The organism is Acinetobacter sp. WCHA29 (genome assembly GCF_002165335.1).
Classification (GTDB): domain Bacteria; phylum Pseudomonadota; class Gammaproteobacteria; order Pseudomonadales; family Moraxellaceae; genus Acinetobacter.
The window spans coordinates 1-55,528 of sequence record NZ_NHRQ01000018.1; the positions used below are offsets into that span (position 1 = coordinate 1).

Annotated in this window: 55 protein-coding genes and 3 pseudogenes; 34 read left to right on the forward strand and 24 right to left on the reverse strand. The window is 36.8% G+C overall.

Translation table 11 applies throughout. The annotated features are described in order from the left end of the window. Window positions 1-78 precede the first annotated feature (78 nt). The 7 genes and pseudogenes from CDG59_RS11330 to CDG59_RS11365 form a co-directional block, all read left to right on the forward strand. Window positions 79-279, forward strand: a pseudogene (locus tag CDG59_RS11330) (SRPBCC family protein); the annotation flags it as partial. Window positions 280-288: 9 nt separating this feature from the next. Next, window positions 289-969: a (d)CMP kinase gene (gene cmk, locus CDG59_RS11335; RefSeq protein ID WP_005159932.1), complete on the forward strand. Its 681-nt coding sequence runs from the start codon at window positions 289-291 to the stop codon at window positions 967-969. Window positions 970-1,084: 115 nt separating this feature from the next. Then, window positions 1,085-2,767, forward strand: a complete 1,683-nt coding sequence (gene rpsA, locus CDG59_RS11340; RefSeq protein ID WP_005159935.1) for a 30S ribosomal protein S1 — start codon at window positions 1,085-1,087, stop codon at window positions 2,765-2,767. A gap of 156 nt (window positions 2,768-2,923) precedes the next feature. Continuing rightward, on the forward strand, window positions 2,924-3,226 hold the full coding sequence (locus CDG59_RS11345; RefSeq protein ID WP_005159938.1) for an integration host factor subunit beta: 303 nt from the start codon (window positions 2,924-2,926) through the stop codon (window positions 3,224-3,226). Window positions 3,227-3,244: 18 nt separating this feature from the next. Then, on the forward strand, window positions 3,245-3,598 hold the full coding sequence (locus tag CDG59_RS11350) for a lipopolysaccharide assembly protein LapA domain-containing protein (RefSeq protein ID WP_005159942.1): 354 nt from the start codon (window positions 3,245-3,247) through the stop codon (window positions 3,596-3,598). A 758-nt stretch (window positions 3,599-4,356) separates the two neighbouring features. After that, window positions 4,357-5,037, forward strand: a complete 681-nt coding sequence (gene pyrF, locus CDG59_RS11360; protein WP_087545417.1) for an orotidine-5'-phosphate decarboxylase — start codon at window positions 4,357-4,359, stop codon at window positions 5,035-5,037. A gap of 110 nt (window positions 5,038-5,147) precedes the next feature. Next, window positions 5,148-5,345 carry a hypothetical protein gene (locus CDG59_RS11365; RefSeq protein WP_087545419.1) on the forward strand — a complete coding sequence of 66 codons (198 nt, stop codon included), beginning with the start codon at window positions 5,148-5,150 and terminating at the stop codon, window positions 5,343-5,345. A gap of 63 nt (window positions 5,346-5,408) precedes the next feature. Here CDG59_RS11365 and CDG59_RS11370 read toward each other — a convergent pair whose 3' ends face one another. Both CDG59_RS11370 and CDG59_RS11375 read right to left on the reverse strand, forming a co-directional pair. Continuing rightward, window positions 5,409-6,326 (reverse strand): lysine exporter LysO family protein, encoded by a 918-nt coding sequence (locus CDG59_RS11370; protein WP_087545420.1) that lies wholly within the window; start codon window positions 6,324-6,326, stop codon window positions 5,409-5,411. A 48-nt stretch (window positions 6,327-6,374) separates the two neighbouring features. Continuing rightward, entirely contained in the window at window positions 6,375-7,889 is a 1,515-nt protein-coding gene (locus CDG59_RS11375; protein ID WP_087545422.1) for a flavin-containing monooxygenase, read from the reverse strand. Between the two features lie 155 nt (window positions 7,890-8,044). Here CDG59_RS11375 and CDG59_RS11380 point away from each other — a divergent pair, with 155 nt between their 5' ends. From CDG59_RS11380 to CDG59_RS11395, 4 genes are all read left to right on the forward strand, one after another. After that, window positions 8,045-9,064: a helix-turn-helix transcriptional regulator gene (locus tag CDG59_RS11380; protein WP_087545423.1), complete on the forward strand. Its 1,020-nt coding sequence runs from the start codon at window positions 8,045-8,047 to the stop codon at window positions 9,062-9,064. A gap of 120 nt (window positions 9,065-9,184) precedes the next feature. Then, window positions 9,185-10,330, forward strand: a complete 1,146-nt coding sequence (zapE, locus tag CDG59_RS11385) for a cell division protein ZapE (RefSeq protein WP_087545425.1) — start codon at window positions 9,185-9,187, stop codon at window positions 10,328-10,330. A gap of 298 nt (window positions 10,331-10,628) precedes the next feature. Continuing rightward, complete coding sequence (locus CDG59_RS11390) at window positions 10,629-12,791, forward strand: malate synthase G (protein WP_087545427.1); 2,163 nt, start codon at window positions 10,629-10,631, stop codon at window positions 12,789-12,791. 63 nt (window positions 12,792-12,854) lie between these two features. Further along, window positions 12,855-13,523, forward strand: coding sequence for an SOS response-associated peptidase (locus CDG59_RS11395; RefSeq protein WP_087545429.1), 669 nt, complete (start codon window positions 12,855-12,857; stop codon window positions 13,521-13,523). Between the two features lie 45 nt (window positions 13,524-13,568). Here the strand turns inward: CDG59_RS11395 and CDG59_RS11400 are convergent, their stop codons facing one another. After that, entirely contained in the window at window positions 13,569-14,033 is a 465-nt protein-coding gene (locus CDG59_RS11400) for a MarR family winged helix-turn-helix transcriptional regulator (protein WP_004662340.1), read from the reverse strand. Window positions 14,034-14,733: 700 nt separating this feature from the next. Then, window positions 14,734-15,591, reverse strand: a complete 858-nt coding sequence (locus CDG59_RS11405; protein ID WP_087545430.1) for an alpha/beta fold hydrolase — start codon at window positions 15,589-15,591, stop codon at window positions 14,734-14,736. A gap of 133 nt (window positions 15,592-15,724) precedes the next feature. Between CDG59_RS11405 and CDG59_RS11410 the strand changes: the two genes are divergently transcribed. Continuing rightward, a complete protein-coding gene (locus CDG59_RS11410) occupies window positions 15,725-16,180 on the forward strand; it encodes a hypothetical protein (protein WP_087545432.1) in 456 nt (151 codons plus the stop codon). A 32-nt stretch (window positions 16,181-16,212) separates the two neighbouring features. Here the strand turns inward: CDG59_RS11410 and CDG59_RS11415 are convergent, their stop codons facing one another. Together CDG59_RS11415 and brnQ are read right to left on the reverse strand one after the other, a co-directional pair. Then, window positions 16,213-16,455, reverse strand: a complete 243-nt coding sequence (locus CDG59_RS11415; protein ID WP_005159983.1) for a hypothetical protein — start codon at window positions 16,453-16,455, stop codon at window positions 16,213-16,215. Between the two features lie 403 nt (window positions 16,456-16,858). Next, window positions 16,859-18,169 carry a branched-chain amino acid transport system II carrier protein gene (brnQ, locus tag CDG59_RS11420; protein WP_087535832.1) on the reverse strand — a complete coding sequence of 437 codons (1,311 nt, stop codon included), beginning with the start codon at window positions 18,167-18,169 and terminating at the stop codon, window positions 16,859-16,861. 351 nt (window positions 18,170-18,520) lie between these two features. Here brnQ and map point away from each other — a divergent pair, with 351 nt between their 5' ends. Further along, entirely contained in the window at window positions 18,521-19,315 is a 795-nt protein-coding gene (gene map, locus CDG59_RS11425; protein ID WP_005216427.1) for a type I methionyl aminopeptidase, read from the forward strand. 26 nt (window positions 19,316-19,341) lie between these two features. Here the strand turns inward: map and CDG59_RS11430 are convergent, their stop codons facing one another. Both CDG59_RS11430 and CDG59_RS11435 read right to left on the reverse strand, forming a co-directional pair. Continuing rightward, window positions 19,342-20,259 carry a LysR family transcriptional regulator gene (locus tag CDG59_RS11430; protein WP_087545434.1) on the reverse strand — a complete coding sequence of 306 codons (918 nt, stop codon included), beginning with the start codon at window positions 20,257-20,259 and terminating at the stop codon, window positions 19,342-19,344. 54 nt (window positions 20,260-20,313) lie between these two features. After that, complete coding sequence (locus CDG59_RS11435; protein WP_004662331.1) at window positions 20,314-20,742, reverse strand: HD domain-containing protein; 429 nt, start codon at window positions 20,740-20,742, stop codon at window positions 20,314-20,316. An 80-nt stretch (window positions 20,743-20,822) separates the two neighbouring features. On the opposite strand from CDG59_RS11435, the gene CDG59_RS11440 reads away from it, so the two are divergent. Further along, window positions 20,823-21,146 carry a hypothetical protein gene (locus tag CDG59_RS11440; protein WP_087545436.1) on the forward strand — a complete coding sequence of 108 codons (324 nt, stop codon included), beginning with the start codon at window positions 20,823-20,825 and terminating at the stop codon, window positions 21,144-21,146. A gap of 51 nt (window positions 21,147-21,197) precedes the next feature. Here CDG59_RS11440 and grxD read toward each other — a convergent pair whose 3' ends face one another. Further along, window positions 21,198-21,539 carry a Grx4 family monothiol glutaredoxin gene (grxD, locus tag CDG59_RS11445; protein WP_004662328.1) on the reverse strand — a complete coding sequence of 114 codons (342 nt, stop codon included), beginning with the start codon at window positions 21,537-21,539 and terminating at the stop codon, window positions 21,198-21,200. Window positions 21,540-21,702: 163 nt separating this feature from the next. On the opposite strand from grxD, the gene CDG59_RS11450 reads away from it, so the two are divergent. Then, a complete protein-coding gene (locus CDG59_RS11450; RefSeq protein ID WP_087545438.1) occupies window positions 21,703-22,917 on the forward strand; it encodes an aspartate aminotransferase family protein in 1,215 nt (404 codons plus the stop codon). A gap of 57 nt (window positions 22,918-22,974) precedes the next feature. On the opposite strand, the gene CDG59_RS11455 is transcribed toward CDG59_RS11450, so the two are convergent. The 3 genes from CDG59_RS11455 to CDG59_RS11465 all read right to left on the reverse strand — a co-directional run bounded on the left by CDG59_RS11455 (window position 22,975) and on the right by CDG59_RS11465 (window position 24,452). Continuing rightward, the gene (locus CDG59_RS11455; RefSeq protein ID WP_004662324.1) at window positions 22,975-23,406 is read right to left on the reverse strand and encodes a CBS domain-containing protein; all 432 of its coding nucleotides are present in this window, start codon (window positions 23,404-23,406) and stop codon (window positions 22,975-22,977) included. A gap of 139 nt (window positions 23,407-23,545) precedes the next feature. Next, window positions 23,546-23,917 (reverse strand): DUF2750 domain-containing protein, encoded by a 372-nt coding sequence (locus CDG59_RS11460; RefSeq protein WP_087545440.1) that lies wholly within the window; start codon window positions 23,915-23,917, stop codon window positions 23,546-23,548. Window positions 23,918-24,218: 301 nt separating this feature from the next. After that, the gene (locus tag CDG59_RS11465; protein WP_004662320.1) at window positions 24,219-24,452 is read right to left on the reverse strand and encodes a hypothetical protein; all 234 of its coding nucleotides are present in this window, start codon (window positions 24,450-24,452) and stop codon (window positions 24,219-24,221) included. Window positions 24,453-24,685: 233 nt separating this feature from the next. Between CDG59_RS11465 and CDG59_RS11470 the strand changes: the two genes are divergently transcribed. The 6 genes from CDG59_RS11470 to CDG59_RS11495 all read left to right on the forward strand — a co-directional run bounded on the left by CDG59_RS11470 (window position 24,686) and on the right by CDG59_RS11495 (window position 28,976). Beyond that, on the forward strand, window positions 24,686-25,045 hold the full coding sequence (locus tag CDG59_RS11470; RefSeq protein WP_087545442.1) for a hypothetical protein: 360 nt from the start codon (window positions 24,686-24,688) through the stop codon (window positions 25,043-25,045). Window positions 25,046-25,152: 107 nt separating this feature from the next. Beyond that, window positions 25,153-25,482 (forward strand): hypothetical protein, encoded by a 330-nt coding sequence (locus tag CDG59_RS11475; RefSeq protein ID WP_087545444.1) that lies wholly within the window; start codon window positions 25,153-25,155, stop codon window positions 25,480-25,482. A gap of 119 nt (window positions 25,483-25,601) precedes the next feature. Then, window positions 25,602-26,720, forward strand: a complete 1,119-nt coding sequence (gene ftsY, locus CDG59_RS11480) for a signal recognition particle-docking protein FtsY (RefSeq protein WP_087545446.1) — start codon at window positions 25,602-25,604, stop codon at window positions 26,718-26,720. Window positions 26,721-26,895: 175 nt separating this feature from the next. Further along, window positions 26,896-27,492, forward strand: a complete 597-nt coding sequence (locus CDG59_RS11485) for a nitroreductase family protein (RefSeq protein WP_087545448.1) — start codon at window positions 26,896-26,898, stop codon at window positions 27,490-27,492. A gap of 223 nt (window positions 27,493-27,715) precedes the next feature. After that, complete coding sequence (locus CDG59_RS11490) at window positions 27,716-28,393, forward strand: DUF2057 domain-containing protein (RefSeq protein ID WP_087545450.1); 678 nt, start codon at window positions 27,716-27,718, stop codon at window positions 28,391-28,393. A gap of 61 nt (window positions 28,394-28,454) precedes the next feature. Further along, on the forward strand, window positions 28,455-28,976 hold the full coding sequence (locus tag CDG59_RS11495; protein ID WP_171295034.1) for a GNAT family N-acetyltransferase: 522 nt from the start codon (window positions 28,455-28,457) through the stop codon (window positions 28,974-28,976). Between the two features lie 141 nt (window positions 28,977-29,117). Here the strand turns inward: CDG59_RS11495 and CDG59_RS11500 are convergent, their stop codons facing one another. From CDG59_RS11500 to CDG59_RS11535, 8 genes are all read right to left on the reverse strand, one after another. Further along, entirely contained in the window at window positions 29,118-29,414 is a 297-nt protein-coding gene (locus CDG59_RS11500; RefSeq protein ID WP_005160016.1) for a cyd operon YbgE family protein, read from the reverse strand. Window positions 29,415-29,418: 4 nt separating this feature from the next. After that, window positions 29,419-29,520 (reverse strand): cytochrome bd-I oxidase subunit CydX, encoded by a 102-nt coding sequence (gene cydX, locus CDG59_RS11505; RefSeq protein ID WP_002120988.1) that lies wholly within the window; start codon window positions 29,518-29,520, stop codon window positions 29,419-29,421. A gap of 14 nt (window positions 29,521-29,534) precedes the next feature. Next, on the reverse strand, window positions 29,535-30,680 hold the full coding sequence (gene cydB / locus CDG59_RS11510; protein WP_087545452.1) for a cytochrome d ubiquinol oxidase subunit II: 1,146 nt from the start codon (window positions 30,678-30,680) through the stop codon (window positions 29,535-29,537). Next, complete coding sequence (locus CDG59_RS11515) at window positions 30,677-32,254, reverse strand: cytochrome ubiquinol oxidase subunit I (protein ID WP_004662309.1); 1,578 nt, start codon at window positions 32,252-32,254, stop codon at window positions 30,677-30,679. Before CDG59_RS11515 ends, cydB begins: the two co-directional genes overlap by 4 nt. Beyond that, window positions 32,254-32,445, reverse strand: a complete 192-nt coding sequence (cydP, locus tag CDG59_RS11520; protein WP_004662308.1) for a cytochrome oxidase putative small subunit CydP — start codon at window positions 32,443-32,445, stop codon at window positions 32,254-32,256. Before cydP ends, CDG59_RS11515 begins: the two co-directional genes overlap by 1 nt. 569 nt (window positions 32,446-33,014) lie before the next feature. Then, window positions 33,015-33,626, reverse strand: a complete 612-nt coding sequence (locus CDG59_RS11525; protein WP_171062101.1) for an OB-fold-containig protein — start codon at window positions 33,624-33,626, stop codon at window positions 33,015-33,017. Between the two features lie 22 nt (window positions 33,627-33,648). Then, window positions 33,649-33,954: a Rieske (2Fe-2S) protein gene (locus tag CDG59_RS11530; protein WP_087545480.1), complete on the reverse strand. Its 306-nt coding sequence runs from the start codon at window positions 33,952-33,954 to the stop codon at window positions 33,649-33,651. 16 nt (window positions 33,955-33,970) lie between these two features. Next, window positions 33,971-34,984: an adenosine kinase gene (locus CDG59_RS11535; RefSeq protein WP_087545454.1), complete on the reverse strand. Its 1,014-nt coding sequence runs from the start codon at window positions 34,982-34,984 to the stop codon at window positions 33,971-33,973. Between the two features lie 178 nt (window positions 34,985-35,162). On the opposite strand from CDG59_RS11535, the gene CDG59_RS11540 reads away from it, so the two are divergent. Genes CDG59_RS11540 through CDG59_RS11550 form a run of 3 tightly spaced genes read left to right on the forward strand, consistent with a single transcriptional unit; the run spans window position 35,163 to window position 39,820 of the window. Then, the gene (locus tag CDG59_RS11540) at window positions 35,163-38,102 is read left to right on the forward strand and encodes an insulinase family protein (RefSeq protein ID WP_087545456.1); all 2,940 of its coding nucleotides are present in this window, start codon (window positions 35,163-35,165) and stop codon (window positions 38,100-38,102) included. Window positions 38,103-38,122: 20 nt separating this feature from the next. Next, window positions 38,123-39,292 (forward strand): phospholipase A, encoded by a 1,170-nt coding sequence (locus CDG59_RS11545; protein WP_087545458.1) that lies wholly within the window; start codon window positions 38,123-38,125, stop codon window positions 39,290-39,292. After that, window positions 39,293-39,820: a cysteine peptidase family C39 domain-containing protein gene (locus tag CDG59_RS11550; RefSeq protein WP_087545460.1), complete on the forward strand. Its 528-nt coding sequence runs from the start codon at window positions 39,293-39,295 to the stop codon at window positions 39,818-39,820. On the opposite strand, the gene CDG59_RS11555 is transcribed toward CDG59_RS11550, so the two are convergent. From CDG59_RS11555 to ilvA, 3 genes are all read right to left on the reverse strand, one after another. Then, window positions 39,808-41,145 carry a TrkH family potassium uptake protein gene (locus CDG59_RS11555; RefSeq protein ID WP_087545462.1) on the reverse strand — a complete coding sequence of 446 codons (1,338 nt, stop codon included), beginning with the start codon at window positions 41,143-41,145 and terminating at the stop codon, window positions 39,808-39,810. The genes CDG59_RS11550 and CDG59_RS11555 overlap by 13 nt on opposite strands. 1 nt (window position 41,146) lies before the next feature. After that, entirely contained in the window at window positions 41,147-41,797 is a 651-nt protein-coding gene (locus CDG59_RS11560; protein ID WP_005160048.1) for a potassium channel family protein, read from the reverse strand. 159 nt (window positions 41,798-41,956) lie between these two features. Then, the gene (gene ilvA / locus CDG59_RS11565) at window positions 41,957-43,501 is read right to left on the reverse strand and encodes a threonine ammonia-lyase, biosynthetic (protein ID WP_171063558.1); all 1,545 of its coding nucleotides are present in this window, start codon (window positions 43,499-43,501) and stop codon (window positions 41,957-41,959) included. Window positions 43,502-43,599: 98 nt separating this feature from the next. Between ilvA and rpiA the strand changes: the two genes are divergently transcribed. Together rpiA and CDG59_RS11575 are read left to right on the forward strand one after the other, a co-directional pair. Continuing rightward, window positions 43,600-44,271: a ribose-5-phosphate isomerase RpiA gene (rpiA, locus tag CDG59_RS11570; RefSeq protein WP_087545464.1), complete on the forward strand. Its 672-nt coding sequence runs from the start codon at window positions 43,600-43,602 to the stop codon at window positions 44,269-44,271. Then, complete coding sequence (locus tag CDG59_RS11575) at window positions 44,271-44,957, forward strand: M48 family metallopeptidase (protein ID WP_087545466.1); 687 nt, start codon at window positions 44,271-44,273, stop codon at window positions 44,955-44,957. Before rpiA ends, CDG59_RS11575 begins: the two co-directional genes overlap by 1 nt. A gap of 1 nt (window position 44,958) precedes the next feature. On the opposite strand, the gene CDG59_RS11580 is transcribed toward CDG59_RS11575, so the two are convergent. Continuing rightward, window positions 44,959-46,497, reverse strand: coding sequence for a hypothetical protein (locus CDG59_RS11580; protein WP_087545468.1), 1,539 nt, complete (start codon window positions 46,495-46,497; stop codon window positions 44,959-44,961). Between the two features lie 365 nt (window positions 46,498-46,862). Between CDG59_RS11580 and argC the strand changes: the two genes are divergently transcribed. The 8 genes and pseudogenes from argC to CDG59_RS11620 all read left to right on the forward strand — a co-directional run bounded on the left by argC (window position 46,863) and on the right by CDG59_RS11620 (window position 55,063). After that, on the forward strand, window positions 46,863-47,912 hold the full coding sequence (argC, locus tag CDG59_RS11585) for an N-acetyl-gamma-glutamyl-phosphate reductase (RefSeq protein ID WP_087545470.1): 1,050 nt from the start codon (window positions 46,863-46,865) through the stop codon (window positions 47,910-47,912). 81 nt (window positions 47,913-47,993) lie between these two features. Then, window positions 47,994-48,743 carry a DUF6776 family protein gene (locus tag CDG59_RS11590; protein ID WP_087545472.1) on the forward strand — a complete coding sequence of 250 codons (750 nt, stop codon included), beginning with the start codon at window positions 47,994-47,996 and terminating at the stop codon, window positions 48,741-48,743. A 19-nt stretch (window positions 48,744-48,762) separates the two neighbouring features. After that, window positions 48,763-49,176 carry an ATP-dependent Clp protease adapter ClpS gene (gene clpS / locus CDG59_RS11595; RefSeq protein WP_005160061.1) on the forward strand — a complete coding sequence of 138 codons (414 nt, stop codon included), beginning with the start codon at window positions 48,763-48,765 and terminating at the stop codon, window positions 49,174-49,176. A gap of 434 nt (window positions 49,177-49,610) precedes the next feature. Then, window positions 49,611-49,769: pseudogene (locus tag CDG59_RS15780) on the forward strand (ATP-dependent Clp protease adaptor ClpS); the annotation flags it as partial. A gap of 41 nt (window positions 49,770-49,810) precedes the next feature. Further along, on the forward strand, window positions 49,811-52,096 hold the full coding sequence (gene clpA / locus CDG59_RS11605; RefSeq protein ID WP_087545474.1) for an ATP-dependent Clp protease ATP-binding subunit ClpA: 2,286 nt from the start codon (window positions 49,811-49,813) through the stop codon (window positions 52,094-52,096). Further along, the gene (locus tag CDG59_RS11610; protein ID WP_005160065.1) at window positions 52,096-52,458 is read left to right on the forward strand and encodes a YnfA family protein; all 363 of its coding nucleotides are present in this window, start codon (window positions 52,096-52,098) and stop codon (window positions 52,456-52,458) included. Before clpA ends, CDG59_RS11610 begins: the two co-directional genes overlap by 1 nt. A 399-nt stretch (window positions 52,459-52,857) precedes the next feature. Beyond that, on the forward strand, window positions 52,858-53,895 hold the full coding sequence (locus CDG59_RS11615; protein WP_087545476.1) for a 3-deoxy-7-phosphoheptulonate synthase: 1,038 nt from the start codon (window positions 52,858-52,860) through the stop codon (window positions 53,893-53,895). A 77-nt stretch (window positions 53,896-53,972) separates the two neighbouring features. Next, window positions 53,973-55,063, forward strand: a pseudogene (locus CDG59_RS11620) (IS4 family transposase). Window positions 55,064-55,528 lie beyond the last annotated feature (465 nt).

Here is a 55,528-nt window from a genome sequence, read left to right on the forward strand (position 1 = left end):
CTCTTGAATTAAATAATTTTGCTGATTAATTTAAGATCAAATAAATTGTACGTTTTTTGATTTATGACGGAAGTCTAATATAAATTGATTAATAATCCTTTGGTTAAACACCATCTCGGGCAAATTGATTTTAAAGAAATCACACCGTTTATTACTTTAGTGACTTACAAGATTGAATTTACAGCAAAAGCGCCTTTTGTAAGTAAATTAGTTCTTGCACAACTCAAAGCAGCGATTACACTAGGTTTTTCAAAATTAGCGAAGTCAGTTGCTTCATAAGAGACGGGAATGACAGTTCATATTATTACGATTGATGGTCCTAGTGGTTCTGGTAAAGGGACCTTGGCAGCCAAAATAGCTGCTTATTATGGTTTTAATCTATTAGACTCTGGTGCTTTATATCGTTTACTCGGGCTGTCATTATTTCAACGTGGCTTACTTGATCAAATCGACTCTAATTTAGGTCAATGCGTTGAATACGCAACGAATTTAGATATTGAATTTAAAACGACTGAGGCTGCGACCCTTGTTTTACTAGAAGGTGTAGATGTCACAAATACCATTCGTACTGAACAGGTCGGAGAATATGCCTCTAAAGTTGCAACTGTTCCTGAATTAAGAAAAGCATTATTTGCGCGCCAACGTGCATTTATTCAAGCCCCTGGTTTGGTAGCTGATGGACGAGATATGGCGACATCAATTTTTCCAGAGGCTCAAGCTAAAATATACTTAACAGCATCGGCTGAATCTCGAGCAGAGCGTAGAGTAAAACAGTTGCAGGGTATGGGTCTTGATGCTAAAATAAGCGACATTTTATCTAACATACAGGCTAGAGATAAGAGAGATATGGAGCGAGCTGTTGCTCCGCTCAAGCCAGCTGAAGACGCTTATATCATTGATAGTTCTACAATAGGCATCAATGAAGTATTTCAGTTAATGGTGAACTATATCGATAGCCGTATTCAATAGATAGACCATTTTATTTTCAGTTGAAGCATTGCTTGATCAGATTTTTTGGACAATGTAACAACTTAACTAAACCGGCCTTGTCTGATCCAAGACCGCGGACTTTATCAGGTATATCATGACCGAATCTTTTGCAGCCCTCTTTGAAGAAAGTGAATTAAACCTCAACGTTGAAAAGGGTGCAGTCATCCAAGGTACTGTTGTTAGTATCGATTCTGACTGGGTTACTGTTGACACTGGCCTTAAATCTGAAGGCGTAGTTGACCGTGCTGAATTTTTAAATGAACAACGTGAACTTGAAGTTCAAGTTGGCGATACTGTTGACGTAGTTGTTGAAGCGCTTGACAACGGTATGGGTCAAACAGTTTTATCACGTGAAAAAGCGAAACGTGCTGAAACTTGGACTAAACTTGAGAAAATCTTTGAAGACGGCGAAATCGTTACTGGTGTTATCTCTGGTAAGGTTAAAGGTGGTTTCACTGTTGACATCGGTCCTGTACGTGCATTCTTACCAGGTTCTTTAGTTGACACTCGTCCTATCCGTGACACAACTCACCTTGAAGGTAAAGAGTTAGAGTTCAAAGTAATCAAACTTGATGCTAAGCGTAACAACGTTGTAGTTTCTCGTCGTGCAGTTATGGAAGCTGAATCTTCAGCTGACCGTGAAGCATTACTTGCTCAACTTGAAGAAGGTCAAACAGTTACAGGTACTATCAAGAACCTTACTGATTACGGCGCGTTCGTTGACCTTGGCGGTATTGATGGTCTTCTACATATCACAGATATGGCTTGGAAGCGTATCAAGCACCCTTCAGAAGTTGTTGAAGTTGGTCAAGAAGTTACTGTTAAAGTACTTAAATTTGACCGCGAGCGTAACCGCGTATCTTTAGGTCTTAAGCAATTAGGCGAAGATCCATGGTTAGCGATCATGAGCCGTTACCCTAAAGGTTCTATCGTTAAAGCACGTGTAACTAACTTAACTGACTACGGTTGCTTTGCAGAAATCGCTGAAGGCGTTGAAGGCTTAGTACACGTTTCAGAAATGGACCACACAAACAAAAACATCCACCCATCTAAAGTTGTTCAGATCGGTGACGAAGTTGATGTTATGGTTCTTGAAGTTGACGAAGAACGTCGTCGTATTTCATTGGGTATCAAACAAACTCGTGCTAACCCATGGGAAGAGTTTGCTAAAGCAAATGAAAAAGGCGAAAAAGTTTCTGGTACGATCAAGTCAATCACTGATTTCGGTATCTTCATCGGTTTATCTGGTGGTATCGACGGTTTAGTACATTTATCTGACATTTCTTGGAACGAACAAGGCGAAGAAGCTATCCGTCGTTACAAGAAAGGTGACACAGTTGAAGCAGTTATCTTATCTGTAGACGCTGAAGGTAACCGTATCAGCCTTGGTATCAAGCAATTAAACAGCGATCCATTCAATGATTTCTTAGCTGCGAACGAGCGCGGTGCTTTAGTTAAAGGTACTGTAACTGCTGTTGATGCTAAAGGTGCTACAGTTAAATTAGCTGATGACATCGAAGCAACGCTTAAAGCTTCTGAAATCAACCGTGACCGCGTTGAAGATGCAACTAAATTCTTAGAAGTTGGTCAAGAAGTTGAAGCGAAGATCATCAACGTTGATCGTAAATCTCGCTCTATCAACTTGTCTATCAAAGCGAAAGACGAAGCTGAAGAGAAAGAAGCTGTGAACAATGCTCGTCAAGCAGCAGCAGCTCAAGTTTCAGAAGCTAATGGTCCTAAGACTATTGGTGATTTGATTAAAGCTCAAATGAAGTAATTTGTTAAAAGGTACATTTCTTGTAACAGAGATGTACCTTTTTATACAAAAATACTGCAAACGGTAGCGTAGTATCGATGTACTGCGCTACCGTTTTGTATTTAAACAGGTTATTATTAAAATATTGAAAAGTAGTAATAATTAAAGAGGTCAACGATGACTACTGACGCACTTAACAAATCTGATTTGATTGAACGGATTGCCCTTAAAAACCCTCATTTGGCAGAACCGTTGGTCGAAGATGCAGTTAAAATTATGATTGATCAAATGATTGAAGCACTTTCGAGTGGCGATCGTATTGAGATTCGTGGTTTTGGCAGTTTTGCATTACATCATCGTGAGCCACGTTTAGGGCGTAATCCTAAAACTGGTAAATCAGTTGATGTTGCAGCAAAAGCTGTACCGCATTTCAAACCAGGTAAAGCACTTCGTGATGCAGTAAACGAGACTTTTGATTAATAAAAAATTGAGGTGTTCATGCGTTATATTCTTATAGCATTACTCATCGCCATTTTTGGTTATTCACTTGCTCTAGTTTTACAAAATCCAGCAGAATTAGAAGTAAACCTATTGTTTACTCAAGTTCCTGCAATGCGTTTAGGTTTATTGCTTTTATTGACTTTGGCATTAGGTGTCGTGGTCGGTTTGCTTCTAGGTGTTCAAGTATTTCGTGTTTTCCAAACGAATTGGGAAATTAAACGATTACGTAAAGATATTGACCACCTCAGAAAAGAGCAGATCCAACTTGCTCAGCAAGCAGCCGCAGAAGCTGCTGCAAGCGTAAGACATGAAAAAACTGTTTTAGATGTTTATCCGAATGATAAGATCTAATAGTTGAATTGCTATTTAGTATTGAAAATGGCTATTTCACAATTGAAGTAGCCCTTTTAGTTTTTGATTAAAAAACACTTAATTAATTTTAATTTCATTTTTCAAGTTCAATTCAAGCTGATCCATAAATTGATTAAAAGCATTAAAACTTTTTTCTACTACGATTAATGCAATTTCATTCATTTCTCGCGTTATAGGCATGTTTTCAAAAACGTTTGATTCGAGACCAAGCCTATTAATTCGTAAGATAGTTTACGGCTAGGTGATATGTCATCACACCAAATAAATCTAAGGGTGTTGGTAAGTTCTTGTTTATTGTTGAGCTCGAGTGTTTTTAGATCATGCAAATACCAAGGCCAATGATTAGCATCCTCTTTACAGTGAACATTGATTGCTTCTTCATATTCATTCTGTGGAAAATTAAAGGGTTGTACATATTTATTTAAATCCGCAAAGCTCATTATAAAATGAGCAAGATTGGGCAAGAATTTTAAGCGTTGTTGTATGGGTATTTCTTGATTTTTCAGAATCTTAAAAAATGATGGTGACTAAATTGATGCCTTTTTATGCCTATTGCAGTTTTAATCGTTTTTAATTTATTTTATGATTAAAATTTAATCAAATTTTACTATTTGGTATGTTTTAGTTTTGTTGTTGCAACTTAAATGTAAGAAGTAAAAATGTGTTGAATGAAATTTTACACTTAAATTAAAACCTATTTATAATAGCGACTTTGAATCAACTGGGAAGAAACGCTCTTGAGTATCATTGTTGCACTAGATGCAAAAAGCGAATATGACGCTTTAACGATTGTGGATCAGCTTGATCCTGCTTTATGTCGTGTCAAAGTGGGCAAGGAACTTTTTACTCATGAAGGTCCAAGTGTTGTTAAAACTTTACAAAATAAAGGCTTTGAAGTTTTCCTTGATTTAAAATTTCATGATATTCCGAATACAACTGCTCAAGCTGTTTGTGCTGCGGCAGATCTAGGTGTGTGGATGGTCAATGTTCATGCGTCTGGCGGTCGAAAAATGATGGAAACCTGTGTAGATCGGTTAAAAGCAGGGAATTATCAAACACAATTGATCGCGGTCACGGTGTTAACTTCAATGGGACGTGAAGATTTGCGTGATATTGGCCTGGATATTGAACCCATAGATCAAGTAAAACGCTTGGCTAAGCTCACTCAAGAGAGTGGCCTGGATGGTGTGGTATGTTCGGCACAGGAAGCAAAAATTCTTCGTGAAATGTTAGGGGCAGATTTTGCATTGGTAACACCAGGTATTCGTCCTGAAGGTTCAAATGCCGATGACCAAAAACGTATTGTGACACCTAAACAGGCAATGCTGAACGGTTCAACACATTTGGTTATTGGTCGTCCTATTACACAAGCTGCTAATCCAAATCAGACTTTAAAAGATATTTTAGCGACGTTATAATTGTTGTACTTTTACTTTGTCACATGAGTGCGAAAAGCCTTTTTTAAGAAAGGCTTTTCATTTTGAATATAGTGTGATTTTATGAGATTTTTTTAATTGAGGATTTTTTCATGTCCCCTGAATTAAATACGGAAGATTTACAACAACAAGCCGAAAAAATTGTACAACAGTTAGAAGAAACCGAACAACAACAGGCACAGCAAAGTCAGAGTACAGATTGGACATCGGGCGTGGATGTGATTGAAATTGTGGCAGATATTTTGGATTTTTTGGGTGATGTTTTAAGCAATATTGATATTAATTTCTAAGATCAAGATATCATAAAATGGGGGGCAACGTATGGTTACCTCTCATTTGCGTCGCAATACCATTTAAAACTTCAAATTTAAAAATAAACTAATCAATAGCGGTGCGAGTAGCGAAAGAATTAAGCCACTCATCATGGCATGTGGTACATAATGTGTGCCACATGATTGCTTCACCATTGCCAGAGTAACATCCATTGAGGTTGCTCCAGCACTCGAAATCGCTGAACGTGGAAAACGCCAGCCTAGACAATACATAAGAAGAATGGCGAAAATTTCTCTGAAGAGGTCGGTTAATAAGGCAATGCTACCAAGTCGTGCTGAATGTAATTCAGTGAATAGAATGCCAGACATTGAGTACCATCCATATCCCTGAGCTAAAGCCATTATTTCATTTAAGTTAAAGTGATTAGATAAAATTAAATAATTCACGATTGCTGCTAAGCATGAACCAACAAAGGCTGCAGCGGGAACCAATAGTACTTTCCAACTTAACCAACTACGATCAAATTGCGTAAAAGCAAGCTCAATGCCAATCAAAAAGATAAATATGAGTAATAAATACCAACTATTAAATGCAATTTGTAGATTAGATTGAGTGACTAGTATTCCAAGTAAAATCCCTAAACCTAATGCTAGAAATGCTTTAGCGATATTTTTGAGTGCATTGATAAAGAGGTGTAATGAAATTTTTCCTTGTATGCTTTGACGATCAATCAGTTTGTAAGTAATCAGACAGATAAAGAAAGAACCAACTGATGTAGTAAATGCAATTAATAATGCAGGTGGTAATATTGCTGCTGGATCTGAGATATGATTCAAAGCTTGAGTCAGTTCAAAGGCAACACTCATTAATAATAAATAAGAAAAATAGGGTAAAATTTTAAATACAAATTGTTTAATTCGCTGTGATAGTTTTGGGGCGAGAAAATAGCCTAAGCTTATTGCGATAAAAATTTGGAAGATAAGAACAAAAGATTGCATAAAAAAAAGCAGGTTACGAATAACCTGCTTATTATGAAGAATTATTGATTAGGCTGCATTGTTTTTTGCATTTGTTGCTGTATGAATAAAATTATAGTCAGCGACATTTACTTTACGTGTTTCTAACCAATATTTCCAAGTATATGTTGGCCATAATGAGAAGTTTTTACCATCGGCTGCTTGATACCAACTACTGCATCCACCTGCTTGCCAAACTGTTCCTTTGAGTTGTTCCTGCACACGATCATTAAATTGATCTTGTACCTGTTGTTTAATCTCAACAGCTTGAGAACCTGTTTTATCTACGGTTCGAATCAATTGCAAAATATAATTCACTTGAGATTCAATCATAAAAATAATAGAGTTATGACCTAAAATCGTATTTGGACCTAAGAGTTGGAATAGGTTAGGGAAGTTTTTCGTACTAACACCATAGTAGCTTTCTGCACCATCTTTCCAAGCTTGCTTAAGTTCGATTCCATTACGACCAACACAATCGAAATGCTTTAAGTAAATACGTGGGTCAGTAATGAATCCCGTACCATAAATCAAACAGTCAATTTGGCGTTCTTTACCATCTTTGGTAATAATGCCGTTAGCTGTAATTTCCTGAACGCCATCAGTAATTAATTCAACATTTTTACGGTTGAACGTTGGGAAGTACTTATTTGAAATCAAAATACGCTTACAACCCATCACGAAGTCTGGTGTAAGTTTTTTAGCGAGCTCTTTGTCTTTGACTTGAAAGCGGATAAATGCTTCTGCAAGCTTTTGACCATATTTCATGATCTGTGGTTGTACGATAGGTACGACACGTGATTCGTTGCTCCAATACAAACGAGTACGATGAATTTGACGATAAATATTTGAAGCTTTAAATAAAGATTTGCTTAATTGTGAATATTTACGTTCATCACGTGGAATGACCCATGCGGCAGTACGTTGGAATACATAAAGCTGTTTCACTTCTTGTGCAATCTCGGGGATATATTGAATTGCACTACCACCCGTACCAATAGAAGCAACAGATTTGCCTTCTAAGCTGTATTGATGATCCCATTGTGAAGAATGGAAGACTTTACCTTTAAATTTTTCAATTCCTTTTAAGTGAGGAATTTGTGGAACGTGTAGGGGACCAGAAGCAAAAATAACAAATTGAGCTTCAATGGATGGTTGATCTTTAAAATCTAATGACCAAACATTACGATTTTCATCAAACTCAGCATGAGTAACTTCATGATTGAATTTGCAATAATCTTTTAATCTATATTGCTGAGTAATATCTTGGATATATTCAAAAATTTCATCAGCTTCAGCGTAACGTTTTGACCAATCTGTTTTGGGAGCAAACGAAAGTGAATACATGTGTGATTGAACATCACAGGCAGCACCCGGGTATTGATTTTCACGCCATGTGCCACCAACGTCATTGGTTTTTTCTAAAATTACAAAATCATTCATTTGACTTTGTAATAGTCGAATAGACATTGCTAAACCACCAAAACCTGCACCAATAATTGCAACTTTAGTTTTTTGAATAGCATTTTGGGGTACATCACGCATAGTCCACGCCCTACACATCTAAATTTTATGCAAGTTTAAAGGTTTTGTAGAGATTAAATATGATTGTATAGACGCAAAACCTGATCATTTCGGCAATTCATTTATTCGTATTTTTATAGTACAACGTTAAAGTTTTGGGAATTGCATTCGGAATTATGAAGAGATCTATCCTCGGATTGATGTATTTAATTCAAGGCATGCGTCATGTGGGCATTGATGTTGATGCTCGTTTAGCAGACATGGGAATACAAGCCGAAGCTTTAGATCCGAGTTCAATTATTCCAGATGAAATTGAATGGGATATTTTACAGTATATTAGTCAAGATATTTCTCCTGAACAAGGCTTAATCATTGGTCAACATTATGCGCTTGCAGGGTATGGCCCATTCTTGATGCTGCTTGTTACAAGCGATACTTTACATAAAGCTCTGTTAAATGGTGTGCGATTTCAGCAATTGACACATCTGTTTGGTTCATTACAACTAAATATTAAAAAAGATTACATCCATTTTCATTATCAACCAATTGATTTAAATACACATTTAGGATTATTTCGTGCTCAATGTGAAATCTCAGGTACTTATAAGTTCTTACAAGATATTTTTAAAATGATGGGGCTTGAAATCCCTAATATTCGTATTGAATTACCTTTTAAAGCACCTAAAGAATTAGAATTAATAGTGGCTTATCAAGACTATTATGGTCAGGATGTAAAATTTGAATGTCAGCATGCCTCTTTTATTCTAGAAAATACTGACATTTTAAATATAAAAATACCATCTGCTGATGTTCTTACTTACCGTGTCTATGAAGAAAAATGCCTACAAGATCTGAAGAAATTAGAACGAAGTAGCCGTGCAAAGTTGACCATTTTAGAATATGTCGAGGAATATCTTGAAATGCAAAATGGTGTAATACCTACAATGTCTGAAACAGCATGTGCATTAAAGATTCCTGAGAGGACTCTAAGACATAAATTGCAGCAAATGCAAACAAGTTATAAGGAAATACGCGAAAGGCTCATTAAGCAGAAAGCATTAAAGTTTATTGAAAATAGTGCATATTCAATTGGGCAAGTTGCGGAAATGTTAGGTTATTCTGAACCTGCTGCATTTAATCATGCGTTTAAACGATGGTTTGGTCAAAGTCCAAGACAATATAATCGTAATCATTAAAATGATTAAAAAATGGTACATTATGATGTTTAAACTCCATGATAATTAAGCCTAAAATCTAATGCCTTTGGACTTAATGTTCGATATAATTTTCACCAATTAAAATTGTAATAACACCTTATGTTAAATTCTAAACCAGACTCACATAGCACTTCATTTATGCCGATCTCACCTGCGGAGCGTTATGCTCAAGCAATCGAATCAGGTCAATTTATGCCAGATGAAGCTCAAGCTCAGGCAGTGCAAGAGTTAGATCGAGTATGGAAAGAGTTGCTTACTCGTTATAAAGCCTCAAAGAAAGCGTTTAGACGTTTCCGTCGTCAAACCTACCCAAAAGGTGTTTATATGTGGGGTGGTGTAGGACGCGGGAAAACATGGTTGATGGATCAATTTTATGAGTCAGTTCCATTTCGCCGCAAAACACGCATGCATTTTCACCATTTTATGCAACATGTCCATAAAGAATTGAATAAGCTTTCAGGTCAACGTAATCCGTTAGATTCTGTTGCTGATCAGATTTATAAAAATGCGGTTGTCATTTGTTTTGATGAGTTTTTTGTATCAAATGTGACGGATGCAATGATTATCAGTGATTTATTTCAAAAGTTATTTGAACGTGGCGTCACGTTGATTGCAACGTCTAATATTGCACCAGAAGGTCTCTATAAAAATGGTATCCATCGTGACCGTTTTCTTCCTACAATTGAATTGGTTCAGAAAAACTGTACGGTTCTGAATGTAGATGCTGGTGTTGATTATCGTTTGCGTGTTTTGAAGCAGGCTCAATTATTCAAACATCCATTGAGTAATGATGCTCAATCATGGATGTATGAGCGTTTTCAAGCGCTGACACAGACACAAACGCTCTTTAATACACCTATCATGATTAACAATCGTATTGTAGAAACGCTTGGGCATACAGAAGATGTATTATGGTGTGAATTCTCTGAGTTATGTTTTAAACCACGTAGTCCAGCTGATTTCATTGAAATTGCTAATATTTACAACACGGTACTGGTAAGTAACGTGCCGCATTTAACTGATTTTCTCTCAGAAGGAACCCGTCGCTTTATTTATTTAGTGGATGAGTTTTATGATCGTGGTGTGAAATTACTTTTAACTTCAGAAGATTCAATTATTGATCTTTATGAAGGTCAAAAATTAGCATTTGAAATTGAACGAACACGTTCACGTTTATTAGAAATGCAATCCGATGATTATCTGCATTCAGAGCATCGTCAAATTCATGTTTCAAAAACTTCATAAATTATAAAGGCATTCTCAGGAATGTCTTTTTTATAAATTCATATAGAGAAAGCTTTATTCTTAATTGAATTTTGTTATAACTAAATGAGTTTTAAAAAGTGAGTATGTCGCAGAATAGAAGTAGCTAGATCAAAACTTGGTTTTGGTGTTTAGTTTTGGTGTTTATAAAAATTATATTTGTCAATACTTAGACTAAGAAAATGCTTACTATTTAGCAATGTGATATTACTATTCAGGCTAGTATAAATCGGTATACTAGGTTTCTTGTTATAAAAAGTTAGCATCATCAGGAAAGACAATGACTGTACGTATTCAACAAGGCAAGCTAGCGATTGCTAAAGAACTTTACGATTTCATCGAAAATGAAGCTTTACCAGGCTCTGGTTTAGACAGTGAAACTTACTGGAAAAATTTCGAGCAAGTCGTTGTCGATCTTAGCCCAAAGAATAAAGCACTATTAGCTAAGCGTGATGAAATTCAAGCTAAGATTGATGAATGGCATCGTAATAATGAATTTGAGTTAAATGCGTATAAAGCATTTTTAACTGAGATTGGTTACTTAGTACCAGAAGTTGCTGATTTCCAAGTAACGACTGAAAATGTAGATGAAGAAATTGCATTATTAGCTGGTCCTCAGCTTGTTGTGCCAGTACGTAACGCACGCTATTGCTTAAATGCTGCGAATGCACGTTGGGGTTCATTATACGATGCACTTTACGGTACTGATGTAATTTCTGAAGAAAATGGTGCAGAGAAAGGTAAGGGATACAACCCAGTCCGTGGCGATAAAGTAATTGCTTTCGCTAAAGATTTTCTTAATCAAACATTCCCACTTGCTCAAGGCTCTCATGCCGATGCAACTAAATATGCAGTTGATCACAATCGTTTAGTTGTAACTTTAAAAGATGGTTCAACAACATCTTTGGCTCATGAAGTTCAATTTGTTGGCTTTAATGGCGATGCTGCAAACCCAACTGAAATCGTTTTATTAAATAATGGCTTGCACGTTATTATTGATATCGATGCAAATAGCCCAATCGGTAAAACTGATGCGGCTGGCGTCAAAGATTTAACTCTAGAAGCTGCTATTACAACGATCCAAGATTTAGAAGACTCAGTTGCAGCTGTTGATGCAGAAGAGAAAGTTGAAGGCTATCGTAACTGGTTAGGTTTAATGAAGGGTGACTTGCAAGAGTCAATCGAGAAAAATGGTAAAACCATTACTCGTGCATTAAACAAAGACCGTACAGTTCAGAACTTAATTGGCGGTACTACAACGCTACATGGTCGTTCATTAATGCTTCTTCGTAACGTTGGTCATTTAATGACTAACCCTGCGATCCTTGTAGATGGCCAAGAAGTATTTGAAGGTATTATGGATGCATTAGTTACTCCATTACTTACAATTACAGATATTCGTGGCGAAAACGAAAATAAGAACTCTCGTAAAGGTTCTATGTATATCGTTAAACCAAAAATGCATGGTCCAGAAGAAGTTGCATTTGCAGTTGAATTATTTGAGCGTGCAGAACAAGCACTCGGTTTACCTGCAAAAACTCTCAAAATCGGTATCATGGATGAAGAACGTCGTACTTCAGTTAATTTGAAAAACTGTATTGCTGCTGCAAAAGACCGTACGATTTTCATTAACACTGGTTTTATGGATCGTACGGGTGATGAAATCCATACGTCTATGGAAGCAGCGCCAATGGTACGTAAAGAAGCTGTTAAATCTCAGAAATGGATTGCTGCTTACGAAAATCGTAACGTTGCAATTGGTTTGGCTTGTGGTTTACAAGGTAAAGCACAAATTGGTAAAGGCATGTGGCCAAAACCAGATAGCATGAAAGATATGTTGGCGACTAAGACAGCTCATCCAAATGCGGGTGCTTCTTGTGCATGGGTTCCATCACCTACAGGTGCTGTACTTCACGCAATGCATTATCATCAAATTAATGTAAAAGCACGTCAAGATGAATTGGCTGCTGAAGATATGTTGACTTTAGATGATTTGTTAACGCCTCCTTTTGCACCAGAAACAAACTGGACTGCTGAAGAGTTGAATAACGAACTTGAAAATAACTGTCAAGGTATCTTGGGTTATGTTGTGCGTTGGGTTGATCTAGGTGTAGGTTGTTCTAAAGTTCCAGACATCAACAACGTTGGTTTAATGGAAGATCGTGCAACTTTACGTATTTCTTCTCAGCATGTTGCAAACTGGTTGCGTCACGGTATCGTAACGAAAGAACAAGTTGAAGAAGTGCTTAAACGTATGGCTGTGATTGTTGATCAGCAAAATGCCAATGATCCACTTTACACGCCAATGGCACCAAATTTTGATGGTATCGCATTCCAAGCTGCTGCTGATTTGATCTTCAAAGGCGCTGAGCAACCATCTGGTTATACAGAGCCATTGTTACATGCTGCACGTTTAAAACTTAAAGGTTATACAGGTGATTAATTTCATCTAAAATAAAAAGCCTCCTCGGAGGCTTTTTTTATTAAGTAAGGTGCTTGTGATTTTATGTGTGCTAACTACAAACCAGTAACACTTGAGCAATTACAACAACTTGAACTACCACTTGTTCCTTTTAACTATCTCGATGAGATTTATCCAAGTTATAAAACACCATTATTATTTAAATCTGAACATGGATTGGAGTGGAGAGAAGTATTATTTGGTTTAGTGCCGAAATGGGCAGAGGATATTAACAGCTCTAAACGTGCTTATAATGCTAGACATGAGACCATTTTTGAGAAACCAAGCTTTCAGGAGGCAGCTTATAAATGCAAGTTCGGTATAATTCCAGTCACTGAGTTTTATGAAAGTAAATATATTGGAAATAAACCTCAACGATGGGGTGTAAGGCGTAAAGATGGCAGAGCCTTTTTTATTGCTGCACTTTATGAAATTTGTAAAATCAATAATCAAATTATTCGTTCAGCAGCGATGCTTACAATGGACGCAGTCGATCATCCGATGATGAAAGAATTTCATGAACCTGGCGATATAAAAAGATCAGTTGTCATCATTCCACATGATCGTCTTGATGATTGGTTGAGTTTAAAACAACCACATCAAATGATTCAATTTATGCAAGGGGTTCCAGTCGAAGAGTTTGAATGTTCACATGTACCTAAGGCAAAAATAGCAAAACAAACACCTCAGTTAAATATGTTTGATCTTTTCTAAATAAAAAAGGTTTCTAATAAGAAACCTTTTTTTATATTTTATCAATCAACGAGCAAGATTTTTAAACATATGTTTTAAAATTTCCATCGTCTTTTCAATTTGCAACGGCGTTAATCCATCAAATGATTGTTCTAATATTACAGAGGTTAGATCATTAATTTTAGTAATCATTTCTGTACCCTTATCAGTAAGATAAACGCGGGTAATACGACCATCTTCTTTACATGAATAAGTTTCAATATATCCCTCATCTTTAAGGCGATATACGATTTTTGTGGTTGTAGACATTTTAGAAATCACCATGTCTGAAAGTTCAGACACGCTTGCATGTGGTTTAACATTCAATGCAATTAAAATACGACGGCGAGAGTTGTCTAAACCATACTTCTTAAGTACATTATCGATATTTTGAACGTACTGTGCATTTACTTGAGAAATCCAGAAATAAGGAAAGTCTTCTAAGTTAAATGTTTCTGATGTAGGTAAAAAACGCGCATATTTTTTAGGCATTAAGTTATTTCCTATGCTTGTTACACAGAGTTGTTAGATGCAACTCCTAAATTCCATGAAATGTCTACAATTTATACGCTAGAAAAATGATGAAATCTAATTTTTCTAACATTCCATTTATAACAAATCTTCCTAAAAATGGTTGTATAACCATCTTTGCTTAGGATAGGGGTATCATCATGTAAACTACATAAAACTGTTATTAATGATGGTCTTACCTATCCATCTTGCCCCAATTGTATTTCTACAGTGTTGCATTGTAGCTTATTTGTAGAACAAATGTATTGTAGAAAATAAATACAAATTATGACGTGACTTTTTTATAAAAGATTCTGTCTAAAATGTCATATAGCTTTAAAATTATTACATTTGTAAAATAAAATAATCTAAAAAACAAATTAAATACATATATTTGAATTTAACATTTGGTTAAAAATTAAAATCCATAGTGCTGCTAAAAAAGTTGAATAAATACATTCTTTATCACATTTAATCACTATTAGTTAATTAATTTGCTTAAAAAGAATACAAATGTAGCTTTATTATTTAATTTTATATTGTTAAAAAAAAATTCATTGTAAAAAACTTCTACTTAGTTATGTCATTTATCGTTTATGTAAATAATTGTAAATTAAAAAGGCGCATCTAAATAGGATTACAAACTTAGATACGCAAAAGGGTAAAGCTGTGAGTTTAGGGATTACATTCTCAGTTCTTTTTCTAATACGGGCCATAATTTCTGATGTGATTTTTTGAACATCAGCATATGTCCAATTTGTTTGTAACCATATTGTTGTGGTTTCAATTCAATCAAATTGGTTTGAGCATTAGGATAAAGTCTGAGTAAATCTTTAACATTTGCCTGTGTTGCGATTTCATCATCACTTGCCCAAATTGATGTAATCGGACAGACAATCTCTTGGTGATAATCAGCAAAAATACTTTTACCAATTGCATTCATGACATAACCAGGTTGACTACAAAATTCAGCCCATTGTTTTGCTACATTTTTAGGTAAATTTTCACCCATACCAATAAATTGTGTTGCACCGTATCCTTTAATAGCACTGGATATTGGAAAAATGACATTAAACATTAATGGAGCAAGAAGTTTAGTTTTTCCTTTTAAGCCTTTTACATGACCCGTTGAACCAGCGATTGCGACAACTTTAGCAACTTTTTGATGGTTAGGGTTGATTCCAAGTAATTGACCACCGGCACTATGTCCCAAAATAATCACTTGTTTAGCTTGAGCGCGATTCAAGAGTGTTTCGATGGCTGCGGGAATATCTAATAAACCCCAATCATTGATACTGGCATTCGAATTTTTCAGTGCCCCATGTAAAGATTGACCTATTCCTCTAAAGTCAAAACTTAAGACCTTGTAGCCTTGTTGATTTAACCATTCAGCAAATGAGTGATAAAAACCTTTGGTAATACCTGTTGCTGGACAAATTAGAATCGGAAATGGTTTGGTGGCATCACTTGCTGGATAATACTGTGCTGCAAGTTGGTAACCATCTTTACAGCTGATCCAAAATGATTCAAATGTAGTCATTTGAGAAATACTCTTGTCTAGACATATTTCCAGTTTATACAAGTTCTAAAAAGAAACTCGTTTAAAAAATGACTTAAAAGTCAAATTTTATGTAATATAGCTATTTTTGGAAAAACAATTTAGGGAAAAGGGAATGTTAATTTTAACCAGTGCAACCCAATTGGCGATCATTTTTAGTGGGATATTTCTTTGGGTAGGGATGCTAACTGGTGTTTGGAAGTATTATCAAATTAGAAATACAGAGCTTGCACGTGCACATTATTATGTCGATATTGCACATCGCAGTAGTTTGCTTTATGCCGCTGCGAGTTTAATCTTGGCTGCATTAAGTTATTTTACAAGTTTATCGGATAGTTTGAATCTATTTTGCGTTGTGGCGAATTTATTCTTTTTCTCAATGTCGATTTTGGTCTATATCATTCATGGAATGTTAAAAGATACAACGAATCAGTTTAAGCAACCGCATACGTTAGGGCAGTGGTCGATTCCAAGATGGTGTATGACATTTTTAATGTTGAGTTTAATAATGGTCGAATTAGGTGCTACAGCAGTATTACTATTAGGAACAATCTTAAAATTTACCAGTTAGAAAAATGGATGATTACTCATCCATTTCTTATATTAAAAATTCTTTTGGCGCTCAGCACTTATCTGTCGAAACTTTCGATCAATAATCCCCCACGTACAAAAGGCTAAAGAGACGATTAAAGCGTATGCAAAATATTCAGGTTTTAAATTACCCTTAATAGTGCCTTGCAATAACAGCGTCGCCATTAAGGCAAATGTCGTAATTGCATATACGATGGAATCATTGGTCTTTAGAGTGTCAATGAAGACTTGCTTGTTGAAATGTAATGAGAACATCTCCATCCCTCCTTGAGTAGTGATGACAAAAGCTAATCGTTTTTGTCAGAATTAAGATTAAAGTTGTACTTTGATTTTTTTAGTATTTCAATAGCTAATTTCACTATTTTTTAAATAAATTTATGAATGTATTGATTTCTATATAGATTGAACATTTTTTGGGTGTATTAAGGTTATTTTTATTATGAATAATGGTGTTGGTTTTTTACAATTTGAAAAAGTTGCTGAAAAGATGTTTTTGTGATTCAGATCAAATACAGTGTGAATAATACGGGTAGAGGTAGATACAAATAAGATAAAAAATAATTTGTCGTAAACAAAAAAATGTAAGTTGGATAAAAGAACATTTTTTGTATAGCTAAAATTATATTTGGGTAAAACATTATTTTAACGACAAATCATTTTAATTTTGAGAAGCAGTACTGCTAGAGAATCGATCTACAGCAATTGCGATAACGAGTACGACCAATGAAGGCAATAACCAAGCAAGGTTCTGTTCATTCAACGGTAAATTATTAATGAATTGAGGGAGTTGTTCAGAGAATCCAGCCGCTTTGAGTGCTTCAATAATGCCAAAAAGAAAAGCAACAGCAGTAACAGAGCTCACGACAGTTGAAGGTTTATTCCAATATTTCCAGAAGAAACTCATCATAATCACAACAATCGCTGGTGGATAAATTGCACTCAACACTGGAACAGAGAACGCAATTAGTTTTGTTAAGCCTAAATTAGAAATTAATAATGAAAATCCAATTAAGATAAAAACTAATAATTTATACGGTAAGCCTGTTAATTCAGTGAAATATTCTGCACATGCACAGGTAAGGCCAATTGCAGTTACCATACAGGCAAGAAAAATCAAACCAGCTAAAAACAACGAACCTAGATCACCAAAGGCGTGTTGTACATAAGCATGCAGAATTACTGCACCATTCGCTGCATTCGCCGCAACTTCATGGCTACCTAATCCAAGTTTAAATAGGCTGATATATACTAGGGTTAAACCTACACCAGCAATTAAACTCGCGATAATCGCATATTTGGTGATCAGCTTTGAATCTGTCACTCCACGAGACTGAATCGCTTGAATAATCACAATACCGAAGACTAAGGCACCCAAAGTATCCATCGTTAAATAGCCGTTTACGAAGCCTTCAGAAACAGGACTAGTCACATACTTATGGATTGGTGGAGAAATATAGCCAGTAGGGATAAGGATTGCAGCAATACCAAGAACCGCTAGAGCAGCAATTTTTAAAGGAGCTAAGACGTGACCTACTGTATCTAATAATTTATTCGGGTAAAGCGAGATCACAGTGACAAGTGTAAAATAAATAACACTATAAATTAGTAGACTGCTATTTGATGTACCAAAATATGGAGCAAATCCTATTTCATAAGAAACAGTTGCAGTACGTGGTGTGGCAAATAATGGTCCAACAGACAAATAACAGACAATCGTGAGGAGTAGGCTAAAAAAGCGTCCAAGTGGCGAGCTGATAATTTCAATAGAGCCTTGCATACGAGACAAAGCCATAATGGTAATTACAGGTAGACCGACTGCGGTAATTAAGAATCCAAAAGCAGCGAGCCAAACATGCTCACCTGCTTGTTGCGCAACGATAGGGGGGAAAATAATATTGCCAGCACCGATGAAGAGTGCAAAGGTCATGAAACCGAGAGCAATAATATCTCCTGTACGAAGATGGTTCATAAAAGGGAGGTATAAAATAAAAGTGCGGATTCTAGAACAAATTTGTAGTCATTTGAAACTAATTTTATGTGAAATTTGGTTTATTTTTGTCTAATAAGAACTGATTAAAATCATATAATTAGCATTGGTAAACTTAATTTATTGAAAAGATTTTAAAAGTAAAAAATATAGCCCTTTATACTTTTTTACTATGATGCCGATTGAAATTAAATGTAAAATAATAGCAACCGTTCAATCTTAAAACGATTGAAGATTTTTGTACGACAGCGTACAACTGTTGAAATACGAGATGCAGTACAAAAATGAATCTGCATGTTGCATTAACCTATATTTAAATAAGGAAAATCTCGAATGAGAGCTTCTACTGTGACGATTAAATCTGAGCAAGATATTGAGAAATTACGTATCTCAGGACGTTTAGCGGCACAAGTATTAGAAATGATTGGTGATTATATTAAGCCCGGCGTTTCAACTGAATATTTAGACGATATTTGCAACGACTATATCGTAAATACTTTGCAGGTGATTCCAGCCAATGTGGGATATCATGGTTTTACCAAGACGACATGTATTTCAGTCAATGAAGAAGTGTGCCATGCAATTCCTTCCGCAAAGAAAATTTTGCAAGAAGGCGATATATTAAATATCGATGTTGCTGTAATCAAAGATGGTTATTTTGGGGATACCAGCCGCATGTATTTTGTGGGCGAGCCGAGCCCAGAAGCCAAGAAACTGGTGGAAACAACTTATGAAGCCATGCTTGCAGGGATTCATACGGTAAAACCAGGTGCGACACTCGGTGATATTGGTTATGCAATTCAATCCGTTGCGCAACGTGAAGGTTATAGTATTGTCCGAGAATATTGTGGTCATGGTATTGGTCGTATCTATCATGAACAGCCGAATATTTTGCATTATGGTCAAAAAGGACAGGGTATGACCTTGAAAAAGGGTATGGTATTTACGATTGAACCGATGGTGAATGCTGGTAAACGACATGTGAAAGAACTGAATGACGGATGGACTGTGGTGACACAAGATAAGTCCTTATCAGCGCAATGGGAACATATGGTTGTTGTTACTGATGATGGTTTTGAGTTGTTAACGCCTTGGCCAAATGGAACAGGACACTATCCAGCGGTGTAATATATTTAAAAAAGAGCTTGAATGATTCAAGCTCTTTTTTTATTCGGTGATTCTGTTAATTGTTCTACTAAATAATCGATAAAGACTCGTACAGCGGGTAATAGACCTCTACGTGACGGATAAACTGCATGGAAAATACCATGTGGGGCAGTCCATTCAGGTAAAACTTTGACCAATTGGCCTGATTTTGTGAAATCTTGTGCAATACTATCTGGTAATAAAGCAATTCCACAATTTTGACTTGCCAATTCCGCGAGCATCAACAAATTCGAACCCACAATGACAGGATTTACTTTAATTTTCTTTTGTTGATTTTCAGGTCCAAATAATAAAAAGTGTTGATCTAGATGTTCTTCGGACATACTGATAATACGATGCTCAGATAATTGTTCTGGCGTTGTTAAATGACCGAATTCATTTAAATAAGCTTGACTAGCAAATAGACGTTGCTCAATTGCTGTAAACTGACGCAAAACTAAATTAGGGTCATCGTCTAGCTTAGAGCGAACACGTAAGGCGAGATCAACGCCTTCGTTAATTACATCAATTCTGCGATTGCTTACCATCATTTGAACCCGAACTTCAGGGTACTTCTTTAAAAAGCTCGGTAATATTTTCGCCATTTGATTTTGTGCAATATCAACTGGAACACTGACTTTAATTACACCGCGTGGTTCACTACTTAAGTGATTGACAACATCATGTGCAGCTTGAGCAGCATTCATCATCACTTGAGCATGACGATAAACATCCATACCAATATCGGTAACGGCAAAGTGTCGTGAACTACGTTGAATTAAGCGTACACCCAGCTGTTCTTCGAGATTATAAACTCTACGACTTAATTTGGATTTAGGAATATCAGTTGCTCTTTCAGCCGCACTAAAACCACCATGTTCGACAACAAGGGCAAAGCAATAAAAATCATCTAAATCCGTTAGCATTACGCTATAAACTCCAGCTTTTGTGATTAGGGTGAATCATTATAAAAGAGATTATTAAACATTTTGGAGTAATAATAAATCTCGAACCTGTTGGTATTCTTTCAAACGCTCAAAATCTTTGACTGTTGGTGATTGAATGCGAGATAAGTCCATATTGTCATTGATATCTGCTAATTTAACAACACGTGCGATTGGATTTTGTCGCGCTCGTTGAGCTGCTTCTAGACGAGTTTCTCCTTGTTTTTTAGTGAGTGCGACGATTGCGTCAATGATATGCTCTTGAAAACCGAATTGGTATAAATCTTCAATCGTTGTTTCTGTATCTTCTAAAATATCATGTAAAACGGCCACAATTTTATGTTCAATTGTAGGAACATTTAACATGACTCTTAATGGATGCAATATATAAGGGGCATTTGCTTTATCTACTTGTCCTTCATGTTGTTTTGCTGCTAGAGAAATCGCTTGTTCAAGTGTTGCCATAATTTAAATCCCTGTTATTCGAATGGATTCACAGATCGTATTCTTTTAAACTAAATCCAAATTTTCTATGCTTTAAAATTATGTCATACCAACTTATAAACGTTATCGACGCGACTCAAAACATTGCATGTCCATATTGTCATCAAGCTGTTTTAGATTGGGAACAGGAACAGTATATTCAGCCGTGTGAGCATACTTTATTCATGGCTATGGATTTAGGTTTTGAATTTATTGCTGATCGTTTTGAAGAAGTTCTACCACAGTCGGTTGATGAAATTCATGAAGATCCAAGTATGAATATTTATGAGACGATCACTCAGGCAGACTATCCAAACATGCAAATTTACAAAGCCGATTTAGGGGTGGAAGGTATGTTTCGGTATGTTGGTTTTAGCTTAAACTAAAACTCATTGCAATAAAAAAGCCAATCATTTGATTGGCTTTCATTTTTTAGCTTATGCTTCAGGAGCAGGGCTATACTGTTCAACTAATGGCTTTAACTCACCATTTTGGAACATTTCAAGCATGATATCGCTACCACCAATGAGCTCACCGTTTACCCATAATTGTGGGAAAGTAGGCCAGTTTGCAATTTGAGGTAATGTTGTACGAATATCTTGATTTTCCAAGATATTTACATAGGCAAATGGGCGACCAATTTGGCTAAGTGCTTCAACTGCACGCGCAGAAAAACCACATTGCGGAAATTGTGGAGTGCCTTTCATGTAAAGTAAAACAGGGTGTTTCGCAATTTGATCACGAATTAACGCTACTGTATCACGCGCTTGTTCCGTCATAGATAGATCCTCAACTAATCTTCGTAAATTATATACTGAAAAACAGTTTTGCGGCTATTGCTAAAGATTTTTCTTATATAAATGTGAGTTTGAGCTTTCAATCTACTCAAGTTTTTGCTTATATAACTTTTTTCACCACAACTAATGATAGATTGAGTTTGTTATGACTAATATCACTCTTGCTCCTGTGCAACCTGATCAACCATCACATCTTATGGCAACTTATGGTCGCCAAGCGATCAGCTTTGTACGAGGACGAGGGGCGTATTTATATACAGCGGATGGTGCGGAATATTTAGATGCCTTAACAGGTATTGCTGTTTGTGGTTTAGGGCATGCACACCCAGTGATTGCGGAAGCGATTGCTGAGCAAGCTGCAACTTTAGTGCATACCAGTAACTTATTTGAAATTCCTTGGCAAACTGCTGCAGCTCAAAAACTTGCACAAATTTCTGGAATGGAAGAAATTTTCTTCTCAAACAGTGGCGCTGAGTCAAATGAAGGTGCGATCAAAATTGCACGTAAATTTGGTTCTAAACAAGGCATTAGCAATCCTAAAATTATTGTTGCTGAACAATCTTTTCACGGTCGTACTTTGGCGACCTTATCTGCGACAGGCAATAAAAAAGTTCAAGAAGGTTTTGCACCTTTGGTTGAAGGCTTTATTCGTGTGCCATTTGGTGATGTTGAAGCGATTCAAGAGGCAGCTATCAATCATCCAGATATTGTTGCAATCTTGATTGAACCGATTCAAGGTGAAGGTGGCGTCAATACAGCACCGCAAGGTTTTAGCTACCTCGAGGAAGTTCGTGCTTTGTGTAATCAGCATAATTGGTTAATGATGCTTGATGAAATTCAAACAGGGAATGGGCGTACAGGTAAATACTTTGCTTATCAACATACGAACATTATTCCTGACGTTATGACCACAGCGAAGGGTTTAGGAAATGGTTTCCCTGTTGGTGCAGTAATGACGCAGGGTAAAGCGGTAGGCTTACTCGGTGCAGGCAGCCATGGTTCAACATATGGTGGTACAGTACTTGGCTCACGTGTGGTTTACACCGTACTTGATACGCTTGAAAATGAAAATGCTGTTGAAAATGCAGCCGTAGTTGGAGCCTATATTGTTGATCAACTACGAGCTCAATTGATTGATCAAAATGTACAGGTGCGTGGCTTTGGTATGATGATTGGTGTTCAATTACCAAAAGATTGTGCTGAACTAGTTGCTATTGCACGAGATGAATATAAGTTGATTATTAATGTAACGGCAGGTTCAGTGGTACGTTTATTACCACCATTAAACCTGACTCAAGCTCAAGCTGATGAATTGTTGAAGCGACTTGTACCTGCAATTCAAGGCTTTTTAGCAGCGTAATGACGTATTAGTCGTGCAAAAAAGGGCAATTTCAATTGCCCTTTTTTGTTGAGGCGATTAGCCTGAAATATATTGTTGAAGTTGCTCGATAAGAACGCGTTGATCTTCCATTGCAGCTTTGACTAAGTCACCAATTGAAATAAAGCCAACAAGTTTTTCTTTATCTAAAACAGGTAAGTGACGCAAATGTCGATCAGTCATTAATTGCAAGCATTCTTCAACTGTATTGTTTAAACCAACGGTGATGACTTTAGATGTCATAATATCTGACACGGGTGTCGTATTTGATGAACGCTCCATCAACGTCACTTTACGTGTATAGTCACGTTCAGAGAAAATACCAACTAGTTTTTCATCTTCTGCAACGACTAAAGCTCCCACGCCTTTATCTGCCATAATTTTGATTGCTTCAAGTACAGTCGCATTTGGTGAAATTGTAAAAATTGATTGTACAGCTTTATTCTTGATGACTTGGGCAACGATTGTCATTGTTTATCTACCTCTGTTGTATTGTCATTTTCATTTAACTTAACGGTATTTTTTTTAATTGCAAAGCACTAAATGCGCAACAATGATAACTTTCTCTTGTGAATGTCTAAAAAGTCATCATGATTGGTGGGCAAATCTATTACGCCATAACTGGTTCTGGCTTAAAAAAGAAATGCTGCATTTGTTGTGTCGAAAGCTTGAATTTACGATGCGAAGAATTAAATAGAGCAGGCTCTACTTGTAAACGCGTTAAGGTTGGTAACAGTGATTCATGAAAATCTTTTGGTGTAATTTTACGTGGTTTATAATTTTTCCAATTTGATTTTGCATAACGGTGTGCTTGTACGCCATTCAACCAAAATGGGAATACATGACCATCGTGATCGGACTTGATTGCCCAACCTTGATGATATAAACCCCAAAGTACGCCACAATACATCATTGTTTTTAGAATTGAAATTTTAATCATCAACTCGCGTGATACTGGTTGGAAATTATTAAAACGATACATGTTCGTAAACTAATTTTATTTAAACTCATGTTTAATTATAAGAAATTTATATGGCATTTATGTTTAAACAATTAATCTAAATCGTAAGCAAATATTCTTTTGGGTCAAAATATCATCTTGATTATTCAATCTTTGCATCAGATAAAAGCAATTCAGAAAGACTCTAGAAATATTTTTTTTATTAAAGTTAACACTACCTGAGCAAATCAAAGCTTTGATGCAGCGCAAGTTAGACCGTGGGAGGGAGTGATGTTGTACGTTTTAAGGAGGTATTAAAAAACGCCACCTGAGTGACGTTTTCTTATGCTTGCATTGTTGCTAACTTTTGCCAATATTGAGCTTTCAAAGAATCACGTTCTACTCGAAAACCTTGATAATACAGTTCCGCTAAAAATAATGCTGCTTTACCGTGACCTGCTTGAGCTACTTGTTCAAGCTCTTTCACAGCATCTAGAAAGTTTTTTTGCGATTGAATTGTATTTACTGCATTGGCATACACATGCTCTAGTTCATGTTGTGTAAAATGCTGAATCATATATAACTCCTTATTTTAATTATGATTACTTCAGATTCTATTCAAAGATACTTTACTTTGAACTTAAGTCACTATAACTCTGAATTATGAAATAATTATGACAACATTACTTGAATTGTCAAATATATTGCGTGTCATTATGTAATTTGTAAGCTTACACGATTAAACACTTCTCGCAAATATTTTTAAGTAAAATCAAAGTGAAAATAATAGAAATTGATAAGGAGAATAATATGTCAAATGTAATTGATGGCTTCAGCCTTGATGTACCGCCAGCAGAAAGCCAAATTATTGCTTTAGCTCATCATCACCGTAAATTACTCGATGAGGCAATCTTTCATCAGGAGATTCACTTAGGTGACTATTGTTTAGCACAGCGTAAAAGAGTTTACGATTTCGCAAGTCATTTAAGCCCTGAACAAAAAGATCGGTTTTATGATATTTACAATGGCGAGTTGAAACGTATTGCTGATGATGATGATTTACATCCAGCTGATGCTGAAAGTGGTGTAGGGATGTTTGCTATATTTTTGGCACTTGTGATTATTGCATTTATTTTATATTTCGCCTTTGTCCGTTCGCTGATGAGTTGATTAATATCATATGAGCGTTCAATAAACTTACTAGCGGTGAATTATTGAACGCTACACTTGTCCTAAGCGAGCTAGACACATACACTACATCTAATTCGAGGTAGATTATGCTGTCTATAATTTCTAAACATAAAGTTCTACAATCCAAATTGGGGTTGAAAATTGACCAATTTTATAATGCTTTGGTCAGTATCATTATTTTGTCTATTTTTATCATTGCATTTTATGCATTGAAACGTCCTGTCAATCCTTTGCAATATCAACAAGTACTTCAGTTTTCACAGCAAGCCAGTCATCCTAAAACACAACAAATGGCAGTACATATACTGGAAAATTCTCAGATTCGCCGTGAAGATTATTTAAAGCTTTTGAACGCTTATGAATTTGAATCTAGTCGAATCAAAGAGTACCCAGCCATGGCACAAGAAGATGAATAAGTTTTAATCGACTCATTTCTATTTATAAATGAACAGTTTGCCTTAGTCAGGAAAAAGAAATCAATTTGTGCTAGACTGACCATCTTTAAAAAAGCTGCTTTTTTTCTCAAGGAATCGACATGCAACAGCAATCGAATATGCAAAATAAATTCTTGATAAATGCCGATATCGGAGATGACGATGTCACATTACCAAGTTTACCTGCTGTCGATGTTCCCATTATTGAGCCAGTAGCTAAAAATACTGTTGAAACGCCATCACCTGTAGTTGTGGAAGAAACATTTGTTCCTGCTATTACAGAAGAAGCCAAGTCAACGGGTTTCTTTGGTCGTATGAAGGATGGTTTGGCTAAAACGCGTCGTAGTTTTACGGATGGTGTGGTCAATATCTTAATTGGTGGCAAAGAAATTGATGATGAGTTATTAGAAGAAGTTGAAGAACAGCTAATCATCGCCGACATTGGTGTCGATGCGACCAAAACTATTATCGCCAATCTTACTGAAAGAACTGCGCGTGGAGATTTAATTTATTCGCATGCGCTCTACAAAGCATTACAAGAAGAGTTGGTTGCATTACTGGCGCCACGTGTCAAACCATTACATATCGATCCAAATAAATCGCCTTATGTGATTTTAATGGTGGGTGTAAATGGCGTAGGTAAAACGACGACCATTGGTAAACTGGCTAAACGTTTACAAGGTGAGGGTAAAAAAGTCATGCTAGCGGCGGGTGATACTTTCCGTGCTGCAGCGACTGAGCAACTACAAATTTGGGGTGAACGTAACGATATTCCAGTTGTCGCTCAGGGGCATGGTGCTGATAGTGCGTCGGTTATCTTTGATGCTTTTGAAAGTGCGCGCGCGAAAGGCATTGATGTTCTAATCGCTGACACAGCAGGTCGTTTGCAAAATAAATCAAATCTTATGGAAGAGTTGAAAAAAGTTAAACGTGTGATGCAGAAGATTGATGCAACGGCACCGCATGAAATTATGTTAATTGTAGATGCGGGGACAGGCCAAAATGCAATTAACCAAGTACAACTGTTTGATGAGGCGGTTGGCTTAACGGGTATTACGATTACTAAACTTGATGGTACAGCGAAAGGTGGTGTGTTATTTAATATTGCGAGCCGTACCCATGTGCCAATTCGTTATATCGGTGTCGGTGAAAAGATTGATGATTTACGCCCTTTCTCAGCAAAATCATTTGTTGCGGCATTATTTGAAACTGATAAGTAATTAGTTTATGTTAAAAGAACTCCACTCAATGTGGAGTTTTTTTATAGTTCACAAATAGTATTGTTTCAAAAATAAAACGATATGTCATATTTTTTAGACTATTCCTAAAAAATGTATCGTTATACACTACATTCAATCCAAGATAACGCCTTAAAGGTATAGTAGGAATAACAACATGAGTAACTTTCTAAATAGCATTAAATCACGTCGTACCATTTATGCAATTGGTAAAAATCTTACAGTTGACCAAGCAACGATTGAAGAAACAATTCGCGAAGCAGTAAAACAAAGCCCATCATCATTCAACTCACAAACTTCACGTGTTGTAACTTTATATGGTGAATCACATCATAAATTTTGGGAAATTGTTCGCGAAACTTTACGTAAAATGCTTCCAGCAGAAGCATTTGCAAATACTAGCGCGAAAATTGATAGTTTCTCAGCAGGTTTTGGTACGGCGTTATTTTATGAAGATCAAGATGTTGTAAAAGGTTTACAAGAGCAATTCGCATTGTATGCGGATAACTTCCCAGTTTGGTCTGAACATTCAAGTGCAATTGCACAGTTCGCAACATGGACTGCATTATCTGAAATTGGTGTTGGTGCATCATTACAGCACTACAATCCAATCGTGGATGCCGAAGTGGCTGAAACTTTTGATATTCCATCAAACTGGAAACTACGTGCCCAGTTAGTATTCGGTTCTATTGAAGCGGCTGCTGGTGAAAAAACCTATATGGATGATGCTGCACGTTTCAAAACTTTTAACTAAGTAAATATACGTATCATTAAAAAGAGCACTCAATGTGCTCTTTTTTTATTTAAGGGTTTGTATTCGCCAAAAGAACTATGGCGCTTAGCATTAGAATTGATGTATATATCTTAAAAAAGCCAAATTGTTGGAATAGACAGTTTTGTTTTATGTCATAAAATGGTCATAATCGCAGAGCATAGTGCTTACGATTTCATAAATTGTTTATATCGAGAAGAGTCTAATGTCTTTAAGAGTTGGTGTTGCTGCTTTCGGGTTATTATTGAGTAGTTCAGTTTTTTCAGCAGTCACAATCACTGCACCTGAAGAAATCGTGATTCTTGCGGTAAATGGTCAAGAAGTAAATAATGGGTTAATTTCTTCAAAGAAAAACAACTATCAGGTTGATCCTGGGAACTTAACGGTAAATGTTCGTTATCGTGAATATTTTGAACACTTAAATGGTGAACACGATATTGTGAAATCTGGTGTGGTAACAATTCAAACAGCAGATCTAAAAGATAATCAAACTTATAATTTGGCACTGGTAAATGCTCCAAAAGACTTTAGTGAAGCAAAAAAATTTGCTGAACAGCCTACGGTTGCTTTATATGATCAAAGCAAAAAACTTATAGTACAGCAAACAGGTGCAAATAATGAAGCTCAACCGTGGTTTTCAGGTAACAGTTTGCTAGGTCGTACTTTGGATTTAACGCAAAAAAACAAAAATAATGTCGTGAATCAACCTACACCCGTATATGCAGCTTCGACAACAAATGTAGCACCTGTTGCTGTAACAGCAACAACGGCAGTATCGGGTAATATAAAAACCACAGATCAGCAACTCGTAGACTTGTGGCAAAAAGCATCAAAAGCTGAGCGTCAAAAATTTATGGCGTGGTTAGCAGGGCAAACGAACTAATTGCTCCACTGTAAAAGAACCGATGTTATCATCGGTTTTTTATTGAGCGTATAAAATAGAAATGTCTTTAAACATTAGAACTGCAAAAAATGATGATGTAGCGCAATTGGTTGAATTAATCAATTTGGCTTATCGGGCTCAATCTGAGCGAAGTTGGACCACTGAAAAAGCATTTGTAGATGGAACACGGATTACCAATGAGCAATTGAATGGAGACTTGAGCCGATCCAATTTTAAACTGTTTGTTGGCGAGAATGAACAAGGTTTGTTAGTTGCTTGTATTGGACTCAGTCTTGATCATAATTCTGTTGAAATTGGAACTTTTGCGATTGATCCAACAATTCAAAATTTAGGTTATGGCAGAGAAATGCTTAATTATGTTGAAGCATATGTTGCACAGAGTTGTTCGGAAGTTCGAGATTTAATTATGTATGTCTTGGATGTTCGCTCTGAGTTAATCGCATATTATCAGCGTCGTGGTTATCAAATTACAGGTCATACAGAGCCTTATCCTGTAAATGCAAATGTAGGTCAGCCGTTGGTGCCAATTCAGTTAATTGAAATGAAAAAGACGATCATATAGTCTATTGATTATAAATTAAAAATTTTATTACTCAATATTTTAAATTACATTGTAATTACTTTGTATGTTATTAAATGATCATTCAAAACGACACAAAAAAGAGGAAGCCATGCTTCCTCTTTTTATTTGATTTGTTAAAGATTAATTACCAATCCAAATATAATAGCCTAAGATCATCAGAGGCCATGCAATATAAGGGCTAAATAACCATTTCCATAACCAAAATCTTGGTATAAACCCAACACCATGAATAAAACCGCCAGAAATACCAACCATGACGAGCATCAGCATACTGTGGTTGTAGTGACCATTGGCATCTAACATTAATGATGGGTGTACCAATAAAATAGCAGCAAGTGGCAATGCCAACAAAAACGAAACGGTCATTGCAAGCACTTGAGCTTTACTATTCTTCGGTGTTGTCATTGCTTCAGCCATTTTATTATTCCTCATCTAAATCTTGATGGTGTTCGATATAGAGTGCACTGAGTACACCTGCGAAGCATGCCATCAAAATGCCTAGAATCCATGCAAAATACCACATTTCACATCTCCTCATTAGTACAAACTATGTGAATTTTCTTCAATGTGTTTGTTAGTGATGACACCCCACATTTTGTAATAAGACCAAGAGGTATAGATCAAAATGAGAGGAACAAAAATACAAGCAGCAACAGTCATTACACCAAGAGTTTTGTGACTAGAAACAGCATCCCACATCGTTAAACTTGATGTTGGGTTGATACTTGATGGCAATAAGAATGGGAATAATGCAAAACCAGCAGTTAAGATAGCACCCACAATCATCAGACTCGTACCTGTAAAGCTTGCAGCTGCCTTACGTTTTCCAGCACTAAGAATAACCAATAATGCACCTAGGATTGCAACAATTGGTGCAGCCATAGTAATTGGGTAAGTTGAGTAGTTATTCAACCAACCATGGTTTGCATTTGTTACCACTTCTTTTGCAAGTGGGTTTAATGCAGCATTAGTATTAACAGCAGTAGCATAACTATAGCCTGAGATATTTCCAAAGAATAACCAAGCGCCAGCCGCTAAGAAACATACAAGGAATGCGATTGCCATAATTTGAGTTGCTTTAGCCGAACGGTTATGTAAATCACCATCAGTACGAAGCATTAACCATGCGCCGCCATGAGCAGATAACATTGACAAACTCACGATACCGCAAATCAGCGCAAATGGATTCAATAATGCAAAGAAGCTGCCTGTGTATTCAGAACGTAAGGTGTCGTCTAAGCTAAATGGTACGCCCAAAAATAAGTTACCAAATGCAACACCGAATACTAGTGCTGGTACAGCACCACCAATACATAGACCCCAGTCCCAAGAAGTACGCCATTGGGTATTTTCTAATTTAGAACGATAGTCAAATCCAACGGGTCTGAGGAATAGCGCAAATAGAACGAGTAGTAATGCCCAATACATTCCAGAGAAAGCGACAGCATAAACCATTGGCCATGCAGCAAAAAGTGCACCACCAGCGGTAATAAACCAGACTTGGTTACCATCCCAGTGTGGTGCAATCGTATTGATTGCAGCACGTCTTTCAGAATCAGTTTTACCTACAAATGGCATCAGCGCCATTGAGCCCATATCAAAACCATCGGTGAGGGCAAAGCCAATCAGTAATACACCAACCAATACCCACCAAATAATTTTTAGGAGTTCATATTCGATCATGATTGAGCCTCCCCAGTTTTTGCAGCTAGTTTTTCAAAATGATATTTACCAGTGTGCAACGAACTTGGACCTAAACGAGCAAATTTGATCATTAAGTACATTTCAATAATGAGAAGTACTGTGTAGAACGCAGCAAGTGCAATAATTGATCCCCATACATCGCCTGTACTAACACTTGATGCAGAGAGGTGTGTAGGCAAGATTTCACCAATAGACCACGGCTGACGACCACCTTCAGCTACATACCAACCTGTTTGAGCTGCAATCCAAGGAAGAGGAAGTGCAAATAGAGCGTATTTAAGTAACCAAGGTTTGTTCTCTGCATTGCGTTTTGCAACAGCCCAAGTTGCTAAGATGAATAGCAATAACATGAGGAAGCCAGAAGCAACCATCGCACGGAAAGAGAAGAACAATGCAGCGACGTTTGGAATTGTATCTTTAGTTGCTGCTTTAATATGATCCTCAGTTGCATCAACAACATTTGGAGAATATTTTTTCAATAACAAACCATAACCTAAGTCTTTTTGATTTTTCGCAAATGAAGCCATAAGTTCAGGTGAACGATCACCAGCACGAAGCTTTTCTAACTCACTATAAGCCACCATACCGTTACGGATACGTACTTCGTGTTCTTTCATCAGATCATGTAAGCCAGTGACTTGTTTGTCTGTAGAACGTGTTGCAATGATACCCATAACATATGGAATCTTAATTGCATAATCTGTACGCATCTCATGTTGGTTGGGAATACCAAATAATGTAAATGCAGCAGGTGCAGGTTCAGTGTGCCATTCAGCTTCGATTGCAGCGAGTTTAGTTTTTTGAACATCGCCTAGCTCATAACCTGATTCGTCACCGAGTAAGATTACTGATAGGCTTGATGCTAAACCAAAAATTGCAGCAATCGCAAAAGAACGACGCGCAAACGGTAAGTCACGTTTTTTTAGTAAATAGTAACTTGAGATTGCAAGAACAAAAATCGCGCCTGTTACATAACCAGCAGAAACGGTATGAACGAATTTAACTTGAGCAACAGGGTTGAAAATCAACGCTCCGAAGTCTACAAGTTCCATACGCATGGTTTCATAGTTAAATGCGGCACCAACAGGGTTTTGCATCCAACCATTTGCGATGAGAATCCACAAGGCTGACATATTAGAGCCAATCGCAACTAGCCAAGTTACACCTAAGTGTTGAACTTTAGAAAGACGATCCCAGCCAAAGAAGAATAGACCAATAAAAGTCGATTCTAGGAAGAAAGCCATTAAGCCTTCAATTGCAAGCGGTGCACCAAAGATGTCGCCTACATAGTGAGAATAATAAGCCCAATTGGTACCAAACTGGAATTCCATCGTTAAACCAGTAGTTACACCTAAGGCAAAGTTAATCCCGAAGAGTTTCCCCCAAAATTTGGTCATGTCTTTGTAAATTTCTTTACCAGAAATCACATAAGTGGTTTCCATAATGGCAAGAATAAAAGCCAGACCTAAAGTTAGAGGGACGAAAAGAAAGTGATACATTGCGGTCATTGCGAATTGGAACCGCGAAAGATCGACCACGCTTTCAGAAATCATCAACGTGTCTCCTGAGTTTTGGACATATCGCCAGCAATACGCTCGGCAACTTCATTGTTAAAATCTTTTGGAATCGTTGGGGCATCAAACCAGATATGTTTAATCACCATGAGAAGCACAACTTTAATAATAAGAATGATTGTGATTTCTCTGATTAACCTTCGATTTGGATCTTGAGAACTCATGTTCATAGAACTTCGCCTCATATTTTTAAAGATGTTACATATTATTAATTAAAATTTATTAAAAATAAACCTTTAAGGCTTTTAAATTGAATTAATTTTATATTTTATATAAAAATCAATTATTTAAATAAATTTTGGTTAAATTTTGAAAATGTTGTTATTACCCAACTAAAATAATATGAATTAATTTAAAAAACTGATTAAAACGGTTGTATTTATATTTTTAAATCTGATTAAAAAGGTTTGATTTATACTTAGTTAAAAAAAATTTAAACCAACTAAAATAGTATGAATATAAAAAATATAATATTTACAATCATTTAAAGAACTGATTATACAATTAAGTAATTCTTATAATGGATTCTGCGCAAAACCTAGTGTATTGGTAGAGTTTGGTTTAAAAAATATGTGAAATATCATCCTTCATTTTAGTCTGAAATTTAGATCAATAGATTGATGAAAATGGAAGAGGTGATTAAACGTTTTTTACTTTTTCTTTATGTAACAAATTGTAATTTTAATGATGAATGAAAAAAATTCTAATCGCTTCAATTAGATTTCAACGGATTTTGGGTTCAGTCTGCGGTAAATAGTTTATTTGAAATAGAGATTTTTTTAGCAATATAGTATGAATTGGATTTCTGACTGATCAACAACACTTGAGATTGTAACTCTAATTCACCATATTCTGGCTCTACTTGTACATAATACAGTTGACCAAATTCATTGCGAACACGTGCCTGTGCAGAGAAGCCTGGACGTGCATTTCCCGTTGAGATTGTTGCTAAACGACCCACTAAGTTAATGTGAGTATGTGTGACTTTAGGTTTAATCACTTGGTCAAGACAATTAATCATAAACACTGTAAAAAAGATGTCGATAATCAAAGCAGGAACAAAAAGATAGTAAGGCGAGATAAAGTAGTGTTGTAAAGCAAAAAATGAAAGCTCTAGAAAATAACCTGCAAAACTAAAATTGATGAGTAAAAATACAAATATTAAGTATTTAGAAAATTTTACATCTAATAGCGGTGAATTTAATAACCACTCTGGTGTCATTTTCTTTACGAGATGACTTGGACGTAACCCAATAAAAATACCAATTGTTTCTGCAATGCTGAGCAAAATCAAAGCCACTACGCTCATGTGAAATGGCATAAGGTAGTAATTTAAAAAAAACTCAGTCATCGCAGAATTCATGATTTAGGTATTAGTCAATATAAATACCACCATCAGAGTGTACTTCCAAATTTACTTTTTCAAGGAATTCACCTAGACATGGCCCTGAAATACATTCACCAGTTTCTACTGAGAATAATGCTCCATGAGTTGAGCATTGGATATACTCACGATCCTGATCTAAAAATTGATTTTCTAAATACTCAAGTTCAGTTTGCAAATGTGGGCAAACATTTTGATAAGCGTAAAAGCTACCATCTTTCTGAGTAATAAAGATTGTTGTTCCTTTCATGGTGTCATATGCACGAGACTCACGATCTGGAACTTCTTCAGTCATGCAAATTTTTTCCATTTTAAGCATATTCCTGTTGAGAATTTTTAAATTGTTCAAATAATTTGGCATAGTTTTCAACGGCTAAGCGTGGACCAAATTGTGCAACAACTTCACTAGAAATTAAAATAGCCAGTTGAGCCGCAGCTTTTAAAGTTAAACCAGCGTTAATGGCATATAAGAATGCACCAGCAAAAGCATCGCCAGCACCGTTAGTATCAACGGCATGAACTTCACGACCAGCAACGTGGAATTGTTGTTCAGGGTCAATGATGACTGCGCCATTTGCGCCTTGAGTGATGACAATATGTTGATTCTTTGATTTTAAAACTTCAATAGCTGCATCAAGTGTTTCAGTATTACTGAACATTAGCGCTTCTTGTTCATTACAGAATAACAAGTCAACGCCGTCATCTAAGAGTTCTTCTAGCCCTTGACGTGCATATTGCACCATTGCAGGATCAGACAGTGAAAGGGCGATTTTAACGCCATGCGCTTTGGCAAGTTCACGTGCTTGTTTAACCGCAACACGAGCAGTATCACTTGTCGATAAGTATCCTTCGATATAGAGCCATTTTGCAGCTTTCAACGGTTCAAAATCGATTTGTTCAGCAGTTAATTCAGCGGTAATGCCTAAATATGTGTGCATAGTACGTTCTGAATCAGGACTGATCAGAACCATACATGTGCCTGTTACACCTTCACTAATTGATTGTGCAGCGGTTTTAATGCCTGCTTCATTTAAACCATTCAAGTAGATTGAACCGAGGTCATCATTACCCACACGGCATCCATAAAAAGCTGTACCACCTAGAGCACTGAATGCAACAGTTGTGTTTGCAGCCGACCCACCACTTGCTTGACCTTTATAGTTTTGGGTGTCTTGTAATTGTTGATATAAAGCAGCCTGAGTTTCACCATCGGTCAACTGCATTGTGCCTTTTTGCAAAGCTTGCTGTGTTAAAAACTCATTTGAGACTTTAAATTCTTGGTCAATCAGCGCATTACCAATTGCAAAAAGATCAACAGTTGTCATGTTTGTCATCACATTAAAAAATCAAAAAGCAAAGTTTACACTAATGCATTGACCATCACACCTTGCTTGCTGAATTTTTCTACAAAAACATACCAATTTACATGGATATCCATGTGTATTCTTCGGTAGACTCTCTATATTAAATTAGTGTTATTTAAATAGATAAATTGGAGATCACATGACTGTAGATGTTACTGAAAGCATTACTCAAACCATTCATCCCGCGTTTCAGCTATTACGTCAACACCATGTAGAAGCACTCGATATTCAAGTTTCAGAATATAAGCATAAAGTAACTGGTGCTGTTCACTACCATTTGGCCACAAATCACGATGAAAATGTATTTCTAGTGGCTTTTAGAACTCAACCGATGGATTCTAAAGGAACAGCTCATATTTTAGAGCATACAGCTTTATGTGGTTCTGAAAAATTTCCTGTACGCGACCCATTCTTTTTAATGATTCGCCGTTCATTAAATACCTTTATGAATGCGTTCACAGCAGCAGATTGGACAGCTTATCCATTTGCGACACAGAATAAAAAAGATTTTCAGAATTTATTGTCAGTGTATTTAGATGCTGCATTCGCTGCAAATTTGAATCCTTTAGATTTTGCTCAAGAAGGGATTCGAATTGAATTAGAGAATGATCAAGCCGTTTATAAAGGTGTGGTGTTCAATGAAATGAAAGGAGCGATGAGTTCACCTACAGATCAGCTCTATCACCAGTTGGCACATCATTTATTCCCTGAAACGACCTATCACTATAATTCAGGTGGTGATCCAAAAGACATTCCTGATTTAACCTACGAACAGCTTGTTGATTTTTATAAAACACATTATCACCCAAGTAATGCAGTCTTTATGACTTTTGGTAATCAAACTGCCTATGATTTACAGGAGCAGTTTGAAAAATTAGCATTAAATAAGTTTTCTCAGGGTACAACATTATATTCAAAACCTGAAAAACGTTTATTAGCACCAATAGAAGTGACTGAAAGCTATGCAGTTGATAGCGAAGACTTAAAAGATAAAACTTATCATGTGATGTCATGGTTACTCCCTGAAACCAGTGACATTAAATTACGTTTAGGTATGCGTTTAGTAGAAGGAATTTTATTAGAAAATTCAGCGTCGCCGTTGCGTCATTATTTAGAAACTTGTGGTTATGCACAGTCAACAGGTCCATTGATGGGAGTTGATGATAGTAACTTCGAAATGACGTTCTATTGTGGCGTACAAGGCTCGAATGAAGAACATGCTGAAACATTTAAAAATGGCGTTTTAGATATTTTGAAAGAGGCTGCTTCAAAACCAATTGACCGTGATTTGGTTGATGCGATTTTACATCAAATTGAATTGCATCAACGTGAGATCAATGGTGATGGTACGCCTTATGGTTTAAGCCTTATTTTGAATGGTCTAGGTAGTGCAATTCACCATAATGATCCAATCCATGTTTGGGATGTGGATTCTGCAATTGAGCAAGTGAAAGAAGAATTGAAAGACCCAATGTGGTTGTCTAATTTAATCAAAACTCATTTGTTAGATAATCCGCATCGTGTACAAATGACCTTAGTGCCAGATGCGACCAAATCAGTAAAAGAGCAACAGGCTGAGCAAGCACGTTTGGCTGAAATTACGGCTAATTTGACAGAAGATCAAAAAATTGAAATTCAGCAAAAAACTGAAGCATTAAAAGAACGTCAAGACACAGCTGATGATCTTGAGTTACTTCCTAAAGTTGGTTTGGAAGATGTGCCTGCGGATTTGCATATTGTTCAAGGTCAATTGCGTGAGATTATCTGTAATGGTCTGGATACACCATTAAATCTTTATCATGCAGGCACCAATGGTATTTACTATCAACAAGTTTTGATTCAGATTCCAGACGAAATCGTACAGTCGCCTTATTTCAACTTACTTTCTATCTTGATGGGTGAGGTTGGCGCAGGTGAGCATGATTATTTAGAATTCCAACAAATCCAAACGGCTGTAAGTGGCGGTTTGGGAATGGGAGCGTCTTTACGTAGCAAAGTGGATGATAAAGATCGAATTAGTGCTTGGTTAACACTGACGACAAAATCACTTACGCAAAAATTAGATTCTATTCAGTTGTTGAAACTTGCCTTTGAGCAGCTTCGATTTGATGAAAAAGATCGCATTATCGAATTATTGCAGCAACGGAAAACCCGTTGGCAGTCACGCTTGTCAGGTTCTGGACATAGTTATGCAATGCAAATTGCTTCTCGTCAAATGAGTGCATTAGCTCGACGTGACTATCATAATACTGGTTTGGGTGCGCTGAACTGGCTGAGTGATTTAGTCACTAAGATTGATCAGGACGAAGATGCCTATCATGCATTAATTGCTGAATTACAGGCAATTCATCGTAAGTTATTACAAGCACCTAAACAGTTTTTATTGGTTTGCGAAGAACATCAGTCTGATCGTTTAGTTGAAGAGATTCAAAACGTTTGGGATAAACTGGCTGTCGATAAATCACCTGTAAGCCTAACCGAAGTTGAACACGTCAATACAGAAAATGATGAAGCATGGCTCATTCAGACCAATGTACAGTTCTGTGCTTCCGCCTATCAGGCGGTTGATGTTGCTCATGCAGATGCAGCACCATTGATGGTATTGGCTGCGTATTTACGTAATGGTTTCTTACATAGTGCCATTCGTGAAAAAGGCGGTGCTTACGGTGGTGGAGCAAGTTATGATGGTAATGCTTGTTCATTCCGTTTTTATAGTTATCGCGATCCACGTTTAGTTGAAACATTTAATGATTTTGAAGCAAGTGTGCAATGGTTATTTAATGTTGAGCAGCAACCATATCAACTTGAAGAGGCAATTCTTGGATTGGTCGCAGGTATGGACAAGCCTGGTTCACCTGCTGGCGAAGCAATTACTGCTTGTTATGCATTATTGCACGCACGTACGCCAAAATTCCGTAGAGTTTTACGTGAGCGCTTATTAAGTGTGAGTCTGGAAGATTTGCAGCGTGTTGCAAAACAATATTTATTGGAACAAAAACCAGTAAAAGCAGTCGTTGCGCCATTTGCTAAACGTGATGAGCTGCAAGCACTTGGCTTTAATATTCAACAAGTAAATTAAAAGAAAAATTGGAGACATTTATGGCGTTCAAATCATTTGAACGTGGTCATCTTGAACTAAGTGTAGTCGCTATACTTGGTTCTTTTGCTACGTCTGGTGTAAATGCGCAGGTAACTACACCTGCTAGTCCAGCAACTGTTGATGCTTGTGTTGCCTTGGCTTCTAGTGCAGAGCGTTTAGCTTGTTATGATAGCCTTTTTAAGGCGCCGACCATTATTCCAACACAAGTTCAGACAGATGCCGCACCTGTGGTCACAGCCGCTGTGCCTGTGGTCGAGTCGAATGAACCAGACAAACCTGAATCTTTAAAAGACAAGGTGGTTCATAAAGTTAGTGACCTGCATTTATTGGGTGCTGCGCCCAAGTTTGATCCGAATGTTTCCTTGCTGGACCGCCGTTGGGAGTTGTCGGAAGAAAGTAAACTGGGGGTGTGGAATATTCGTGCTTATCAACCTGTTTATTTGCTGCCCGCATTTTGGACCAGTGATAAGAATGAATTTCCTAGTAGCCCCAATCCAAACAATACTGTTAAAGATCAACAAAACTTAACCTCTACAGAAGCTAAGTTTCAGATTTCATTGAAAACAAAGGCTTTAGAAAATATTTTAGGCAATAATGGTGATGTCTGGTTGGGGTATACGCAGTCTTCACGTTGGCAGGTTTACAACTCTGAGGAATCACGTCCATTTCGTGAGACCAATTACGAGCCTGAAGCAAGTTTGATGTTCAGAACCAACTATGAAATTTTAGGTTTAAATGCGCGTCTGTTAGGTGTGACTTTAAATCATCAATCCAATGGTCGTTCTGATCCATTATCACGTAGTTGGAACCGTGTAATTTTTAATTTAGGGTTTGAAAAAGATAATTTTGCGTTGGTGGTACGTCCTTGGTACCGTGTCGAAGAAAATGCCAAAGATGATAATAATCCTGATATTAAGGATTATATGGGGCGTGGAGACTTAACAGCATTTTATCGCCATGATGATAATGATTTCTCGCTAATGTTACGTCATTCATTAAAAGGTGGAGATCGCTCGCATGGTGCTGTGCAATTTGACTGGGCATTCCCAATCAAAGGTAAGTTGCGTGGACATCTACAACTCTTTGATGGTTATGGTGAGAGCTTGATCGATTATAACCATCGTGCGACCTATGCGGGTTTAGGCGTTTCTTTGATGAATTGGTATTAAATGAGTTTAAATATTCCTGAGTCATTGTTGCAGCTTGAAGCAAATTGCGGCGTATTCGCAATCTGGTTGATCTTAAAGCAATATCAGATCCATATTGATATTGCTGACCTGATTCAGTTATGTCGCCATGACCAACAAGAGGGAACTTTTACCATAGCATTGGCTGTGGCACTGAAAAAAATAGGCTTTGAAGTGTCATTGTATACTGACCCTGATCCGAATATTGATGAGAAAGAAAAGCAAAGTTATTTGGATGCCCAAGGTCTTCAGATTCCAATTCAGGCTGCTTTGACCTATTCCGAGATTCAGCAGGCATTTGAAAATGGTCACTTTGTTATCGTGTTTTATGACACCTTACACGGTGTGGGAAACCAATCTTTGATTTATTCAATTGATGAACAAGAGATTAGTTTCTGTGATCATTTTGAAGTGATGTCAAAAAGTACGTTTGAACAACAACGCCAAGCCGATGGAATTTGTCGGCAGGTGATTGTGGTTGAGCAATATTCAGAGTTTTATCCGATCTGAATATTGGCATTTGCATGTTTCAAACGACTTTTCTTTGGTGTAGCAATCAGGTAGGCGAGTGTTAATGGCCCAAGTCGACCTGTGTACATCAGTAAGCTCAAAACAAATAAGCTACCATCATGCAATTCACCTGTAACACCACGAGATAAACCAACAGTGCATGCAGCCGAAACAACCTCAAACATAAGATCTAAAACATCCAGTTTAGGTTCAAGTAAGAAAATTGTGAAACAGCCGGTAAACACTAACATACCTGTAATTGCTGTCACGGCAAGTGCTTTATAAGTTGTTTCCTGCGAGACTGAATGATTGAAAATACGAATTTCTTCATTACGCCGTAGAAATGAAATCACACACAACAGCAATATTACAAAAGTACCAACTTTAATACCACCTGCGGTACTCAGTGAACCGCCACCAATAAACATCAATAGCATCGTGAGCAGTGTTGTACTGTGTTCCATCGAACCTGTATCAATCGTATTGAATCCCGATGAACGAGGTACTGTCGCTTGGAACCAAGCATTCATGGCTTGTTCACCAATATTCATTGAACCTAAAGTAAGTGGATTGTTGGCTTCTAAAAGCCAAATCAAAATAAAAGCCACAATATTTAGTGTTGCGATTGCACTGAGGATTAGCTTGCTATTCGGTGTAAGTTTACTCCAACGTTTATTTTGTTTAACGTCAATTAAAACAAGAAAACCAATTCCACCTAACGTATATAGCGTACTAATGGTTAAACAGATAAGATAATGACCTTGGAAATTTATTAAGCTGTTATTGAATAGCGAAAACCCTGCATTATTGAATGCAGAAATACTGTAGAAAATTGAATAATATAATCCACGGTCAAAGCCATAAATAGGTATAAAAGAAGTACTTAAGATAATAACGCCAATCAGTTCAAAAAAAAGTGTATAAATCACCACACCTTTTGCCACAAAGGTAACTTTAGATAAGCTGGTTTGACCTAAGCTATCTTGTGCCATCATTTGTTGTTTTAGCCCGAGTTTAGGCGCTAGACTTAAGGCTGCCAAAATAGCAAAAGTCATAAAACCCAAACCACCTGTTTGGATTAATAAAAGAATAATAACTTGCCCGAGATGATTAAAAGACTCATTTAAATTCACTACAGATAAACCTGTAATGGTTACAGCCGATGTTGCTGTAAATAAGGCATCCATCCAGCTCAAATTGCCTTTATTGGCGATAGGGAGTTTGAGTAATAGTGTTCCAATGATAATAAAACTTAGAAACCCAATCGCTAATAAGGAGGGTGGACTTAAGTTAAAAATTTTTTGAGTATTTATTTTTATCGTCATTTTATACAAAACATCCTGAGAGCTTTCGGAGATGGCTGAGCGAGCCTTCTAAAATAAGTACGTCTCCAGCCTGTAGAGTAAAATTCACATCGGTTTCATATAGAATTTGTTGATCACGTTTAAGTAATAAAAGTTTGATATTAGGTTCTTGTTTTAAGATGCCCGATAAATTCACATGATTCAGCTTTGCTTGTACTGGAACTTTGACAATATAACGATCATCATCCAAAGCCATATAACGGCTAACCATGGGATAATTTAACGCTTGAGCAACCCGCACACCCATATCTTCTTCAGGGTGAATAATTTTACTGACGTTTAAATGGGAGAGGATAGTGTGGTGGGCTTTAGTTTTGGCTTTAACGAGGATTTTATCCACCCCTAAATTTTTTAGATTTAAAACACAAAGAATACTGGCTTCAATATCTTCACCAATCGCGACCACGACGGCATCACAATTTTGGATATTCAGTTCTTCTAATACATGTTCATCGGTTGCATCTGCAATCACCGCATGTGTAATGCGATCAGCTAAGCTCTCTACATTTCGTTTAATGGTGTCGATGCCAATCACATCATGATTGAGTTTGGTCAGTTCTAAGGCAACAGTTGCTCCAAAACTACCTAAACCAATGACTGCAAACTGTGCCATAACTGTCCTTAACTAAATGATAAAAATGTCTTTTTATTCATTTTAAGGCGGATTAATTGATCTGTTTGTAATGATTTTGTTTGCGATCACATATAAAAGATCAAGATCATTGGGTAAAAATAAAGCCGACATGATGTCGGCTTTAAATGATCAGGTGATTTATTTAAGGAAACGTTTGTAACCAGTATTGTCACTGATCTCAGCATAAGGATAAGTAATTTTCTCTAAAGTTTCGATCAATCCATCTGGATTTTGTTTTGCATCAGTTGCTTGTAAACCGACTAAAACACGACCTTCGGCTGCACCATGATTACGATAATGGAATAGCGTAATGTTATGCGTTGGACCTAGACGCTCCAAGAAAGTCAGTAGGGCACCTGGGCGCTCTGGAAATTCAACACGGAACAAGCGTTCATTTTCAAGATTGGCGTGACCACCAATTAAGTAACGAATATGCAGTTTTGCAACTTCATCATCGGATAAATCATCGACATCATATTGTTGCTTGAGTAATTCATGGATTTCGTGACGTTCAACTTCGCCACCTTTCAAGCTAATCCCAACAAATACTTGAGCTTGGCTATCATCACTGGCACGATAGTTAAACTCAGTAATATTACGACCTTGTAGAGCACGGCAGAAATTAAGAAATGCACCTTTCTGCTCAGGAATTGTGACGGCATAGATTGCTTCTTTACGTTCACCCAATTCAGTACGTTCAGCAATATAACGGAGACGATCAAAGTTCATGTTTGCACCGCAAACAATTGAAACCATGTTCTTTCCAGTGAGCTGATGTTCGGTAACGTATTTTTTGATCCCAGCTAAGGCCATCGCCCCTGATGGTTCAACGATACTGCGATTTTCATCATAGGTATCTTTGATTGCGGCACAGATTTCATCGGTATTGACCGTAACAATTGTTGGATCAACAATTGGACCAGAATTATCTGACTTAGATAAGCGGATCATTTCAAAAGGCAATTCACCAATTTGAGCAACGGCTGTACCATCCGCAAATAAACCCACATGTGGCAGAATCACGCGTTCATTGGATTCAAGAGCAGCTTTTAGGCACGCAGATTCTTCATATTCAACACCAATGACTTTGACATGTGGCGCAACTTCACCAAGATAGGCTGCAACACCCGCAATGAGCCCGCCACCACCGACAGCAACGAAAACATATTCAACATCACGCCATTGGCGCAATAATTCATTGGCAATCGTTCCTTGACCAGCAATCACGAGTTCATCGTCATAAGGTGGGATAAAAACTAATCCTTCATCTTCTGCACGTTGTTTGGCATATTTATTGGCAACATCAAAACTATCGCCGTGTAAAACAACCTGTCCACCTAAGTTTTTAACCGCTTGTACTTTGATGTCAGGGGTCGTGCTTGGCATGACAATAATGGCTGGAATGCCTAATTTTTTTCCAGACAGTGCAACACCTTGTGCATGGTTACCTGCTGATGCGCAAATCACACCTCGATCGAGTTGATCTTTAGGAAGTTGGCTAATCCTGTTGTAAGCACCGCGTAGCTTGAAAGAGAATACAGGTTGTAAATCTTCACGTTTAAATCGAATGTTATTGTTAATTTTTTGACTAATTCGTGGAGCTGCTTCAAGCGGTGTTTCAATCGCAACGTCATAAACCGTTGCTTGTAAAATTTGTCGTACCACACGAGACAGCATGTTCATCTTCCCTATAACAGTTTAAAATAGGCAATCATTGTAGCAAACCCCTGTGCATTTGCGCTGTTTTCTTGCAGCAAATGTCAAAATAGTTGAGTGAAGTCATGAGTCTATATGCAACCCAAGATGAAAAAAAACAAGCTGCGGCAAAAGCAGCTTTGAAACATTTGCCTAAAGGCGGCATTTTGGGCGTAGGAACTGGAAGTACTGTTAATTTTTTAATTGATCTATTACCAGAGTTGCAATTGGAAGCAGCCGTAGCAAGTTCTAATGCAACAGCTGAACGTCTTAAAAAATTAGGTATCGAAGTGGTTGATATGAACTCGGTAGGTAGTTTGGATGCCTATGTCGATGGTGCAGATGAAATTGACCGTCATATGCATATGATTAAAGGGGGCGGTGCTGCATTAACTCGTGAAAAAATCGTTGCTTCAATTGCTAAGAAGTTTGTATGTATCGTTGATGATTCTAAATGGGTGGATCAATTAGGACGTGATTTTCCACTTCCTATCGAAGTAATTCCAATGGCGCGTTCTGCAGTTGCACGTAAAATCGTAGCTTTAGGTGGTGATCCTGTTTATCGCGAAGGTGTTGTTACTGATAATGGTAACGTTATCTTAGATGTTTTTAATTTAAATATTTTGAACGCACTTGATTTAGAGAAAACGATCAACAATATTCCAGGTGTGGTAACCAATGGAATTTTTGCTTTGAATGCAGCTAGTATTGCGATTGTTGCAACCAATAATGGTATTGAAGAACGTACGGCACAGTAATGCAATCAGTTTCGCTTGAAACACAATTGCCTGAAATTAAAGTAGTTCGACATGCAAGAGCGAGAAATTTGCGTTTGCGTGTTGAACCTACAGGTATTCGTTTAACAGTCCCTATCTTTTGTACAAAGCGGCAGATTCAGCAATTTCTGCAACAGTCTGAACAATGGTTATTAGAGACATGGAGCAAGCAACAAGAACAATTTAATCAGACTATAAATTTTCCTGAACAACTTGTTTTATTTTATCATTTGCAACCATTTCAAATTATTCAGCAACAGCAACGTCATATTTTTAAATTTAACTGGGAACAACATATTTTATTTATTCGAAATGAAAGCCCTGAATTAGCTTTAAAAGCTGCTGTATTAGCATATGCGAAACAGTTTTTACCAGAATATTTAAACTTAATAAGTGAGCAGACGGGCTTACAATATGGCGAATGCACGGTGAGAAAGCCAAAGACACGTTGGGGAAGTTGTAGTTCAGAACATGACATTATGCTTAACGCGGGATTAGTATTAATGCCGATGCATAATGTACGATCAGTGTGTATACATGAATTAGCACATACGAAGTATTTTGATCATAGTGCAGCATTTTGGGGTGAAGTGGCGAAGTATGATGAAAGTTATATCGAAAATCGCAGGCAATTAAAAAGTATTCAATTGCCTGCGTGGTGGTACTAAATCAAATAAAACTACATTCAAGTTGGGTTGTTTGTAGTTGATCAGGTGCCTTGCGAGTATCTAGGCCCGCACTAGCACTTAATACTTGATTACCATTTAGTTTTATTTGAATAAACTTATACTTTTGTAAAGTAAAGTCGATGTCAGTAGAACTACTATTGAGTAGGTAGTCTTGAGCTGTATTATTGATGAGCATTAAATTATCAGTACTATCGCCATCAAGTTTTGAAGTGAAGATTTGAGTACCTTTTTGTAGTTCTAAAACACCGTTAGCTCTGATATTTAGTTTGCAATCGTTAATTTTATCTTCGTAACTGCCAATTAGATACTCAATAGAAGGTAAATTGGGATTAAAGACAGTATTGATTCCGGTTACACCTGATTGGCATAAATAATTCGAATCTAGACATTTTGATGTTGAACTATTAACGGCAAAGCCTACAGCTCTTCTATAGTCACCAGCCCCCGCTACTCTGAAAACATCTGTAGCTTGCATTTTTGGATCGGTACCTGAGTATATTTTTTGTTCAAGTTGTATATATCCAAGTGGATTAGATGTTTGTTGCTCATACTTTGTGGCGAGTTTTAGTACAGCAGTTTTTAATAATCCAGCATATTGATCTCTAATATTTTTTTGATTTTCTGCAATGTTAATTAAAGTGTTTTTATTTGGATCTGTATTTTCAGGGGCTGGGTCAATTAATGAAACAAGTGGACTAGGATCTCCATGTATTTTTTTTCCATCTAAATAACCATCTTTTAAATCGATTGCTAAGTTCTTGGTAAATTCAACAAATGCATTTTCAGGGTTGGAGCTTGACCATTGTTGAATGTAGCCAAAGTTTAAATAGGTATTAATATATTTATTGATGGTAGCAACAGTTAGGTTATTTGATTTAAATATAGTAAGTATTGTGCTTGATGATAAGTTTGGTAAATCAACATTTGAAAAGCCATTTAATAAGGCACTGTTGACATCATTAGTCGCAAATTGTAGCTGTAATGCACTAACTTGTTTGGAGTTAATGATGTCTGTAGGGAGTTGACCAGATCTTACGATAGCACGTTGATAAATTGCTTCAGAGCTTGGGGTTATATAGATTGGTTGCGTTAAATTGCTAGTATTAACTTCTACTAAAGCATTAAAAGTTAAAGAGAAGCTTTTATATTGGCCATTGAGAAAATCATAAATTAATGAGTTAGGTGTAGTAGATATTTCAATTCTATACAAATGATCCGTATTAAGTACTTTCGGTAAGGTAATACTGAGATTTGAAGTAGTACTAACATTTTGTTCTATGACTAAAGAATCATCAAAATTATCATATACTTTGACTATAACATCACGCATTTCTACTGGAACTTTAATATCGAAGTTTTTAGGCTTTGGAATCACAACTTCTGGAGTGGGTGGGACATATTGTGCCTCGCTTTCACCACTTCCACAGCCTACTAGAAAAGCTGGACTAAGCAAAAAAATACTGCTTACGCCTAAACTGATGTATTGGTTTAATCTTTGTTTTGATCTCAAAGAAGGCATTCCAGCTCTCCAAAATTTAGCATCCATGAAATTTATTATTACCGCATGGTTTTTATTCTATGCGAATACTTAGATGATTCAATAGTATTTCTTGACCAGTGGTAAAATTGAATTTATATAAAACAATTTGACAGAACTTTTACACTGTTTTTAATGTTATGGCGACCAGTTAAGTGAAAAATAAGTTGTTAAATTTACATTTTTGTTTTTAGAAATTTTTATATTTTTACTAACTTTAGCTAGATACAAAATCAATCCCTCAAGTTGTAACTTAGAAATGCTATATAACTTATAGGGTTATGGATTGTGGAAATGGCGTCAAACTGCCATACTACAACCACTATTTATAGTTTGAGGTAGAGCACGTGATTTCTGTTGGCATCGTCGGTGGAACTGGATATACAGGCGTCGAATTATTACGTCTTTTATTAAGGCATCCACAAGCCCAAGTACGTGTTTTAACATCTCGAACTGAAGCAGGAAAACGTGTTGCAGATATGTTTCCAAGCTTAAGAGGGCATACAGATTTAGCGTTCTCCGATCTTGACCTAGATGCATTAAAGCAGTGTGATGTTGTTTTTTTTGCAACGCCACATGGAGTTGCAATGCAACATGCGGAAGAGTTGATAGCTTCTAATGTTAAAGTAATTGATCTTGCTGCAGATTTTCGATTGCAAAATCTATCTGAATTTGAAAAATGGTACGGCATGCAACATAGCTGTCCAGATGTATTAGTCGATTCAGTGTATGGTTTAACTGAACTAAATCGTGAAAAAATTAGAACAGCTCAAGTGATTGGTAATCCTGGTTGCTACCCAACAACAGTACAGTTGGGTTTAGCTCCTTTACTTAAAGCTTCAGAAAAATTGATCAATCCGCAAAGTATTATCATCGATGCAAAGTCTGGTGTATCGGGCGCAGGTCGCAAAGCTAGTTTAGGCATGATTTACAGTGAAAATGCTGATAATTTTAAAGCTTATGGTGTCGCTGGACATCGTCATCATCCAGAAATTGTTGAAGCTTTAGAAAACATTTCAGGTGAAAAGGGACAATTTAATCATCTTATTTTTGTTCCACATCTTGTACCGATGATTCGTGGTATGTTGAGTACAATTTATGTCGATTTGACTGAGCAAGCTCAGAATATAGATCTACAAGCATTGTATGAGCGTTTCTATGAAAATGAACGTTTTGTTGATGTAATGCCAGCAAATAGTTCGCCTGAAACACGTAGTGTGCGCGGTGCAAATGAGCTACGTATTGCTTTATATCAACCTCAACCAAATAAATTGATCGTATTAGTTGCGCAAGACAATTTAGTGAAAGGTGCAGCAGGTCAAGCGATTCAAAATATGAATTTAATGTTCAATTTTGATGAAGCTGCTGGTTTAGAAGGTATTGGTTTATTACCATAAAAAACGCTTTTTTACTTCACACACATTTAAATTTGGATTTAAATGTGTGCTTTGATGTAAATCATAACGATAGAGATGATGATGGAAAACGCTGAACCGACTACTTCACCAGAAAGTTCCGTTAAAAAAAATAAATTCCTCAAGACGAATTTGCCTTTAGTGATTGCTGCTACATTACTGATTGGTAGTAGTTTTATGTTGGGATATACTGTTGGGCATCGTCAAGGTTTGACTGTTGTTGGTTATGATGCAGATGCTGAACAACTTGTTGATGTTCTACAAAAGCAAAAAACCACTTTGGATTCTGTTAGTAAGAGTTTAAATGCTGCTGTTCAAGAACGTGATATGGCGGTTAGTAATGCCGATGAGTTATTTAAAGGTATTAATCAAGCTAATGCTGATAAAACTCAGTTTGAAAGTATGAACGCCATTTATCGTGAAATTTTAAGACAACGTGGTGGTGTTAGTTTAACTGTACAAAATTTAGCGATTAAATCTTTACCCGAAAATGCTTTTGAATATCAACTGGACTTGGTTCAAGTAAGCCCAAATAAACGTCGAGCTGTTGGTAGTGTTGAGTTAAGATTAATTAAAGATACTGAAGTTTTGGTTGTGCCATTAGAAGATGCCAATTTTAATTTCGATGATTTTGAACGGTTGACTGGGCGCTGGACCATGCCTAAAGGTTTCACACCTCAGTTCATTGAAGTTCGCTTATCTGGTTCAGCTACACCAGTGATTAAACGCTTTAGTTGGCAACGTGGTCAACCTGTTGATGTGAGTTCTGCTTTTGTATCAGAAATTCCTCAAGCTGAAGCAAATGCCCAATAAAATTTAGTAAGAACTAGATATGCGAAGATATAAACGTCAAATGAATTTAAGTGAAGTGAAAAATGCCTTTCATCAATCTGGATATGTCGATTGGCACTTAAATCCACGTTTAAGTGACTCGCAAGAGGATCATGATGGCGAAGTCATTGTTCAGACAGCACCACCTGAATTAAAAAAACCGCCACTATACGCTGTTGTTTTACTGAATGATGATTACACACCGATGGATTTTGTTATTGAGGTACTACAAAGTTATTTTGGAATGAATCTTGATCAAGCAAGTCAGGTGATGTTGACAGTTCATTATGAAGGCAAAGGAACAGCAGGTATTTATCCACGTGATATTGCAGAAACAAAAGCGAATCAAGTGAATAACTTTGCACGATCTCAAGGCCATCCATTATTGTGTCAGATCGAACCTGAGCAGCGTTAAAAAAAGCGAAGCTTTTTAGCTGCGCAAGACGAGCAACTGTGTTGGGAGTGAAAGCGTTAAAAAAAAGCGAAGCTTTGTTGCGAGTAACAGCGTTAAAAAAGCAATGCACTTGCGTCATATATGGCTCATAAGCTAAGAGTGAAAGCGTAAAAAAGCTGCTGAATATCACTTTGAGTAACCATATCTTGCGAATAGGTCTTTAGAAAATAAGGCTATCTTTCGATATGAGATTTAATCGGTAAATTAAGACATATATTGTTTTGTGCTAAAAATATGAATCAATATACTGACAATCTTTATATTCAACCTATACATGATTTGTTAGGTTTTAACTAAGATCATAGCATATTAAAATTTTTCATAGGTTGAATACGCTTTCATAAATAAAGAATAGATTTGCTGTCTTTTTGAGCGACTAGGCGAGTCTTATTCTCTTTGTAATCGAAATTTTACAACAATACTTTGTTTTGAATCTTGACCAAGATACTCAAGTAATGCTAACTGTAGATTATGAAGTAAAGTGTTATTGTAAACGTATACTAGATAACGCTTTAAAGCCTCAGACAAACCAAGTTAATACCAGCTTATTCTAATATTATCCTTTTAGATGAAGCACAAAATATAAGGGGGTTGCATGCTCAGTCGTCAATTAGAAGTATCGTTACGTTTGGCTGTTAGCATGGCTCGTCAAAAGAGACATGAGTTTCTGACAGTTGAACACTTGTTGCTTGCTTTACTTGATAATGATTCAGCAGTCAATGCGTTAAAAGCATGTGGTGCTGATATCGTTACATTGCGTAAAGAATTAGAGGAATATGTAGAGCAACATAGCCCAAAACTTGGTGATAATAGTGAACAGGCGCCTCATCCAACTGAGAGCTTTGATCGAATTTTGCAACGTGCAATTTTCCATGTTCAATCGAGTGGTGGTGACCGTACGGTTGAAGGTGCAGATGTTCTAGTTGCAATGTATTCAGAACGAGATTCGTTCGCGGTTTATTTACTTAAACGTCATCAAATTAACCGTTTAACTTTGACTCAATACCTATCTCATGGCACTCGTAAAGATGAGATTCAAGTTGAAGAAGAAGTTGAAGATATTGAAGGTGAAAGTGCAGCTTCAGCAAATGCTGGGCCACTTGAGCAATACACGCTTAACTTAAATATCGAAGCACAAAAGGGCAAAACTGATCCTTTAATTGGACGTGAAAAAGAAATTGAGCGTGCAGCACAAATTTTATGTCGACGTCGTAAAAATAATCCGTTGCTTGTTGGTGATCCGGGTGTAGGTAAAACCTCAATTGCGGAAGGTTTAGCTTGGCTGATTGTAAATGGCAAGGCACCAAAACCACTTGCAAATGCTGAAGTTTATAGCTTAGACATTGGTGCTTTGGTTGCAGGGACTAAATATCGTGGTGACTTTGAAAAACGTTTAAAACAGTTGTTGAATGCTTTGAAAAAGAATCCAAATGCGATTTTATTCATTGACGAAATTCATATGATCATTGGTGCAGGCTCGAGTATGGGCAGCACTATGGATGCATCGAATTTAATTAAGCCTGCATTAGCGAATGGTACTTTGCGTTGTATTGGTTCAACAACTTTCCAAGAGTATCGTCAGGTATTCGAGAAAGATCATGCCTTGTCTCGTCGTTTCCAAAAGATCGATGTGAATGAACCAAGTATTGGTGAAACGATTGAAATTTTACGTGGCTTGAAAAGTAAGTTCGAAGATTTCCATCATGTTGAATACGATGATAAAGCTCTTGTTGCTGCTGTTGAGTTGTCAGCTAAATTTATCAATGATCGTTTTTTACCAGATAAAGCGATCGATGTGATTGATGAGGCTGGTGCACAACGCCGTTTGAAAGCTGAAGTCGATGGTACAACCATCTCGGTTGAAAATATCGAAGACATCGTTTCTAAGATTGCGCGTATTCCACCGAAAACAGTATCTAAAGATGACAAGTCTGTACTTGAGAATTTGGAACGTGATCTTAAACGTGTTGTATTTGGCCAAGATGAAGCGATTACAGCACTTGCATCAGCGATCAAATTATCTCGTGCAGGCTTGAAAGCACCAGATAAACCAGTGGGAAGTTTTGTCTTTGCAGGTCCAACAGGCGTGGGTAAAACCGAGGTTACGAAACAACTTGCGAAATTGCTCGGTGTAGAGTTGGTTCGTTTCGATATGTCTGAATATATGGAGCGCCATGCAGTTTCTCGTTTGATCGGTGCGCCTCCAGGCTATGTTGGATATGATCAAGGTGGTTTGCTGACAGATGCGATTCATAAAAATCCGCATTGTGTACTCTTGCTTGATGAGATTGAAAAAGCACATCCAGATGTATTCAACTTGTTGTTACAAGTCATGGATCATGGTGCTTTAACAGATAACAATGGCCGTAAGTCTGATTTTAGAAATGTGATCATTGTTCTTACGACTAACATCGGTGCAGAAAGTATTGTTCGCGCGAGTATTGGTTTCACTGAACAAGATCATAGTGCAGACAATCAGGATGCAATGAAACGTGCATTCTCGCCAGAATTCCGTAACCGTTTGGATGGTGTTATTCAATTTAAAGCACTTCCGACTACGATTATCGACTCAGTTGTAGATAAATTCTTGACTGAGTTACAAGCGCAGCTTGATGAGAAACAAGTGGTACTTGATGTTGATCAAAGCGCTCGTGATTGGTTGTCAGCTAATGGTTATGACCGTCTGATGGGTGCTCGTCCAATGCAACGTCTGATTCAAGAGCATTTGAAAAAGCCACTTGCTGAGATGATTTTATTTGGTGAGCTTGCAGAGCATGGTGGTAACGTTGCGGTTTCTGTGAAAACAGAAAATGGCAAAAACATTGGTTTAAAATTGGAAGTATTTGAAGATCATATTAACCCGAGTGCTGAACCTGCTTAATGTTTGAACTGTCTTTCTCTATAACCCAAGTACTTAAAGTATTTGGGTTATTTTTCGTCACAGCAATCGCTGAAATCTTAGGTTGTTATTTTCCTTATTTAATTTTGAATCAAGGAAAGTCGCATTGGTTATGGGTTCCTACGGCGTTAAGCTTAGCCGTCTTTGTTTGGTTACTGGCTTTGCATCCTGCGGCATCAGGTCGTATTTATGCAGCCTATGGCGGGATTTATATTTTTACTGCCCTAATGTGGTTGCGTTATGTCGATCAAGTCATGCTAACGCATTGGGATATTTTGGGTGGGATCGTTGTTCTTTGTGGTGCTTGCCTAATCATTTTACAACCGCAAGGTTTGGTACGTTAAATGCTACAAAATATTTTTCAAAAACACTTGTCAAATGCTGAAATAGTGCGTAATTTAAGGGTTAGCAACAGTTTTTTAGATATTTGAAATAAACATGTTAAAGCATACTGTAAACACAAACGCATACTTTTATTTTTGGCAATATATGTAGTTGCCTGATGCGTTTCGGGCAGCAAAAAAGGGTTGCCCAACCAGTTAATACCTGATCGGCAACACCGATCAGGTTTTTTTATGCTTTAACAATCATGATTTTAGGAGAAATACCATGTATACATTCAATTATTCATATTTTAGCAAGATTTCTTGGTTTTACTTTGCAAAAAAATCAACATCACTTAGATCACACTTGCTCAAATAAATGATAGGACTGCGAAGAAGGTCAGTCCAAAGGAATTGAAAATGAATGCTTTAAATACTGCTTTGACACAACCACACACTCATTCAAAAGAATCAATACTTAGCTTGCCATCACAACTCAAAGCACAATATCCCTTGTCTGCAACTTTAGCGCAGCAAATTTCAAAACATCGTCAAACGATTCAGAATATTTTATCTGGACATGATCATCGCTTAATGGTGATTACGGGTCCTTGTTCGATTCATGATCCTATCGCGGTACTCGAATATGCTGATCGCCTCCAACAACTACAAGAACAAGTAAAAGATCAAATATTCTTGGTGATGCGTGCATATATTGAAAAACCGCGTACTACCGTGGGTTGGAAAGGTTTCTTATATGATCCAAATTTAGATGGATCATCAGATTTACAACTTGGTTTAGAAAAGTCTCGTGCACTTTACTTACAACTCATCGAAAAAGGCTTGCCGATTGCCAGCGAAATTTTAAGCCCAATGGCAACAGGTTATTTTGATGATTTACTGGCTTGGGGTGCAATAGGTGCACGTACCAGTGAATCACAGATTCATCGTGAAATTTCTAGCCATATGCCTTACAGTATCGGCTTCAAAAATGGTACAGATGGTTCAATCCAAATTGCTTTGGATGCGATTCAGTCTGCACTGCATGGTCATCAATTCTTAGGTATGACCCAACAAGGTTTACCTGCAATTTTGCATAGCAATGGAAATCCTTTACCACATTTGATTTTACGTGGTTCAAATCATGGAACTAATTATGATTTAGCTTCGATCCAAGCCATGCATTTCAAACATAAGCAATTACCGGCACTGGTGATTGATTGTAGTCATGGCAATAGTGGCAAAGACCCATTACAACAACCGAATGTTTTAAAGCAGATCATTGCAGAACGTACTGAGTCGAAAGTTCGTGGTGTGATGATTGAAAGTCATTTAGTGGATGGGAATCAAAAGATTTCTTGCGATATGACATATGGGCAATCAGTAACCGATGGCTGTTTAGGCTGGGATAAAACAGCACAAGCTTTATTGGATATTGCTGAGTGGATGCGAAAGTAAAATTTATCTTTGTACACGACAAAAAAGATAACTCATTGAAATAATGGCATAATACTTGTTTTCTGACGACGAATATGATGACACATTTCAATGAGTTACATCTCATCTTAAACAAATATCTAAAGTGGAACAAGTCACATGTAAAATGTTTTACACTGATTATGCTGGCATTAATTGTAAAACAGACATGTAACCTTTCTTCTGCATCTAAAGCCTTACCCATCAAGTGCTTACCACAATCATTTTATCGACGTATACAACGCTTCTTTGCAGATCAGTATTTCAATTATCGTCAAATTTCTCAGTTAATTTTCAATATATTTTCATTCGATAAAGTCCAATTAACTTTGGATAGAACCAACTGGAAATGGGGAAAACGAGATATCAATATCTTGATGTTAGCCATCGTCTATCGTGGAATAGCGATACCTATTGTTTGGACATTGCTCAATAAACGTGGCAATTCAGATACAAAAGAGCGTATTGCTTTGATTCAACGCTTTATCTCCATTTTTGGTAAAGATCGTATTGTGAATGTGTTCGCAGACAGAGAATTTATCGGTGAGAAATGGTTTACATGGTGAATTGAAAATGACATTCACTTCTGTATACGTGTTAAAAAAACTTTATTGTGACCAATTACTTAGCCAAGCATCATAAAATTAGTGATTTATTTCGTCATCTTCAAGTTGGTTAAACTGAATGTCGTAAACGACGTATTTGGGTCGGTGGAGTGAAACTGTATATTAGTGCGTTACGATTAGAAGATGGAGAACTTTTACTTGTTGTTTCTCCTATGTTTAATGCTTCTGCTATTGGTGATTATGCATTACGCTGGGAAATCGAAACCTTATTTAGTTGTCTGAAAGGACGTGGATTCAATCTTGAAAATACTCGTTTAACAGACCCTAGACGAGTCAAGAAATTGATAGCAGTGCTAGCCATCGGTTTCTGTTGGTGCTATTTAACAGGTGAATGGCAACATGATCGAAAAAAAGCGATAAAAATAAAGAAGCATGGACGACTTTCAGTAAGTTTATTTCGCTACGGTTTGGACTATGTTCAAATGGTTACTCTACGTTTGATTGGTTTTGGAAAAAAAGAAGAATTTAATAAAGTGCTCGCAATTTTAAGAAAGAAAAAGCCTGATAGGACAAGGGTCCTATGAAATTTGTCGTGTACAGAGAAAATTTAGTTAAATTAACCTGAGTGCGATATAAAAAAAGAGTAGAAAAAATCTGAATTTGCAAAATATTGATTTTAAATATAAAATATAATAAAAAGGCTTTCAATGAATTATATTACCGAATTATTTTGTATTTTGGATGATTTCTGCAAAAAATTAATGAATCTTTTATGTGCTTATCAGCTTTGTCATCAAAATAGACCAACTATTCAAATTTGCGAAGCATTGGCTTAAGCAGAATTCGGATTAATAGAGAGTGCATCTAAAGCTCCCTTTCAAGATCCTCATAATATAAAAGGTTAGTTATATTGCTAAAAGGCTAGGGCTTGTTGAGAATTAACAAAGGCAACTGATTAATTTATAATAGTAGTATGGATAGATACATACTTACTGATGCCCAATGGGCAAAAATGGAACCTTTTTGCCTAGGTAAAGTGACCGATCGAG

What these genes read in the sequence shown, in the direction of transcription:
- CDG59_RS11555 (WP_087545462.1), bottom strand. Translation starts at nt 41,145, where the DNA reads ATGACGATAAAAATAAATACTCAAAAAATTTTTAACTTAAGTCCACCC.
- CDG59_RS11435 (WP_004662331.1), bottom strand. Translation starts at nt 20,742, where the DNA reads ATGGCAACACTTGAACAAGCGATTTCTCTAGCAGCAAAACAACATGAA.
- CDG59_RS11380 (WP_087545423.1), top strand. Translation starts at nt 8,045, where the DNA reads ATGAAGAGATCTATCCTCGGATTGATGTATTTAATTCAAGGCATGCGT.
- map (WP_005216427.1), top strand. Translation starts at nt 18,521, where the DNA reads ATGAGAGCTTCTACTGTGACGATTAAATCTGAGCAAGATATTGAGAAA.
- CDG59_RS11615 (WP_087545476.1), top strand. Translation starts at nt 52,858, where the DNA reads ATGAATGCTTTAAATACTGCTTTGACACAACCACACACTCATTCAAAA.
- CDG59_RS11500 (WP_005160016.1), bottom strand. Translation starts at nt 29,414, where the DNA reads ATGGCTGAAGCAATGACAACACCGAAGAATAGTAAAGCTCAAGTGCTT.
- grxD (WP_004662328.1), bottom strand. Translation starts at nt 21,539, where the DNA reads ATGACGGAACAAGCGCGTGATACAGTAGCGTTAATTCGTGATCAAATT.
- CDG59_RS11350 (WP_005159942.1), top strand. Translation starts at nt 3,245, where the DNA reads ATGCGTTATATTCTTATAGCATTACTCATCGCCATTTTTGGTTATTCA.
- zapE (WP_087545425.1), top strand. Translation starts at nt 9,185, where the DNA reads ATGTTAAATTCTAAACCAGACTCACATAGCACTTCATTTATGCCGATC.
- CDG59_RS11535 (WP_087545454.1), bottom strand. Translation starts at nt 34,984, where the DNA reads ATGACAACTGTTGATCTTTTTGCAATTGGTAATGCGCTGATTGACCAA.
- CDG59_RS11440 (WP_087545436.1), top strand. Translation starts at nt 20,823, where the DNA reads ATGTCATACCAACTTATAAACGTTATCGACGCGACTCAAAACATTGCA.
- CDG59_RS11560 (WP_005160048.1), bottom strand. Translation starts at nt 41,797, where the DNA reads ATGGCACAGTTTGCAGTCATTGGTTTAGGTAGTTTTGGAGCAACTGTT.
- rpsA (WP_005159935.1), top strand. Translation starts at nt 1,085, where the DNA reads ATGACCGAATCTTTTGCAGCCCTCTTTGAAGAAAGTGAATTAAACCTC.
- CDG59_RS11515 (WP_004662309.1), bottom strand. Translation starts at nt 32,254, where the DNA reads ATGATTTCTGAAAGCGTGGTCGATCTTTCGCGGTTCCAATTCGCAATG.
- CDG59_RS11405 (WP_087545430.1), bottom strand. Translation starts at nt 15,591, where the DNA reads ATGACTACATTTGAATCATTTTGGATCAGCTGTAAAGATGGTTACCAA.
- CDG59_RS11590 (WP_087545472.1), top strand. Translation starts at nt 47,994, where the DNA reads ATGGAAAACGCTGAACCGACTACTTCACCAGAAAGTTCCGTTAAAAAA.
- CDG59_RS11475 (WP_087545444.1), top strand. Translation starts at nt 25,153, where the DNA reads ATGCTGTCTATAATTTCTAAACATAAAGTTCTACAATCCAAATTGGGG.
- clpA (WP_087545474.1), top strand. Translation starts at nt 49,811, where the DNA reads ATGCTCAGTCGTCAATTAGAAGTATCGTTACGTTTGGCTGTTAGCATG.
- CDG59_RS11430 (WP_087545434.1), bottom strand. Translation starts at nt 20,259, where the DNA reads ATGCTAACGGATTTAGATGATTTTTATTGCTTTGCCCTTGTTGTCGAA.
- brnQ (WP_087535832.1), bottom strand. Translation starts at nt 18,169, where the DNA reads ATGAACCATCTTCGTACAGGAGATATTATTGCTCTCGGTTTCATGACC.
- CDG59_RS11550 (WP_087545460.1), top strand. Translation starts at nt 39,293, where the DNA reads ATGAGTTTAAATATTCCTGAGTCATTGTTGCAGCTTGAAGCAAATTGC.
- CDG59_RS11525 (WP_171062101.1), bottom strand. Translation starts at nt 33,626, where the DNA reads ATGACTGAGTTTTTTTTAAATTACTACCTTATGCCATTTCACATGAGC.
- CDG59_RS11485 (WP_087545448.1), top strand. Translation starts at nt 26,896, where the DNA reads ATGAGTAACTTTCTAAATAGCATTAAATCACGTCGTACCATTTATGCA.
- cydX (WP_002120988.1), bottom strand. Translation starts at nt 29,520, where the DNA reads ATGTGGTATTTTGCATGGATTCTAGGCATTTTGATGGCATGCTTCGCA.
- CDG59_RS11415 (WP_005159983.1), bottom strand. Translation starts at nt 16,455, where the DNA reads ATGTTCTCATTACATTTCAACAAGCAAGTCTTCATTGACACTCTAAAG.
- rpiA (WP_087545464.1), top strand. Translation starts at nt 43,600, where the DNA reads ATGAGTCTATATGCAACCCAAGATGAAAAAAAACAAGCTGCGGCAAAA.
- cydP (WP_004662308.1), bottom strand. Translation starts at nt 32,445, where the DNA reads ATGAACATGAGTTCTCAAGATCCAAATCGAAGGTTAATCAGAGAAATC.
- ftsY (WP_087545446.1), top strand. Translation starts at nt 25,602, where the DNA reads ATGCAACAGCAATCGAATATGCAAAATAAATTCTTGATAAATGCCGAT.
- CDG59_RS11370 (WP_087545420.1), bottom strand. Translation starts at nt 6,326, where the DNA reads ATGCAATCTTTTGTTCTTATCTTCCAAATTTTTATCGCAATAAGCTTA.
- CDG59_RS11490 (WP_087545450.1), top strand. Translation starts at nt 27,716, where the DNA reads ATGTCTTTAAGAGTTGGTGTTGCTGCTTTCGGGTTATTATTGAGTAGT.
- CDG59_RS11465 (WP_004662320.1), bottom strand. Translation starts at nt 24,452, where the DNA reads ATGATTCAGCATTTTACACAACATGAACTAGAGCATGTGTATGCCAAT.
- CDG59_RS11395 (WP_087545429.1), top strand. Translation starts at nt 12,855, where the DNA reads ATGTGTGCTAACTACAAACCAGTAACACTTGAGCAATTACAACAACTT.
- CDG59_RS11610 (WP_005160065.1), top strand. Translation starts at nt 52,096, where the DNA reads ATGTTTGAACTGTCTTTCTCTATAACCCAAGTACTTAAAGTATTTGGG.
- cmk (WP_005159932.1), top strand. Translation starts at nt 289, where the DNA reads ATGACAGTTCATATTATTACGATTGATGGTCCTAGTGGTTCTGGTAAA.
- CDG59_RS11580 (WP_087545468.1), bottom strand. Translation starts at nt 46,497, where the DNA reads ATGCCTTCTTTGAGATCAAAACAAAGATTAAACCAATACATCAGTTTA.
- clpS (WP_005160061.1), top strand. Translation starts at nt 48,763, where the DNA reads ATGCGAAGATATAAACGTCAAATGAATTTAAGTGAAGTGAAAAATGCC.
- CDG59_RS11460 (WP_087545440.1), bottom strand. Translation starts at nt 23,917, where the DNA reads ATGTATCGTTTTAATAATTTCCAACCAGTATCACGCGAGTTGATGATT.
- CDG59_RS11345 (WP_005159938.1), top strand. Translation starts at nt 2,924, where the DNA reads ATGACTACTGACGCACTTAACAAATCTGATTTGATTGAACGGATTGCC.
- CDG59_RS11375 (WP_087545422.1), bottom strand. Translation starts at nt 7,889, where the DNA reads ATGCGTGATGTACCCCAAAATGCTATTCAAAAAACTAAAGTTGCAATT.
- ilvA (WP_171063558.1), bottom strand. Translation starts at nt 43,501, where the DNA reads ATGAACATGCTGTCTCGTGTGGTACGACAAATTTTACAAGCAACGGTT.
- CDG59_RS11470 (WP_087545442.1), top strand. Translation starts at nt 24,686, where the DNA reads ATGTCAAATGTAATTGATGGCTTCAGCCTTGATGTACCGCCAGCAGAA.
- CDG59_RS11455 (WP_004662324.1), bottom strand. Translation starts at nt 23,406, where the DNA reads ATGACAATCGTTGCCCAAGTCATCAAGAATAAAGCTGTACAATCAATT.
- cydB (WP_087545452.1), bottom strand. Translation starts at nt 30,680, where the DNA reads ATGATCGAATATGAACTCCTAAAAATTATTTGGTGGGTATTGGTTGGT.
- CDG59_RS11545 (WP_087545458.1), top strand. Translation starts at nt 38,123, where the DNA reads ATGGCGTTCAAATCATTTGAACGTGGTCATCTTGAACTAAGTGTAGTC.
- CDG59_RS11400 (WP_004662340.1), bottom strand. Translation starts at nt 14,033, where the DNA reads ATGCCTAAAAAATATGCGCGTTTTTTACCTACATCAGAAACATTTAAC.
- CDG59_RS11365 (WP_087545419.1), top strand. Translation starts at nt 5,148, where the DNA reads ATGTCCCCTGAATTAAATACGGAAGATTTACAACAACAAGCCGAAAAA.
- CDG59_RS11450 (WP_087545438.1), top strand. Translation starts at nt 21,703, where the DNA reads ATGACTAATATCACTCTTGCTCCTGTGCAACCTGATCAACCATCACAT.
- CDG59_RS11410 (WP_087545432.1), top strand. Translation starts at nt 15,725, where the DNA reads ATGTTAATTTTAACCAGTGCAACCCAATTGGCGATCATTTTTAGTGGG.
- CDG59_RS11575 (WP_087545466.1), top strand. Translation starts at nt 44,271, where the DNA reads ATGCAATCAGTTTCGCTTGAAACACAATTGCCTGAAATTAAAGTAGTT.
- CDG59_RS11540 (WP_087545456.1), top strand. Translation starts at nt 35,163, where the DNA reads ATGACTGTAGATGTTACTGAAAGCATTACTCAAACCATTCATCCCGCG.
- CDG59_RS11495 (WP_171295034.1), top strand. Translation starts at nt 28,455, where the DNA reads ATGTCTTTAAACATTAGAACTGCAAAAAATGATGATGTAGCGCAATTG.
- CDG59_RS11530 (WP_087545480.1), bottom strand. Translation starts at nt 33,954, where the DNA reads ATGACTGAAGAAGTTCCAGATCGTGAGTCTCGTGCATATGACACCATG.
- CDG59_RS11390 (WP_087545427.1), top strand. Translation starts at nt 10,629, where the DNA reads ATGACTGTACGTATTCAACAAGGCAAGCTAGCGATTGCTAAAGAACTT.